Genomic DNA, 56,357 nt, shown 5'->3' with positions numbered 1-56,357 from the left:
GAGGAGCTTCACGAGGAAGCCCCATCCGAGTCCGCGGAAGCTGCGGGCGTGGGATTCGCGCGGGGACGGCGCAGGCTTCTCCTGCACGGGCGCTGCCGGTGTCGACATCAGTTCTCCTGTCTGCGGTTCCGGGCCGGGAGGCGGGACGCGCCTCCCGGCCCGGAGGGATCAACCCGCGATCGCGGCCTCGACGTCGGCGACCATGGTGTTCCAGGTGGACACCGGGTCGGCGCCGTTGATGATCTGCACCTGAGCGGCGTTCCAGAGGTCCCAGACCGAGCCCATCTCGGGGATCGACGGCATCGGCACGCCGTTCTGCGACGAGGCGACGAAGCCCGCGATGATCGGATCGGACGAGACCTCCTCGGCGAGAGCCGTCCACGCCGGGATGCGCGGATCGGCGTCGTACAGGGCGCGCTGCGCGTCCTCCGTGCCGAGGTAGTTCACCAGGAACTCCTGCGCGAGCAGGGCGTTCTCGCTCTGGCTGGACAGGTAGAAGCCCTGAACGCCGACGAACGGGGCCGCGGTCTCGCCGCCGGCCGACGGGATCGGGTTGACGACGACGTTCACGTCCGGGTAGGTGCTGATCGCCCACGGACCCTGGATCGTGTACGCGGCCTTGCCCGAGTTGAACAACTCGTTGTTGATGTCGTAGTCGACCGTGGTGGAGATGTAGCCGGTGCCGTTCGCTCCGTTCGCCCCCAGCCACGTCGCGAAGGCCTCGCCGTTCGCTCCGCCCATGCCGACCTCGCTGGTGTACGAGCCGGACTCGTCCTGCACGAAGACGGGAGCGCCGAAGGAGGTCTGGAACGGGTACATCGTGTAGCCGTCGCCGGTCTCGCCCTCGGTGTTGATGACGAACGGGCGCTCCGCGCCGGAGTCGATGCCCTTCTGGATCATCTCGTCCCAGGTGGCCGGTGCCTCTTCGCCCACGAGATCGGCGTTCTGCACGAGCGCGATCGATTCCAGCGAGTACGGCAGCGCGTAGAGCTGGCCCTCGTAGGTCATGGCCTCGACGGCCACCGGCTCGAAGCTCTCGACCTTGTCGCCGAGGTCGATCGTGTCCACGACGCCGGCGGCGACGAGCGCACCCAGCCAGTCGTGCGCTCCGACGGTGATGTCGGGCCCCTCGCCGGTGGGGACCTGGGCGATGAAGTCGTCGCGCAGGTCCTCGAAGTTCTTCTGCACGAGCTTGACGGTCGCTCCGGTCTCCTCCTCGAACGCCTCGGCGGCGGCGCTGATCGCCTCCTCGCGTTCGGCGTCGGTCCAGATGACCAGTTCGGCGCCCTCGCCGGACGGCTCTTCGGCCTCGGGAGTGCTCGAGCTGCATCCGGCCAGGATGACGGCGGCGGTCAGCGCGAATGCGCCGACTGCGATGTGCTTGCGCATGCGGTGTTCCTCTCTGTTGTGGCCGCCGACGCGCTTCGCTGAGCGAGCCGCCTCGTCACGACCGGTTGTGGACGACGGGCCACGGGACCCGTCGGTGTGGAGTTGTCAGGATGCTGCGGTGGTGCGGACCACGGCGACGCCGCCGGCGGGCACCGTGAGCGTGCCGTCGACGTCGGTCGCGGTGATGAGCTCGACGCCGGTGGCGGCGAGCTCGACGTCGTCGTCGCGATGGTTCACGGCGATGACGTAGTCGGTACCGCCCCGGCGGCGCGTGACGACTTCGAGTCCCTCGGGGCGGGATGCCGGGACCACCCCGGCGTCCGCGTACACGGCGCCCATCAGCACGCCCATGCCCACGGCGTCCAGCCGCGTGCTGACGTACCAGCCGGCGCCCGCGCCGTGCGCGTTGCGGGTGATCGCCGGCCCGTTCTCGCCCGGCCCCCCGGTGAAGCGCGCGATGACCTCGGCACCGTCGAGGGCGATGTCCTCCTGCCACACGTCGGCGCGGAACGCACCGCGTCCGGGCCATTCGACGTCGTGGCTGGCGCTCTCGCGCAGCGGCAGGAACTCCTCGACCGTGAGCCCGAGCGCGTCACGCAGCGGTGCGCCGAACCCGCCGATATGGACGGCGTCGTTCTCGTCCACGATGCCCGAGAAGAACGACACCAGCAGCGTGCCGCCGGATTCGACGTAGCGCGTGAGGTTCTCGGCATCCGCGGTGCTCAGCAGGTACTGGGCGGGGACGACGACGAGCCTGTAGCCCGAGAGGTCGTGCCCGGGGAGCGCGAAGTCGACCGTGATGCCGTCCCGCCAGAGCTGCTCGTAGAAGTGGCGCACCTGGGCGGCGTGGGCGACGTCCTCCGAGGGGCGCCATTCCAGGTCCTGCGCCCAGAAGGATTCGAAGTCCCAGAGCACGGCGACCTCGGCCTGGACCATCGAGCCCTGCACCTCGCCGAGCCGGTCGAGGGTCGCGCCGAGATCCACGACCTCGCGGAACACGCGCGACGCCGTGCCTGCATGCGGGAGCATCGCGGAGTGGAACTTCTCGGCTCCCGATCGCCCGGCGCGCCACTGGAAGAACAGGATGCCGTCGGCGCCGCGGCCGAGATGCGTGAGCGAGTTGCGCTTCATCTCGCCCGGACGCTTCGCGATGTTGCGGGGCTGCCAGTTCACGGCCGAGGTGGAGTGCTCCATGAGGATCCAGGGCTTGCCGCCTCCGACCGAGCGGGTGAGATCCGCGGCGATGGCGAGCCCGATGTGGGCGTCCTCGTCGGCGGCCCACAGGTAGTGGTCGTCCGAGACGATGTCGACCTCGCGACCCCAGGCCCACAGGTCCGTGGTCCAGCTCTGGTTCGCCATGAAGTTCGTGGTGATGGGCTGGTCGGCGTGCGCGCGGATGGCGTCGCGCTCGAGGATGAAGCAGGCCCGCAGCTGGTGGTCGGTGAAGCGCGCGAAGTCCAGGCGCTGGGCCGGGTTCACGACGCTCGGCGCGATGGCCGGGGCATCGATATGCTCCCAGGCGGCGTAGTGCTGGCTCCAGAAGGCGGTGCCCCACGCCGCGTTGAGGGCGTCCAGGGTCCCGTACTTCTCCTGGAGCCAGATCCGGAACGCGGCGACGGATGCCGGGGAGTAGTCCTCTCCGACCGGGACGCCGTACTCGTTGTGGACGTGCCAGAGCACGACGGCCGGATGCTTCGCATAGCGCGCCGCGATGGTGTCGGCGTACCGGACGATGGCCTCGCGGTAGGCCGGCGAGGAGTGCGAGGCCATGCCCCGCGAGCCGAAGCCCATCACCCGGCCCTCGCGGTCGATGACGCGCGCCTCGGGGTGGTTCGCGAAGAACCAGGCGGGCGGGGAGGCCGTCGGGGTGCCGAGGTCGACCGCGATGCCGTTCTCGTGGAGCAGGTCGAGCAGCTCGTCGAGCCATTCGAAGTCGAAGACGCCCTCGGCGACCTCGATGAGCGCCCACGAGAAGATCCCGACGCTGACGAGATTCACCCCGGCCTCCCGCATGAGCGCGACATCCTCGCGCCAGGTCTCGCGGGACCACTGCTCGGGGTTGTAGTCGCCTCCGTAGGCGATTCCCCGGAGCTCGGGCCAGGCGTGAGGGGAGGTCATCGGCACTCCATCGGGTCGGTGCAGGTGGTGCAGGTGAAACTGGGACCGGTCTCAGTCGGCGATCGGATGCCGCGGCTGGGACCGGTCTCAGTTCTACCTCATCGACGATGCCGGTGTCCGCCCTGATGCTCGAAGCGTTACCGAACTGAGACCGGTCCCAGCATGGGCTTCGCGGTTGCGCCGGAAGTGAGTAGAGTCACTCCGGTGAGCGATCTGACGGCGAAGCGGAAGCCGACGATCCGCGACGTGGCGGTGCAGGCCGGGGTTTCCCGCAGCACGGTCTCGCGCGTGATCAACGGCGGGCACTGGGTGTCCCCGGACGCGCGAGTCGCCGTCGAGGAGGCGATCATCGCCACCGGATACACGGCCAACCACCATGCGCGCAGCCTCGCCACCGGCCGGGCGGGATCCATGGCGTTCCTGCTGACCGAGCCGCAGCAGCTGCTGTTCGATGACCCCACGTTCGCGCTGCTGCTGCGCGGAGCCGCCGAGGCGCTGGCCCAGCGCTCGATGACGCTCGTGCTGCTCGTCGCCGGGACCGCGGCGGAGCGAGAGAGCGTGGCGCACTTCATCAGCGCGGGCCACGTCGACGGGGTCATGCTCATCTCCTCGCACGAGTCCGAGCCTCTGCTGGAGGAGCTCATCGACACCGGCATCCCGACCGTGTGCTGCGGCATCCCGCTCGGGCACGAGGGCGAGCTGTCGACCGTCTCGGTCGACGAGGTCGCGTCGGCGCGGGCGATGGCGGCGCACCTGCGGACGCAGGGCCACCAGCGGATCGGCATGATCACCGGTCCCGACGACACCCCGGGCGGGCGGTACCGTCTCGTCGGGTTCCGCGAGGAGCTCGGCGAGGCGTTCGACGAGTCGCTCGTGGAGGTCGGCGACTACTCGTTCGAGTCGGGGCAGGCCGCCATGGCCCGACTCATGGAGCGCGGCGTGGACGCCGTGTTCGCGGCGAGCGACCGGATGGCGGCCGGAGCCGTCGCGGCGGCACGCAAGGCCGGGCTGCGCGTGCCGGACGATGTCGCGGTCGCCGGTTTCGACGACTCGGGGCTGGCCGCGACGCACCAGCCTCCGCTGACCACGATGCGCCAGCCGTGGGACCAGATCAGCGCGCAGATGGTGACTGTGCTGCTGGACGTGATCGCGGGAGCCGAGCCCCGATCGGTCATCCTCGACACCGAGCTCGTGGTGCGCGCGAGCGCCTGAGGCGCGGGGCCGGATCAGCACGCGAGATCCGGAGAATAGCGCGAGATCCGGATGATCCCGGCAGATCCGTCCGGATCTCGGTCTCGTCTCCGGATCTCGGCGCGCGGCGGATGCGACGAGCGGCACGGTGCCGGATGCCAGTGGCCGACGCGGGATGCTCAGCGGCGCAGCGTCGCGCGCGTCGACGGGCGCGACTGCTCGGGCGTGAGCACCGCGAGCACTCGCACCAGCGTCGTCATCCAGAGCAGGCCGAGGCCGACGACGATGGCCTCGAGCACCGTGACCGAGTAAAGCCCGAACGGTTCGGCGAGGATCACCGCGACGGCGATCAGTACGCCCACGACGGCCGTCGTCAGCAGCAGGGGTGCCGGGCGGCCGGGAACGACGATCGTCGTCACGGCCGCGGCGGCGACGAAGAGCACGAGGGTCGCGAGGGCCGCGATGTTGTGCGCCACCAGGATGCGGTGGATCGGGAACAGTCCGACGCAGGCGAGGGCGATCCCGGTGGCGGCCCACAGTGCGACCACCCAGCCGACCCGGCCCAGCGCCTCGTCCCCGAGGATGCGGTGCAGGTCCCGACCGATGTACGACCCGACCGTGGCGACCAGGAGTCCCGCGACGACGAGCGTGCCATTGAACGCCCAGGAGCCGGCGCCGATGCCCAACTGGGAGAAGTTCAGCTCCCACCACCGCGGATCGGCGGCCGTGAGCATCGCGAAGAGCGTGCCGATCACGAGGTAGCTGAACAGCAGGCCGGCGAGGTCGCCGGTGTCGAGGCCGATGCCGGCGGTGAAGGTGAGGCGCCCGGCGACGGCCGCCGCCACGCCCGTGACGATCCCGCCGCCGATCGCGGGCAGCTCGAGCCCCTGCAGGCCGACGCCGAGGATCTCTCCGGCGAGCAGCACGCCCATCGCGGTGACGCAGGCGAAGGCGATGGTCAGGGCGATGGCGGACAGGTCCGAGACGGCCGCCTGCCAGCGGGGCATGGGCTTGGTCTCGCCGCGCCGGTGCAGGAAGGTGCTGACCACGAAGGATGCCGCGGCGATGGCCCCCGCGATCAGAGCGGCCGGGATGCCGACGGACCCGTCCCCCGCGATCGGCCGGGGGTTCCCCCACAGCGCGACGGTGCCGATGACCGCTCCGGCCAGGAAGCAGATCGCCGTGGCCCAGATCGCGCGGGTCTCGGCCAGCATCCGCTTCCCCTCATCCATGCCTCCATCGAACCATGCCCCGCCGACGCGCTTTGCCCCGTTCGGACTGACGCCCCCGGCTCGTCGGGCCCCTCCGTTCGTTGAGCGAGGACGGCGCAGCCGACCGAGTCGAACGCGTTCGCGACGGAAACCCCGTTTCGACTCGCTCCGCTCGCTCAACGACCGAGAGGGGTCGCGGGCGAGCGAAGCGATGCCCGCCCCGGCGCAGTCGTCGGCGCAGCCGACGCTGCCACTCCCCTCCCCTCACAAGAAGGGGTGGTGCGTCGCTCCGCAGCGAAGGGCGGAGGGGTGCTGACTTCGCGAGCATCGGGAGGGCCCCGGCGCAGCCGGGAGGGACCCTCCGCGAGCGAAGGCAGCACCCCGCAGCCCGGAGCGGTCGCCCCGGACCGATGTGCGGCGCTGGACACCGCGTTTCGACTCGCTCCGCTCGCTCAACGAACGAAGGGAATGCTCCCCGCCGGAAACCCCGTTTCGACTCGCTTCGCTCGCTCAACGAACGGAAGACACGAAGCGCGATCAGCCGCGCATCGCGACGCCCCGGCGCCAGTAGCCCATGAACGCCACCCGTCCCCGGTCCACCCCGAGGTCCTTCACGAGGTGCCGCCGCAGCGTCGTCACGACACCGCTCTCCCCGGCGATCCAGAAGTAGCGTTCGGTGGAGACGCCGGTGTCCTCGAGCTCCTCCCCGAGCCCGGAGTACACCGGCGTCTCCCACACCAGGTCCTCGCCGTCGATGTCGGTGACGGTGATCTCCGTGGTGTCGTCATCCCCCAGATAGTCGAGCACGGTCGGGATGAGGCGCAGCCCGTGGGCGGCCGTCCCCCGCGGCAGCCAGTGCACCTCGACCCCTTCCGGCGCGTCGATCGGGAGGATGTCTTCGGCGACCGGCACCTCGATGAAGGCGTGGCCGCGGAGGTCGCGCGGGGCGTCCTCGAGGATGCGGGCGATCGCGGGTGCCGCGGTCTCGTCGCCCGCGAGCAGCACGCTCGACGCGTTTCCGGGCGCGTACTCGATGCCACCGCGTTCCTCGCGGCCGCGCCGCGGACCGATGAGGAAGAGCTCCTTGCCGACCGAGGCGGAGCTCGCCCACAGCGAGGCAGGACCCGTGAGGCCCGGCGCCAGGTGCAGCACGAAGTCGATCACGACCTCAGTGCCGGCATCCGAGACCCGCAGTTCCCGGATCGAGTAGGTGCGCATCGCGCCGCGCTCCTCTTCGGGCACGGCCAGGAACGATCCCCACCAGTCGTCGCTGTCGCGGTCGAGCGGGGGCAGGATGCCGGACGCCGGCGGGAAGATGAGCTTGATGCGGGCGTCGAAGACATCACCAGGGGTGCCGAACTCGGCGATCTCGTCTCCGCCGAACGTGATGCGCACGAAGTTCGGCGAGACCCGTTCGACAGCGCGCACCTCGGCGCGCCCGAGCACGTACGACGACTTCTGCTTGGTGGTGGTCTCAGCGGACATGATGCCTCCCGATTGGTGTGACCATCGGCTTGCCGGAAACCGGGTCTGTGGTGATCTGATTGGCCATGCCGAACACGGCCTCGACGAGGTCGCTGGTGACGACCGCGTCGGGGGTGCCGGTGGCGTGCACGCGCCCGCTCTTCATCGCGACGAGCTCGTCGGAGTAGCGGGCGGCGAGGTTGAGGTCGTGCAGCACCATGACGATGGTGGTGCCGCGCGAGACGCTCAGGTCGGTGAGCAGGTCGAGCACCTCGACCTGGTGCGCGACGTCGAGGAAGGTCGTCGGCTCGTCCAGCAGCAGGATGTCGGTCTCCTGCGCGAGCGCCATGGCGATCCACACCCGCTGCCGCTGGCCGCCGGAGAGCTCGTCGACACTGCGATCCGCGAGGTCGGCCGTCCCGGTCGCGGCGAGCGCGTCGGCGACGGCCTCGTAGTCGTGGGCGCTCCAGCGCGAGAGCACCTTCTGGTGGGGATGCCGCCCGCGACCGACGAGGTCGGCGACCGCGATCCCCTCGGGAGCGACCGGCGACTGCGGCAGCAGTCCGAGGATGCGGGCGACCTCCTTGGTGGGGCGCGAGTGCACGGACTTGCCGTCGAGCACGATCTGTCCGGCGCTCGGCGACAGCAGGCGCGCCAGCGAGCGCAGCAGCGTGGACTTCCCGCAGCCGTTCGCTCCGACGATCGTGGTGATCTTGCCCGGGGCGAGGGTGAGGTCGAGCTCGTCGATGATCGTCCGGTCGCCGTAGGCGAGACGGACGCCCTCGGCGCTCAACTGGTGGGACGCGGTCACAGCGATGCCCCCTGTCTGTTGGTGCGGATGAGCAGGTAGATGAGGTACGGCGCCCCGAGGATGCCGGTGATCACGCCGACCGGAAGTCGGCCGGGGAGCGCGAACTGTCCGATGAGGTCTCCGCCGAGCACGAGCAGCGCCCCGATCATCGCCGAGGGGAGCAGGAGGTTCGCTCCGGGACCCGTGATGCGGGCGGCGATGGGGCCGGCCATGAACGCGACGAACGCGATCGGGCCGGTGGCGGCCGTGGCGAAAGCGAGCAGCGCGACGGCGCCGAGGATGAACAGCAGTCGCGTGCTGTTCACGCGCACGCCGAGACCGGCGGCCGAGTCGTCGCCCAGTCTCAGCATCCCGAGCGACCTCGACTGCGAGAACAGGAGCGGCAGGATCACGAGGGAGGCCAGCGCGAGCGGCGCGACCCGCTCCCAGGACGCGTTGTTGAGGCTGCCGGTGAGCCACTGCATGGCAGTCTGGATGTCCCATTGCGCGGCACGGGACAGCAGATACGAGATCACGCTCTGCAGCATCGCCGCGATGCCGATGCCGATCAGGATCAGCCGTGTGCCGGCGAAGCCGCCCTTGTTCGACAGCAGGTAGATCGCGATCGCCGTGATCAGGGCGCCGCCGAGGGCGAGCGCGGAGACGACCGGTCCGTCCAGGGAGAGCACGATGATGCCGATCACGGCGGCGACGCTCGCCCCCTCGGTGATCCCGATGATGTCCGGCGAGGCGAGCGGATTGCGCAGCAGTGTCTGGAACGAGACGCCGGCGATGCCGAACGCGATACCGGCGAGGATCGCCAGCGCCGTGCGGGGCAGCCGCAGTTCGCCGACCGTGAAGGAGGCCCCCGGGACTGTCTCGCCGAGCATGACGCGAATGACCTCGCCCGGCGTGTAGAAGGTGTCGCCGACCATCAGGGCCGTGGCGACGAGGGCGACGAGCAGACCCGCGAGGACGATCGTGGCGCTCGCGTGACGGCGGTGCCGGGCGCGCCGACCGGCGATGATCGCCCGGACGTCCGGTCGCACCTCGCCCGGAGCTGAGGCGGGGCGCAGCGGGGCGGTCTTCATGACGGTCACAGTTCGCGCACCTTCTGCCGGCGGACGATCCAGATGAAGAACGGGGCGCCGACGAGGGCGGTGATGATGCCCACCTGGATCTCCTCGGAAGAGGGCGCGATGACGCGCCCGATGATGTCGCTGCCGAGCAGCAGCACGGATCCCGCCAGGGCCGAGAACGGCAGCAGCCAGCGGTGATCCGTGCCGATGAGCATCCGGCACATGTGCGGGACGACGAGTCCGACGAAGCCGATGGGGCCGGCGATGGCGGTCGCGGCTCCGGCGAGGATGACGGCGCCGATCGCCGAGACGAGACGCGTGCGGAACACGTGCTCGCCGAGGCCGGCGGCCATGTCGTCGCCGAGCGCGAGCGAGTTCATGCCACGTGCGCAGGCGAAGCAGATCAGGGCCCCGACGGCGAGGACGGGCGCGGTCATCGCGATGCGCGGCCATTCGGCTCCGCCGACGCCGCCCACCTGCCAGGACTGGAACGACTGCAGGAGGTCCACACGCGGCAGCATGATCGCGCTGATGAGCGAGGCGAAGGCGGCGGAAGTCGCCGCCCCTGCCAGGGCGAGCTTGAGCGGCGTCGCCCCTCCGCGTCCGAGCGAGCCGACCGTGTAGACGAAGGCGGCGGCGAGCGCGGCGCCGACGATCGCGACCAACAGATAGCCGTTCGCGTCGGAGAGTCCGAGGAACGCGATTCCGATGACGACCGCGAGAGAGGCGCCGGTGGTGACGCCGAGGATGCCGGGGTCGGCGATCGGGTTGCGCGTGACAGCCTGCATGGTGGCGCCGGACAGCGCCAGGCCCGCTCCGATGAGGATCGCCAGGACGGTGCGCGGGATCCGTTTGATGATCGCGGCCTGGGCGATCGTGTCGTCGTGTCCGGCCAGCGCGCCGAGGACGTCGTCGACGGTCACGGCGCGCACGCCGAAGGACAGGGACAGGATGCTGAGCACGACGACGACGCCGAGCCCGGCCAGCAGCCAGAGCACGCGCACCAGCACCGGGCGCCGAAGGTCGACGGTGCCCGGTGCTGCGGTGACGGATGCTGAGGTCACTCGGAGACGAGCGGGGCCTCGAGCAGGGCGAAGTACTCCTCGATGCCCCACGGGATCGACAGCGGCGAGGGGTTCGCGGACGCCGCGAGGGGCGTCGCGTCGCCCAGGATGGCGATGCGCCCCTCGGCGATAGCGGGAATCTTCGACAGCAGCGGGTCCGCCTGAAGCACCGGGATGATCGACTCGTCGCCGTAGGTGACGAACAGGTCGACGTCAACGAACGCGTCCGCCTCCTCGGAGCTGGTGGTCAGGTAGAACTCGGTGCTGTCGGCGTTCTCCTCCACGATGGCCGGCATCGGGACGCCGATCGAGTGCAGGAACCCTGGACGCGTGTCGGCGGCCGTGTAATAGCCGATCTGGCTGAGGTCGTTGGGGTCGATGTAGCTGAAGAGGACGCTCGCGTCCTTCAGCGCGGGGTGCGCTTCGAGAGCGGCATCCGTCTGCGCGTGCAGGTCCTCGATGAGCGCGTCGCCCTCGTCGGCGAGCCCGAGCGCCTCGGAGTTCATGGTGATCATGTCCTCGACCGACGTCCCCCACGCGACGCCGGGGTACGCGACGACTGGTGCGATCTTGGAGAGCGTGTCGTAGTCCTCCTGCGTGAGACCGGAGTAGGAGGCCAGGATGACGTCAGGCTTCGTGTCCGCGACGGCCTCGTAGTCGATGCCGTCGGTCTCGTCGAAGAGCACCGGCGCCTCGGCATCCAGTTCCTCGAGTGCATCCTCGACCCAGGGCAGGATGCCGTCGCCGTCGTCGTCTCCCCAGGTGGCCTTGCTCATGCCGACGGGCACGATGCCGAGCGCCAGCGGCACCTCGTGGTTGGCCCAGGCCACCGTGGCGACGCGCTCGGGCTTGGCCTCGATGGTGGTCTCGCCGTAGACGTGCTCGATCGTCACGGGGAACGCGCCGTCGGATGCGGGGTTGCCGCCCGCGACGTCGGTGCTGGTAGGTGCGGAGGACGCGCAGGCGGAAAGGCCGGCGGCCAGCACGACGGCGGCGGCGAGGCCGAGGAGACGAGAGGTGCGCACGGGCATCCCTTTCGGAATCGGGGTCTGGGTGCGGCGCGAAGCGCCTTAAGCTTTGGTAAGCCTGCCCTAATCTAACAGAAGGTTAGGGTCGCCTCAGTTCCCGATGCCCGATTGTGACACGGGGCTAACGTGGACGCATGCGGATGACGGCGGCGGTGCGCAGTGCGAGACGGGCTCCTCTGCTGCAGGTGGTCAAGTCCGCGGTCGCCACGATCGCGGCCTGGCTCATCGCGGGCTGGCTCGTGCCGGGGCCACTGCCCGTCTTCGCAGCCATCGCGGCCCTCCTCGTCGTGCAGCCCAGCGTGAACCAGTCACTGACCAAGGCGCTCGAGCGCAGCGTCGGGGTGATCGCCGGCGTCCTGATCGCGGTCGGCCTGAGCCTGTTGCTGGGACCGCAGAGCTGGGTGGTGCTGCTCGCCATCGTCGTGGCGATGCTCGTGGCCTGGGCGCTGCGCGCGACTCCAGGTACCGGGAACCAGGTCGCGATCTCGGCGATGCTCGTGCTCGCGCTGGGGTCGTCGAGTCCGCAGTACGCCGTCGACCGCATCGTCGAGACGCTCATCGGGGTCGTGATCGGCATCATCGTGAACGCCCTGATCGTGCCACCCGTGCTGGTCGCGCCCGCCCGGCGCGACCTCGGACTGCTCGGCGCCGAACTGGCCGCGAGCCTCGACCGCCTGGCGGAAGCCCTCCCCTCGGTGCGGACTCCCGCGCAGCTGCAGGAGCTGATGCTGCAGGCGCGGCTGCTGAGGCCGATGCAGGCGGCGGCCGAGGCGTCCATCGCCGCGGGAGAGGAGTCGCTCACGCTCAACCCGCGGCGCTCGTCGCACCGCGATGACCTGACGGAGATGCGCGCTCTGCTGACCACGCTGTCGCCGATCGTCACCCAGGTGATCGGCATGACGCGAGCGTACTTCGACCACTACGACGATGCGCTCGGGGACGAGCCCACCGTGCACGCCATCGCGGAGCAGCTGCGCCGCGCGGGTCACGACGTGCGCCTGAAGGTGCAGATCGCGGATGTCGCCCCCGAACCCGAGACTCTGACCTCGGCCGTTCCGGCTCTGACAGCGCCGCTGCAGGTGAAGCCACCCGCCTCCGCGCACTGGATCCTGATCGGGTCGCTGCTGGAGGACCTGCGCCGCATCCGCGGCGAGCTCGTCGGGGATGATCAGGACGCCTCCTGACGCGACCGAGATCCGGAGCCGATTGCTGAACGCGATCCCAGCGCGGCAGGTATCAGCGCGAGGGCGACAACAGCAGGAACCAGCAGTGCGATCGCGAGGCCGAGCCCAGCACCCAGCGCCAGCCCCGCGCCGGCGAGGACGGCGCCGACGAAGACCCCGAGACTCATTCCTGCACCGTTGATGCTGTAGGCGGCGGTCGTGACTTCTCCTCCGCATTCTGCGATCAGAGTGGTGATGAGGGCGGCGACGATCGCATGACTGAAGCCCATGAGAGCGGTGGCGGCGAGTGCGACAGGCAGCGCATCGGCGGTGAAGACGACCACGAGCGCGACGGCTCCGCCGCCGAGGCCCCCATAGAGGAGGTGCCGCCGTGTGCCGGCTCTTCTCGCCCAGCGACCGGCGAGGTAGTTGCCCGTGAAGAACGACGCTCCGCTGAGCGTCCACACCAGAGTGAACGCGACCGGGTCGAGCTCGAATCGGTCGTGGTAGTGCTGGGCGAGGAACGCCAGGTACCCCATGAAAGCGGTGGTACGCAGGAACGCGATGCCGATGAGCGCCAGAAGATCGCCGCGGCGGCGAAGCAGCCCGAACGCATCCTTGTACCCCAGGCGTGCCGTGTCCCGCACCTCCTCGTTCCGGTCCGCACGGAGGAAGAGCGTCGCCGTGACCCCCGCCAGGCCTGCAGTGACCCACAGCGTACCGCGCCATCCGCCACAGGAACCGATCGCACCGATGACGGGGGCTGCGAGAACTGCGGCGAGGGACTGCGTCGCGGTCACCATCGTCGCCGCCCGTCCGGAGTCGCCGCGACGCGAGAACATCGTGGTCGCCATCGTGAGCAGGGTGGGCGTGAGGATCGCGGTCGCGGCACCGATCCCGATGCAGAAGATCACGAAGGCGGGGAGCGATCCGAGCGTGGCTACCAGGCTGGTGACCGCCAGGAACGCCAGACTCGTCGCCGCGGCGTACGGGGCGGACCAGCGTGCGATGAGCGGAGCGAGAGCGACGCCGACGACGAGTGCGGCGACCCCGCCGAGTCCGCGCAGCATTCCGACGGTCGAAGCATCCTGGTCGGCGCTCCCAGCGATCGGGACGAGGAATGTGGAGTAGACGGTGAAGGGGAACAGACCGATGACGGCGGCGAGGAGCACCGGCCACAGGGCTCGGATGATCCGCGCGTCCGCAACGGGCGAATCGTGCTGAGCGTCAGGGAAGGACATGGTGGTTCGCCGGGCCGGCGACGGCGGCAGTGCGCCGGCCGCCGGCCCGGCTTCGTTCAGCGTGCCTCGGCATACTCACGGAGATATTCGGCGAACCCTTCGAGCCCGTCGATGTTGCGGGGACTGGAGATGGCCTCGTTGTAGTCGAGGATGTAGAACTCGTCGTTCACCACCGCGGGGAGCGAGGCCGTCGTGGGATTGGACTTCAGGAAGTCGATCTTCTCCTGGGCGGGCTGGTCCTGGTATTCGAGGATGATGATGACCTCTGGCTCGGCCTCGACCACGGCCTCCCAGGTGGCCTCTGTCCAGCGCGCTTCGACATCGCCGAAGATGTTCTCTCCGCCGGCATAGCGGATGATGTCGTTCGGCGGCACCTGGCTCGCAGCGGTGAACGGCTTGTCGGTGCCGAAATCGTAGAGGAAGACTTTGATCGGGTCGCCGTCCGGCGCCTGCTCCTGGACCGCGGCGACCCGCTCCTTGTACTCGGAGATGATCTGCTCCGCGCGCTCTTCGACGCCGAAGATCTCGCCGAGCCGCTCCAGGTCCGTGTAGAGCCCTTCGAACGGCGTGTGCTGCTCGGGGAATCCCGGGTAGTTGAAGCACGTCTCCGAGTGCATGAAGCTCTGGATGCCCAGGGTGTCGAGGATCTCGGGGGTGATGCCGCGCGAGTCGGAGAAGCCCGAGTTCCAGCCGGCGACGACGAAGTCGGCGTCCGCATCGACCACGAGTTCACGATTGAGCAAGTCATCGGAGAGGAACTCGACCTTCTCGTACTCCTCCGCCCAGGGCGACTCGCTCACCGGCGGATTGGCCGGAGGCATGACGTACCCGAGGACGTGATCCGTCAGACCGAGCGCGAACATCTTGTCGGCGCTTCCTCCCTCGTAGACGACGGCTCGCTGCGGGGTCGTGTATTCGACGGGCTCGCCGCAACGGTTCACCGTCGCCGACGCCTCCACGCCGGGTGCATCCTCGATCTGGGCGCCGCACGCAGTGGTGATCAGCGCGATCGCCGTCGCGGGGATGAGCGCGGCGACGCGCCGGCGGGATCGAATGCGGTCAGTCATAGGGAGAGGCCTTTCGTGTTGTGCGCAGCATGCACGCCGGATGAGAATGCGCCCTGATCGAGCGCGAAGAGGATCTGAGGGTCACCCGTGAGCGGGTGCGCGATCACGGTCGCCGCCACGCCGAACACCTCGGCGAGCAGCGACGGCGTGAGCACATCATGCGGTGTCCCCACGGCGGCCAGCCGGCCTTCGGCGATGACCGCGATCCGATCGCAGGCGGCTGCCGCGAGGTTCAGATCGTGCAGCACGACCACGGTGGTGAGCGAGTCCGCGCGAATGCGGCCGAGCAGGTCGACCTGATGGCGGATGTCGAGGTGATTCGTGGGTTCGTCGAGCACGAGTACCCGCGGCTGCTGCACGAGAGCACGAGCGATGAGCACCCGCTGCCGCTCTCCACCGGAGAGACCGAGGACGCCGCGCGCCGCCAGGTGCCCGACATCCATCCGCTGCATGGCCGCGCGCACGAGGTCACGTTCCTCAGCGGTGAGCGGTTCGTTGCCGCGCTTGTGCGGAGTGCGGCCGAGCGCAACGGTCTCCTCGACGGTGAAGTCGAAGTCCGATCCGCCCTCCTGCGTCAGTGCGGCCACGCGTCGGGCGTTCTCGCGCAGGGACAGCTCGCGGACGTCGTCGCCACCGATGCGGACGACCCCGCCGGCGGGCACGAGAGCGCGGTACACCGCACGCAGCGCCGTGGACTTCCCGGAACCGTTCGGACCGACCAGGCCGACGACCTCGCCCTCCGCGACGCGGAGGTCGAGGTCGTGCACGAGCGCACGACCTGCGATCTCGATGTCCAGATTCTCGATGCGCAGGTCCATCAACGTCCCCCGAAGGCGTAGCTGCGGCGGCGCATGAGCACGATGAAGATGGGCACACCTATCAGCGCCGTCAGCACACCGAGCGGCAGCTCGCGGGGAGCGACCAGAGTGCGCGCGAGCAGGTCCACCCAGACCATGAGGATCGCACCGACGAAGGGCGCGACCAGCAGCAGGCGGGCGTGCGTGGCGCCCACGATCATGCGGGTGATGTGAGGGATCACCAGACCCACGAAGCCGATCGTGCCGCTGACCGCAACCATCGCGCCGGTCATGACAGCCGTCACCGCGAAAAGGAGCTTTCGCGACCGCGACGCGTCCACGCCCAGGCTCGCGGCCGCTTCGTCACCCAGCGACATCACGTCGAGTGCACGGCTTCCGCGGTGCAGCACGATGATGCCCGCGACGACCATGACAGCCACCACCGGCAACGACCCCCACTGCGCGGCGCCGAACGAGCCCATCGTCCAGAACAGCACTGTCGAGGTCGCCTCACTGGTGGGGGCGAAGTAGATCATGACGCTCATCACCGCCTGGAATCCGAAGGACAGCGCGACTCCCGTCAGCACGAGCCGCAGGGGCGTCAAGCCGAGGCGGCCGGAAGCGATCGTGTAGACGAGCACGGTCGCGAGCAGCGCTCCGATGAACGCCCCGACGGAGACCGCGTAGATGCCGAGTCCTGCCAGGGCCCCGAGCAGCGACACGGTGACCGCTCCTACTGCCGCGCCCGAGGAGACACCGAGGATGTAGGGGTCGGCGAGCGAGTTTCGCACGAGCGCCTGTATCGCGACACCAACCGCGCTCAACCCGGCGCCGACGACGGCAGCCAGAAGGACGCGCGGAGCGCGGATCTGCCAGATGATCTGGTAGCGCGTCGCCTCGTCCGCGGGGATCGCACCGCCGGTGACCGAGGCCCACAGGTAGCGCGCCGTGTCCTCCGGGGGGATGACAGCCGAGCCGAGTCCGATCGCCACGAACATCGACACGACGAGGACGACAGCGAGACCGATCAGCACGAGGGCCGCGCCGGTCGAGGATCTTCCGGCGTATTCACCGCGCCATGGAACGCGGCTGGCCGTCTCGGCGGTGCGGCTGGTGAAAGAGGTCATCGGGCTCGTGGATCCGTTCGCCGGGCATGGTGCCGACATTGTCGGGATGGCGGGACTCCGGCAGAACGCGATCAGCGCCTGACGCGAGGACCGCGCGATCGATCAGCCGGAATGATAATCATTCTCATCTACGCGTCGAGCCCTCGTCAACTCGGATGGGCAGGGCTCGACCGGCGGGCGCGACCGGCCATGTCCGTTCGGCCCGCGACGTACGCTGGGAAGATGACCGGACTGGACCAGGCGCTGGCGGACCTCGCCGCCCTCGAGGACCCGAAGATGCGCGCCGCCAACGAGAAGCGCGGCGACGACCACGGCATCAACCTGTCGCAGCTGCGCGCCCTCGCGAAGACGATCAAGACCGACCACCCGCTCGCGGTCCAGCTGTGGGCCACGGGCGAGACCGCTCCCCGGCTGCTGTCGATGCTCATCTGCCGCGTGAAGGACTTCAGCGCGGACGAACTCGATGCGATGGTGCGCGAGACCGAGGTGCCGAAGGTCAACGACTGGTTCGTGAACTACCTCGCCAAGAAGTCGCCCCACGCCGAGGAGCTGCGGCTGCGCTGGTTCGAGGCTGGCGATCCCACCGTTGCCGCCGCGGCGTGGTCGCTCACGAGCGTGCGCGTCACGAAGGGTGCCGACGGCCTCGACCTGGAGTACCTGCTCGACATCATCGAGCGCGACATGAGGGACGCGCCCTCCCGCCTGCAGTGGGCGATGAACGAGACGCTGGCCCAGATCGGGATCTTCCACCCCGCATTGCGCGAGCGCGCGCTGGCGATCGGCGAGAAGCTTCAGGTTCTCGCCGACTATCCGACCGCGCCGGGGTGCACGTCGCCGTTCGCGCCGATCTGGATCAGCGAGATCGTCCGCCGTCGCGAGGGCTGAACCCGCTCAGACGGGAGTTCCGCCGGTGCCGTCCGGCGCGGCGGTCGTCTGTCCCCCGTCCCATCCGAGCCCCTGAGTGCCCTGCTGGGCGATGAGCTCTCGCAGGTCGGCATGGATGGCGTCCAGGCGATCGCAGATCGCCTGTCCGTCGGTCGTCGTGGGCGGAGTGAAGGTGTCGTTGATGCTCATGCCTCGACTCTCGACCGCTGCGCCACCGCGTGCACAGACCGTTGAAACGCGGGCGGCGCCGTGGTAGCTCTCAGCGGGGTGACCCGGTCGACTCGCGCACACGGAGCACCGGCAGGAGCCTCACGCGCTGCGACGGGAACTCCTCGACCGTCGGCCCGGCATGGGCGACGCTGCGCAAGCACGCGTCGACAGCGACGAATCCGAGGGATCGCTTCGGCGGAGCGACAGCCGTGAGCGGTATCTCGCCGAGCCCCGCGACCTCGTCGTCGTAGGCGACGATCGAGAGCTCTCCAGGCACGTCGATGCCGGCCGCGGCCGCCTCCTGCATCATCTGGAGCGCGAATTCGTCGGGGTGCACGAGTACCGCGGTGACGCCGGCCTCCACTGCCTCCTCCAGGTATCGCCGCACGTTTCGACGCATGTCCACGCTGTCCCAATCGGCATGGCCGTAGTCGAACACGGGTCGATGGACGATGCATCCAGCAGTTTCGGCTGCGGCCTCGAAGCCTGCACGGATCTCGGCGGCGTGCGGATTGTCGAACGACCAGCCGCCGACGTGCCGGTGCCCGAGGTCGATGAGGTGCGACAGCGCGATCTCGGCTCCGTGTCGATGATCCGTACGGACCGAATCGACCACGCGACCGCGGGTCGGGAACTCCCACACCCGCTCCAGCACCGTGACCGGCACGGGTGAGGACTCGATGAGATCGCGCAGCGGACTGTCGGCGAGCTCGGAACGGCTCGGGGTGATGAGGATGCCGTCCAGCCCGAGCGACACCATCCGCTCGAACATTCTGCGCTCCTCGGCCGGGTTGTAGTCCGAAATGGCCAGGACGAGCCGCACGCCCGCGAGTCGTGCGGCCTCCTTCGCTCCCGCGATGATCTCGGTGTAGTAGTAGCCGTGCGTGGGGGCGATCATCCCGATCGTCGCGACCGGTCCCCCGGTTCCTCGAGGAGCGAGGCCGAACGTCGCGGCCAGCTGCTTGACCGAGCGCGGCGCCGACCCCGGTTCGATCTCGGTCGCGGCGACCGAAGTGGCACCACCGTGGACGCGCGCGAGCTGTCCTTCCCGTTCCAGTTCGGCCAGATCGCGCCGCAGCGTGATCGGCGAGATGCCGAGCCTTCCCGCGAATTCGGAGACGGACAGCGTTCCACGCAGGCGCAATTCGCGCAGAATGGCGGTTCGGCGTTCGGCAGCGATCACTCGGCGACTCCTTCGGCACGGCGCAGCTGTACCGTCGACTGCGCGTGCGCCCATCGTAAGCCCGTTCCGATCATTGTCGATCGTTTGATCGTTCTGCGATAGCGGTGCTCCGTCCGGCCGGTAGCGTCTTCCCATGCCCGATGTCCTCCCCGATCTGACTGTCTTCGATCCGGTCGGGATCGCCCGGAACGCCCCGTACCGGCCGTATCCGTCGGCCGGCGACACCGCCTGGCGGACTCGAGATCGGGCAAGCACGGCCGACATCCTGGCCGCTGCCGCACGAGTGGCCGACGAACCCGTTCCGACGCTCGACTCCGGCCGCTGGCTGGCCTTCCACCGACGTGGCGAACGCACGCCGTACGAGACCCCCTACTTCGAACGACGACGACGACTGACGCTTGCAGCGCTCGCCGCTGCGCTGGCCCCGAGTCCCGGCGCGGATCAGGATCTCCATGCCGCCGTGAGCGTCATCCTCGAGGAGGTCACGTGGTGCGTCCCGGCGCACAACAGACAGCCCGGCGGCGATCTCGATGAGCTTCCCGATCCGGAGCGGCCGGTGATTGATCTGTTCGCTTCGGAGACCGCCGCTCTGCTGGCGTGGACTCTCGCCGTCCACGAGGAGCGACTGGGCGCCCTCGGCACCGCCATCCTCCATGCCGTGTCTCAGCGCCTGCTCGACCCGTTCGAGCGGGATGCACGCGGATACTTCTGGTTCGGGCTCCCGAGCAATTGGAATCCCTGGATCATCTCCAACGTGCTGGCCACGGCGCTCATCGCCCCACCTGAGGATGCCCGACACACCGAGCGCATCCTCCGCACCTGCGTCGACAGCCTGGACGCATACGTCCGCGGGGTGCCGGAGGACGGCGGCTGCCCTGAAGGCGTCATGTACTGGTGGCACTCGGGAGCTCGATTCTTCGAGGCGATCGAACTGCTGGGTCTCGGCGACCCGGATACCGCCGCACAGGTGCTCTCGTCGCCCCTCGTGCGCCGGATGGCAGAGTATCCGCTGTCCGTCGCGCTCGGGGACGGGGTCTGGAACGCGGCCTTCGCCGACGGCCGCCCCCGGATGGCAGCCCGCAGCGGAGGCTCCATGAACGAGCGACACGCTCCGGCGTTGCTGCACCGATTCGGTCGAGCGGTCGGCAGCGACGACGTCGCCGAATACGCGCGGGTCATGCGCGGACCTCAGCCCCCGGTGTCGCTCCCGCTCCCGCTCGGCAGAGCGCTGGCCTCCCTGTTCGATGACCAGTGGTGCGGTCTGCCGCCGCTGCACGACACGCGGCCGCTCGGCACCCGGATCCTTCCTGACACCGGCGTGTTCTCCGCCGATGCCGGCGCCCTTCGACTGGTCGCGAAGGGCGGCCACAACGATGAGCCGCACAACCACCTCGACGTCGGCAGCTTCGTCGTCGGCGTGAGCGGTGAGCCGTTGATCATCGACCTCGGCTCCGGCCTGTACACCGCGAGCAGCTTCACCGATGCGCGTTACGAGCAGTGGTTCACCCGATCCGAATACCACAGCGTCCCGATCGGAGCCGGCAACACCCAGCAGGGTGTGGGGCCCGCCTTCCGAGCGTCCGACGTCAGCATCGGCGGCGGCGAGGACTGGTCCTTCACCCTCGATCTCGCCACCGCCTACCCGGAGGGCGCGTTCACCCGATGGACGCGGGCGTTCCGCCCGAACGCGGTCGGTCTGGAGATCACCGACGAGTGGGAGGCCCGCGACACCCCGGCTGTGATCGTCATGCTGGCACGTGCACCACAACGCGTCTCCGAAGGCTGGGAACTCATCGGCCCGGACTCGGGCCGGCCCCTCGTCCTCCTCGACGTCGACGCGGACGTCGACTGCGAGGTGATTCCGCTGAATGATCCGGTCCTTCGCGCGAGTTGGGGCGAAAGCGTCACGCGCATGTTCCTTCGCCCACAGGGCACGCGGTCTCTGCGCATGGCCCTCCGCGCCCTCTGACCGCAGAGGCGCGATCATTTTCGATCGTTTTGCCCATTGAAGTTGATCGTTCTCGACGACTGCGGACAGACTCCAGAGGTCGGACGATCAGCGCCGGCGCAGCGCAGCACCGAGAGGACGTCCATGACCGCGACCCGCCCCACCGGCGCCTCGACGCGTCCCGTCGTCGCTGTGAGCCTCGGACACCCGTGGCGGCACACCGTGCTCGATGCCGACGCCCGTCTCGCCATCGGCCGGCACGCGGATCTTCTCGATCTCGACCCCATGACCCTGCGCCCGCTCGACGAGGCTCATTCGGCCCGAGACGCGAGCATCCTCATCACCGGCTGGGGGACGGCGCGCCTGGATCGCGATGCGCTGGACACGCTGCCGGGACTGCGCCTCGTGGTGCATGCCGCGGGAACGGTTCGCGAGCTGGTCACCGACGCGCTCTGGGAGCGCGGCATCCAGGTGTCCACAGCCGCGGATGCGAATGCCGTCTCCGTCGCCGACTTCACCGTCGCCCAGATTCAGCTGTCGCTGAAGAACGCGTGGCGACTCGCCGCGAGCAGCCGGGAGGCCGGCGCCGCCGCGCGCCGATCGGGCGTCCGCGGAATCGATGGCGCGGTCATCGGGCTCGTCGGTCTGGGGCGCATCGGCTCACTCGTCGCCGGACGGCTCTCCGAGCTGGACGTGCGCGTGCTCGCCTACGATCCCCACGTCCCTGCCTCCGCGCGCACCACGGCCGATCTCGTCGACCTCGACACTCTCTTCGCGCTCTCGGACGTCGTGTCTCTGCACGCTCCGCTGACCGCATCCACGACCGGCATGATCACTCGGGACCTGCTGCTGCGGATGCCGCAGCGTGCGACGTTGATCAACACAGCTCGCGGTGCACTCGTCGACAACGACCTCCTCGCCGACGTGCTCGCCCACCGCAGCGACCTCTTCGCCTTGCTCGACGTCACCGATCCCGAGCCGCTCCCCGATCGGCATCCGCTCCTCACCCTGCCGAACACCTTCGTGACGCCGCACATCGCCGGCAGCCTCGGTACAGAGGAGGCGCGCCTGGGCGCGCTGGCAGCCGAGGAGATCGAACGCTTCGTCACCGGCGAACCACTGCTCCACACCGTCGAGGAAGAGCGCCTCGCCCTGTCCGCCTGACCACCACCGCAACACAAGAACAAGGAGTTCAAGGATGAAATCCCGCAGAGCACCGCACGCGATCCTCGGCATCGTCGCCGTGTCAGCCGCCGCGCTGACCGGCTGCAGCACCGCCGCACCTCAAGAAGAGAGCGGCCCCGTGACGATCCAGGTGGGCGACTACCCCACCCCCGACCAGGAAGCGGCTCGCGCCGTCTTCGACGCTCGCCTCGAGCAGTTCAGCGAGCTCCACCCGGACATCACCGTCGAGCCGATCGAGCAGGTGTGGGAGGCGCAGACGTTCCAGGCCGGCGTCGCCGGAGGCACTCTGCCGACGGTGCTCAAGGTGCCGTTCACCGAGATCCAGGGCCTGATCGCCCGCGGCCAGGTCGCGGACATCACGACCCAGCTGGAGGACGCCGGCATCGCCGAGCAGCTCAATCCGCAGTCGGCGACCATCGCACAGGATGCGGACGGCCAGCAGTTCGGCGTCCCTGTGAACCCCTATGCCATCGGGCTGTATTACAACCGGGAGCTGTTCGAACAGGTCGGTCTCGATCCGAACGCCCCGCCCACGACCTGGGACGAGGTCGTCGACTACGCCGCGACCATCTCGGAGAAGACCGGCAAGACCGGGTACGCCCAGATGACGACGGAGAACACCGGCGGATGGATGCTGACCGCGCAGATCTACAGCATGGGCGGCAGCGTCGAGAACGACGAGGGCACGGAGATCACCTTCGACGACGCCGCGGCAGCCCAGGCGCTGGAGTACCTGCGACAGATGCGATGGGACGACCAGTCGATGGGGTCGAACTTCCTCTACAACATGGCCGACATCGGCAAGGACTTCGGTGCCGGCGAGATCGGAATGTTCCTGTCCGCACCGTCCGGCTCGTACGGAACGGTCATCAACACCTACGGCATGGACCGGTCGGTCGTCGGGATCGGGCCGGTGCCGACCGGGCCCGGCTTCGACGGCGAGGTGCTTGCCGGAGGGTCGGTCGAGATCGTGAGCCCGAAGGCCACGGAGGCTCAGAAGGAAGCAGCGGTGAAGTGGATCGAGTTCGCCGACCTCTCGCTGTACAGCGACGAGGACGCGGCCAAGGAGGCCGCGGAGGCCTCGGCGGCGGATGGCGGCAGCGTCGGCATCCCCCGGGTCAGTCCTGTCGCACCCGAACTGTACGAGAACTACCTGGAGTGGGTCGAAGAGTTCATCAACGTGCCGCAGGAGAACGTCCAGGCCTACAACGACAACCTGGCCGAGGTCGAGCTCAAGGCCGAACCCGTCACCGCCGCACAGGATGTCTACGGCATCCTCGACTCCGCCATCCAGAAGGTGCTCACCGAGCAGGATGCGGACATCGCGCAGGTGCTGGCCGACGCGGCCTCCGCCGCGCAGGACAAGGTCGACCGCGCTTCGCGCTGACCCTCAGGGGAGGGAGCGCGGTCTCCCTCCCCCCCCGACCGCGAAAGGCACGACATGACCGTTCTCATGGACGCCGAGCTTCCTGAGGCGACTGCGGAGGCACCCGCCTCAGCGACGCCTCCGCGCCGGCGACGCCGGAACCGGTTCGGACGCGAGCAGCTCTGGGCCGTCGCCATCGCTCTGCCGGTCGTGCTGACGTTCCTCTACTTCTCCTGGGGACCGATCGTCTCCGGACTGGTGCTCAGCTTCCAGCACACGAACTTCGTCCAGGCACCTGAATGGGTCGGCTGGGACAACTTCGCCTATGTGCTCACCGATCCGCTGCTGTCCAAAGCGATCGTCAACACCCTCTGGTACGGGCTGCTCTGCCTCCTGATCGGATTCCCGCTGCCGATCATCCTTGCCGTGGCCATGTCGGAACTGCGTGCCCGCGGCGGCGTCTACAGCGTCCTCGCCTACCTTCCCGTGATCTTCCCGCCGGTGGTGTCCATCCTGCTGTGGAAGGTGTTCTTCGATCCCGCACCCACCGGACTCTTCAACACTGTGCTCGGTTGGTTCGGCTGGGGTCCGCTGGCCTGGCTGAACTCGGCGACGACCGCGATGCCGTCCCTCGTCCTGGAAGCGACCTGGGCCGGGGCGGGAACGAACGTCATCATCTTCCTCGCAGCGCTCACCGCCGTCCGCAACGATCTGTACGAAGCCGCGGAGCTCGACGGTGCGGGGATCTGGCGGAGGATCTGGCACATCACGTTGCCTCAGATCCGCGGCATCATCGTCGTCCTGATCCTGCTTCAGATCATCGGCACGGCCCAGGTGTTCTCCGGACCGTTCCTGTTCACCAATGGCGGTCCGGACAATGCGACGCTCACCGTGCTGCTGCTGATCTACAACTATGCGTTCGTCAGCGGTGACTACGGGGCCGCCACGGCCTTGAGCGTCCTGCTCGCCGTCGTGCTGGCGCTGTTCGCCGCCGTGTACAACCTCGCGACCCGAAAGCTGGGACAGGACTGATGAGCACACGCGAACCCCGAGAGCGCACGGTCGTCTCCGACCGGGATCTGCAGCGACCGGCCGTCCGATGGAGCATGCGCCTGATCGAGCTGCTCGTCGCGGTCTCACTCGTCGTCGTCGGCGCGGGCCCCATCGCCTGGCTGTTCAAAGCAGCGACGTCGACGGCTCAGGACACCGTCAAAGAGCCGTTCGCCCTCTGGCCGAGCGGATTCCAGCCGCAGATCATGGGGCAGGCATGGACGCAGCTGGCCGTCGGTCAGTCGCTCTGGAACACGGTCGTCCTCGCCCTCGGATCCTGGGTGGTCACCCTCTTCGTGTGCGTCACCGCAGCCTACGTCCTGTCCGTCCTGCGTCCGAAGTGGGGCAACGTGCTCTCCGCGCTGATCCTGGCGACGCTGTTCATCCCGGGCGTCGTCTCTCTCGTGCCCCTGTACCTCACCATCCTCGAGTTGCCGGTCACCGGCGGGACCCTTCTCAACACCTATTGGGCCGTGTGGCTGCCCGCAGCCGCGAACGCCTTCAACATCGTGATCATCAAACGATTCTTCGACGCTCTCCCCCAGGAGCTCTTCGAGGCCGCTCGCGTCGACGGCGCGGGCCCGCTGCGCGTGCTGTGGTCGATCGTGCTTCCACTGTCGCGTCCGATCCTCGGGGTCGTGTCTCTGCTTACGATCATCGCCGCCTGGAAGGAGTTCCTCTGGCCGATGCTGGTGCTCACGGACACTGCCCTGCAGCCGCTCTCGGTCTCGCTGCCGCGCCTGTCCGGCACATCGGAGATCTCCCTGCTCATGGCCGGCCTCTTCATCGCCGTGTTCATTCCCGTGGTCCTGTTCCTGGTGTTCCAGAAGCAGTTCCTCCGTGGCGTGGGCATGACCAGCGCCGTCAAAGGCTGACGGCACCTCACCAACAAACCATGAAAGAGAAGGAGCACTCATGTCCGAGGACGCACGTGAGAACGCATCGGACCCCGGCGCGGCCTTCGGCCTCGCCGATCGCATCCACCTCACCCGCCGCCAGCTGTTCGGAGCTGCCGCGGTCGGCGTGATCGGCGCCCAGTTGCTGCTGGACGCCGCCCCGGCGTCCGCGGTGGCGGACACCGATCTCGTGCTCGCCGGCACGGGATTCTCCATCCGCGCCGACGGCGGCCGGGTCACGCTCCTGGACGCTGCCGGCACGCAGGTTCAGCGCTTCACGGGCTATCGCTCCGGCGTCCTCAACCTCACCACCGGCACGAGCGCGCTCGGAACCGCTCCGGACGGCACGCCGGCACTCATCGTGACGTGGGATGTGCCGCCCAATGCCCCGGCGGGATCGTCCGTGCGCGGCACGTTCACCCCACGCGGGCGCAGCCTGGAGATCGTGTATGACGTGAACCTCCCCGGCGCCACGACGATGAGCACGGGGATGATGAGGCGTGAGCCCGTGCCCGCGGGCACGGTCACGGAGACCTTCCACGGTCCCGCCGACTGGGTGAGAGATCCGCGCGGCGGCATCCCCTATCAGGACGGTGCGCGCACGATGTTCGTGCAGGAGCGCGGAGACACGGCTCTGTCGATCGTCGCCCCCGGTGCGAATTCCGGGTGGCGGGACAACGGCGCGGTGCATCTCCCCGCGTCTCCGGTGTCCGCGGGCGTCTTCCGCGCGACAGCACGGGTCGTCCTGGGCCCCGCGGATGAGCGCCCTGCGATCGTCGAAGCGATCGCGTCACGACGTGCGCTGGCCGTCGAGCTCAGCACCGATCGACCGTTCAACATCTGGGAGACGGCGGCGGAGCCGCTGATCGTCCACGCGCACGTGTACAACGGTGCTCCCGGCCGTGAGGTGATGTTCACCTGGGTGGCGCATGACTTCGACGGCCGCGTCATCGCCGAGAAGACGCACCGCGCAGCCGTGGGTGCCGGGTCCACGATCACCGAGGACCTCGGGGTCTCCCTGCCCGGCCGGGGCATCGCGTTCGTCGAACTCACCGTGACGGCCGGCGACGATGCCGCGTATGAACGCACGAACATCGCCGTCCTGCCGCCGCACGAGTTCTCGGACGCGCCGTCGTTCTTCGGATTGTCCGCCGACTATCTGCGCGGCCCCGTCGCCGAGCGCGAACTGATCCGCCGTCTGGGCCTCCGTCGAAGCCGCCACGCGCATTTCACGGCCGAGGAGCTCGCCACCTACGGCTTCACCCAGCATCGCCTGCGCACACCGGCGAGCATCGACGAGTTCGACGGAGACCCGATCGCCCTGGCCGGTTACGTGAGCAGTGAACTGGACCTCGCCGAGAAGGCGCAGGCCACCCACTACGAGTGCGCGAACGAATGGAACATGCGCGGCGGCGTGCGCAAGGGGGTGGGAGCGGAGAAATACGTCACGAAGTGGGCGACGGCGTTCCGTGAGGAGATCGATCGCCGCGGCTCGAAGATGCGGTTCATCCCGGTCGCGCTCGCGGGCATGGACGACGTCTACGCCCGGAAGATGTTCGAAGCAGGACTCGCGGATCGTGCTCATGCGTTCAATCTGCATCCGGGCCGCGGCAACTTCACGCCCGACTACGCTCCCACACCCTCCGAATGGGCGACCGGTGACGGCGGTTCGTATTGGAACTACTACGGAGCCCTCACGGAGGCCCGGCGGCAGATCGACGAGTACGCCGGCGGCGACATGGAGTTCTGGTTGACCGAGGCTTACACGCCGACCAAACCGAACTCGTGGTGGCACGACACCTACCGTCACGCCGCCGAGAATACGCTGCTGACGGCAGCGCTCGCCCCGACCAAGGGCGTCGATGTGATGCAGTGGTTCCAGTTCTACGACAACGTGAAGGCGAGTCCGGTGGGCGCCGACCCGGACAACCCCGAGTACCACTACGGTCTGCTGCTGCGAGATCTCAGCCCCAAACCGCATCTGCTCGCACTGGCCAACGCGGCCGAGCACCTCGACGGGGCGCGTTTCCTGCGATGGCTGGACCTGCCGGACGAGGCTCGAGGACTGCTCTTCGACACCCCGCGAGGCGAACTGGTCGTGCTCTGGTCGCGCGCAGACGGTTATCTTCTCAACACCGCGGGAACGCGTGACGGCTCCTTCTTCCCTGCAGAGGAACCCTGGGTCGACACCTGGGAGACCAAGACCGCGTTCGGGTTCGGCGCCACCGCGACCGTGAAGGAGATCGACGCGATCGGACGCGCGCGGACCCTGACGCCGAAGGACGGCCGAGTGACGATCACACTCGACGGCGCGCCACGGCTGTACTACGGGCTCGACATCGGGTCGGATCCGGCCGCCTCAGCGCCGGGAACGACGACGCTGCGGGCGTCGGCGTCGTCGGATGGCAGCATCGCGCTGCGGATCGACGTGCGCAACGGCGCGCAGGCCACCGCGGTGCGCCTCCACGAGAACGGCAGGCCCTTGCCCCTGGAGATCCTCGCCGTCCGGTCGTCGGGGAAGCAGAAGTCGACGATCGTGCTGCGCGGCAGAGCCGCCGGTGCGTATACCTACACGGGTGAGGTGATGAATGCGCACGGGTCCACGGTGACGACCCGTGCGCGCGTGCGGATCCCGTAGCGGTGCGCCGGGGAGGGGATGCGTAGGGGATGATCGAAAGACCATGTCTGCGCTCCTCTCCCCTGCTCACCTCTCCGAAGGCGCCGACCCGGACGCCGTCTACGCGGCGTTCGTCGAATGGGCGGAGTCCACCGGCATCCGTCTGTACCCGGCCCAGGACGAGGCCCTCATCGAGATCGTGTCGGGGAACAACCTGATCCTGTCGACGCCGACCGGGACCGGGAAGTCGCTCGTCGCGATCGGCGCGCATTTCGCGGCTCTCGTCGACGGCCGCCGCTCGTACTACACGGCCCCGATCAAAGCGCTCGTGAGCGAGAAGTTCTTCTCACTCGTCGACGTCTTCGGGCCCGACAACGTCGGCATGGTGACGGGAGACTCCGCCGTCAACGCCGACGCCCCGATCATCTGCTGCACGGCCGAGATCCTCGCGAATCTCGCGCTCCGGCAGGGCCCGGATGCCGAGGTCGGCCAGGTCGTCATGGACGAGTTCCACTTCTACGGCGATCCGGACCGCGGCTGGGCATGGCAGGTGCCGCTTCTCGAACTGCCGCAGGCGCAGTTCGTCCTGATGTCGGCGACGCTCGGCGACGTGACCGAGCTCGCCCAGGATCTCACCCACCGCACATCCCGCGGGACGGCGACGGTCACGGGCGTCGAGCGCCCGGTGCCGCTGCATCACTACTACGAGACGACGCCGATCCACGAGACGATCGAGGAGCTGCTCTCCACCGGCCAGGCGCCGATCTACATCGTGCACTTCTCCCAGGCCGCCGCCATGGAGCGGGCGCAGGCGTTGTCGAGCACCAGGATCGCCACCCGTGAGCAGCGCGACGAGATCGCCGAGCTGATCAAGGACTTCCGCTTCACCACCTCGTTCGGCAAGACGCTCTCGCGATTCCTGCGGGCGGGCATCGGCGTGCACCACGCCGGCATGCTGCCGAAGTACCGGCGCCTGGTCGAGCAGCTCGCGCAACGCGGGCTGCTGCGGGTCATCTGCGGCACTGACACGCTCGGCGTCGGCATCAACGTCCCGATCCGCACCGTGCTGCTCACGGCGCTGACGAAGTTCGACGGCACCCGGATGCGGCAGTTGAACGCCCGCGAGTTCCACCAGATCGCCGGTCGCGCGGGCCGCGCCGGGTTCGACACCGCCGGAACGGTCGTCGCGCAGGCGCCGGATCACGAGTCCGAGAACCTCGCCGCCATCCGCAAGGCGGGCGACGACCCGAAGAAGAAGCGCAAGATCATCCGCAAGAAGGCGCCGGACGGCTTCGTGTCCTGGGGCGAGCCGTCGTTCCAGAAGCTGGTGGCCGCCGAGCCCGAGACGCTCACCTCGCACATGCAGATCACGAGCGCCATGATGCTCAACGTGATCGGCCGCGGCGGCGACGTGTTCGCGAACATCCGCTCGCTGATCTTCGACAACCACGAGCCGCGCACCCGGCAACGGGTGCTGGCCGTCCGCGCACTCGGGATCTACCGCACCCTGCGCGAGTCCGGCGTCGTCGAGGACGGACCCGACGGCATCCGTCTCACGGTCGACCTGCAGCCGAACTTCGCGCTCAACCAGCCTCTCTCCCCGTTCGCCCTCGCCGCATTCGAACTGCTGGATCCCGATTCCGCGACCTTCGCGCTCGACATGATCTCGATCGTCGAGGCGACGCTGGACGACCCTCGTGCGATCCTCGGCCAGCAGGAGTTCCTGGCCCGCGGTGAGGCCGTCGCCGCCATGAAGGCCGAGGGGATCGATTACGACGAGCGCATGGAGCTGCTCGAGCAGATCACCTACCCGAAGCCTCTCGAGGAGCTTCTGGATGCCGCGTTCGAGACGTTCAGCGCGGCGCAGCCCTGGATCCGCGACTTCGAGCTGCGGCCGAAATCGGTCGTCCGCGACATGTACGAACGCGCCATGTCATTCGGGGAATATGTCGCGCAGTACAAGATCGCCCGCTCCGAGGGCGTCGTGCTGCGCTATCTCTCGGATGCGTATCGCGCCGCCTCCCAGACGATCCCCGAGGAACTGAAGAACGAGGACCTGCGCGATCTCATCGAATGGCTCGGCGAGCTCGTGCGCCAGGTCGACTCCAGCCTGCTGGACGAATGGGAGGAGCTGCGCGCCGGCACCGACAACGGCATCGTCGACCCCCATCGCCCGGATGAGGAGCCGATCGTGCCGCCGGCGCCCAAGCGGCTCACGTCGAACGTGCGCGCGTTCCGCATCCTCGTGCGCAACGAGCTGTTCCGCCGCGTGCAGCTCGCCGCCCGCGAGGACGTCGACGCGCTGGCGGAGCTCGATCCCGACTTCGGGGCGGATGCCTGGGATGCCGCCCTGGACGGCTACTTCGCCGACCACGACGAGATCCTCACCGGCGCGGACGCCCGCAGCTCAAAACTGCTGCTCATCACGGAGGGCCGGGATGCCTGGACCGTCCGTCAGATCCTCGACGACCCGGCCGGCGATCACGACTGGGGCATCTCGGCGACCATCGACCTCGCGGCGTCGGACGAGGCCGGCGAGGCCGTGGTCCGGGTGACGGCCGTCGATCGGCTGTAGGGCGGGCGTTCCGCCGCCGGGTGCACCCGTCAGCCCGCGACGCCCGCCGAACTCCGCGGACTCGCAACCGGAACCCGTGCGCCCGCAACCAGCCGAGCCACCAGCTCCTCGTAGTCGACGCCGGCCGCAGCGAACATCCGCGGCACCTGCGAGGCGGCCGTCATCCCCGGCATCGTGTTCACCTCGTTCAGCACCGGGCCCTCAGGTGTGAGGAAGAAGTCGATCCGCGCGACCCCCGAGCACCCCAGCGCGTCGAACATCGTCAGCGCCGCCCGTCTCAGAGCGGCGTGCTCCGCGGCATCCAGAACCGCCGGGACCGTGAACCGCGCGGACCCGTCATACTTGGTCTCGGTGTCGAACAGCCCATCGGTGCTGATCTCCAGCGGCGGAGCCGCCCACCTCGTGCCGTCGGCCTCGCGCAGCACGGCCACGTCGATCTCGCGCCCCCGCACGACCTCCTCGACGAGGATGCGCCCGTCGTGCTGCGCCGCGGCGTCCAGCGCACGGCGCAGCTGCCCGGCCTCCTCCACGAGCGAGACCCCGAAGCTCGACCCCGCCGACACCGGCTTCACGACGACCGGCTCCTCGAACTCGACGTCGCCGATGTCGGATGCCGCGACCAGCCGCCCCCGCGCGGTGCGGATCCCCACCGCCTCGGCGACGAGCTTGGTCGCCCACTTGTCCATGCCGATCGCCCCGGCCCCGACCCCGGATCCGGCCACGCGCGCCCCCGCCAGCGCGCAGAGCGCGGCGAGCGCCCCGTCCTCGCCCAGGACGCCGTGCACGACGGGGAGAACCACGTCCGCGCGGCCGAGCAGGACGACGGCAGCGGCCAGCGAGTCCGCCACCCCCAGTCCCAGCGGACCCGACTCCGAGGACCACACTCCGTCCCGGCCGATCGTGAGCGTGTCCACGAGGGCCCCCCGGCCCCGCAGCGCGTTCACGACCGCGGCGGCCGACGCGAGGGACACGTCGTGCTCCGCATTCTGTCCTCCGCCGATCACGACGACGTGGTTCATTCGATGCTCCTTCCGATACGCGGCCCAATGCCGGTGACGATGGTGTGCGGAATGGTCGCGGCCCAGCGCGCCCATTCCTGGATGGTCGGCGCCGCTCCGCCGGCGGGTCCGAACACGGTCGCGATCGCTCCACGTTCGACGAGGACGTCGCCGGTGTCGACGACGACCTGATCCATGGACACCCGCCCGACGATCGGATGCCGCGCACCCGCGATCTCGACGCCGCCGCCGGCCTGCTCGCGCGGAATGCCGTCGGCGTAGCCGACCCCCACGACGCACAGGTGGGTGTCGGATGCCGTGACGTGATCGGCGCCGTACCCGACGGCGGTACCCGCCGCCACGCGCGCGGCGTGCACGACCGGGGCCGTGAGCCGCCCCGCACCGACGAGGGGCACCGTGTCCGAGGGATCGATGCCGACCAGTCCCGCCCCGACGCGCACGAGGTCGAAGTGCGTCGCGGGGTCGGTCAGGGCGCCGGCGGTCGCCGCGAGGTGCACGCGGACGGGACCGAACCCGGCGCGCAGGACCGCGTCCCGAGCCTGGCGCATCCGCAGCACCGCCGGAGTGTTGGCGGCCGGATCCGCGTGGTCGGCCAGAGGCAGGTGCCCCATCACGCCGACGACGTCGATGAGGCCGCGGTCGCGTCCGTCGCGGGCGACGCGCAGCAGCTCGTGCCACTCGCCGATCGGCGTGCCACCGCGGGCCATCCCGGTGTCGAACTGCAGGTGGACGCGCAGCGGGGCCACGGCATCATCAAGCAGATCGCGCAGCTCGTCGACCGAGCCCACCGCGACGTCCACGCTGCGCGCGGCGGCCAGCGCGGCATCCACGCCCGCGGGGTTCAGCCAGGACAGGATCGGCTGCTCGAGGCCCGCCTCCCGCAGCGCGACCGCCTCTGTGACGTCGGTGACTCCGAGCCACGTGGCCCCCGCCGCGACGGCGGCCCGGGCGACCGTGACGGCGCCGTGCCCGTATCCGTCCGCCTTGACGACCGCCATGATCTCGCTCGACGTCGCGGCGCGCACACGCGCGACGTTCGCCGCGATCGCCGACCGGTCGGTGCGCAGCGTCGGTCGGGGCATCCGGCCGAGGCCCGAACCTGCCGGCGCTGGCGGCTCGGCGGAGTTCGCGTGCGCCGGAGCATCTGCATGGCTCGGGGACGGATGCATGATCGCATCCCGTCGTCCCGTCGTGCATCCGTCCCCTGACCGTTCATCTGTCCCGGGCGCGATGAGGCTCACGACTGCATCCGCGGGTCGTCGGTGGGGTCCGCGTACATCTGCGGACAGCCGTGGGCTTCGGCATCCGGCCGCAGTTCGTAGTGCCAGCGCTCGTTGGCGTAGATCTGACACAGGCCGTAGTCGTCACCGTGCTGGACGAGCCAGTCCAGGGCGTCGTCCCCGCCGAGGTCGACGGCGTCTCCCGTGACGTGAGCGGAGGTCTGCGGCGTCGCCACCCAGCGGGCCGCCTCCTCGGACGAGCCGTACTCGGCGACCGCGTTGTCGAGGAGCCACTGCTGGTATTCCGGAGTCCGCCAGCCGCTGTTTACCCGCAGCTCGATGCCCTCGTCCGCAGCATCCGACGCCGCCGACCGCAGCGCCTCGAGGAGCGCGGGATCGAGGTTCGCAACGGCCGGGCTCTCGTCGTCGAAAACGCTGGGATGCGCGTCGCCCAGACGGCCGTCCGCGGCCGTCGGCTCACCGGTCGAACCGGGCTGCGACGCGGTGTCCGTCTCGGCCCCGGCGAGAGGCGGAAGGGTCGTGGTTCCGTTCGCGGCCGACAGCGCCTGGAAGACGAACACGAGGGCCGCCGCGGCGATCACCACCGTGAGGGCGAGCAGTGCACGACCGCGCCGGGCGGCGCGTGAAAGGGCAGGACGAGCATTCATGGGAACCAGTCCACGCGGTGCCCTGTTGCGAGAGCGTATGCGATTTCTCATATGCTCCCGATATGCGCGCCTGCGTAGGATGCCTGACATGCGCGTGCTGATCGTCGAGGACGAGCCCTATCTCGCGGAGGCGGTCCGTGACGGCCTCCGACTCGAGGCGATCGCCGCTGACATCGCCGGAGATGGCGACACCGCCCTCGAGCTCCTCGCGGTGAACTCCTACGACATCGCGGTGCTCGACCGCGACATCCCCGGACCCTCCGGGGACGACATCGCCCGCTGGATCGTCGCCTCCGGCAGCGGCATCCCGATCCTCATGCTCACCGCGGCCGATCGACTCGACGACAAGGAGACCGGGTTCGAGCTCGGCGCCGACGACTACCTGACGAAGCCGTTCGAGCTGCGCGAACTGATCCTGCGCCTGCGCGCGCTCGACCGGCGCCGCGCACATGTCCGCCCTCCCGTGCTCGAGATCGCGGGACTGCGGCTGGACCCGTTCCGCCGCGAGGTGTTCCGAGACGGACGCTATGTGTCCCTGACCCGCAAGCAGTTCGCCGTGCTGGAGGTGCTCGTCGGTGCCGCGGGCGGCGTCGTCAGCGCCGAAGAGCTGCTCGAGCGCGCGTGGGACGAGAACGCCGATCCCTTCACGAACGCGGTGCGCATCACGGTCTCCTCGTTGCGCAAGCGCCTCGGCGAGCCGCAGCTGATCCTCACGGTTCCGGGGGTCGGCTACCGGGTCGGAACGGATGCCGATGCCTAGGCGCCGCGGCATGAGCGCGCGCCTCAAGCTCACCCTGAGCTATGCCGCGCTCGTGGTGGCATCCGGGGTCCTCCTGCTCGCGGCGGTCGCTGTATTCCTTCTGCGGTATGTTCCCGACGGCGGGATCATCGCGGACCGCTTCGTGCCGAACCAGAGCGACCTGATCCGTGCCTTCGTCCCGGCTGCGGTGCTCGTCATGATCGTGCTGCTGGCCATCGGGATCGGCGGCGGATGGTGGCTCGCCGGGCGCATGCTCGCCCCGCTCGACCGCATCGGACGCGTCGCGCAGGATGTCGCGCACGGTTCGCTGTCCCAGCGCGTCGCGATGGAGGGTCGAGGGGACGAATTCCGCGACCTCGCCGACGTGTTCGACTCCATGCTCGACCGTCTCGAAGCGCATGTGGCCGAACAGCAGCGCTTCGCCGCCAACGCGTCGCACGAGCTGCGCACGCCGCTGGCGATCTCGCGCACGATGCTCGAGGTGGCGCGCACGGATCCCGATCGGGACGTTGATGCGCTGATCGACCGGCTGCAGGACGTCAACACGCGCGCGATCGAACTCACCGAGGCTCTGCTGCTGCTCAGCAGAGCGGAGCGGCGCGCCTTCACGCGCGAGCGGGTGGACCTGTCACTGCTCGCCGAGGAGGCCGTCGAGACCCTCGCCCCGCTGGCGGATCGGCGAAGCATCGCGGTCGACGTCGGCGGGGATGCCGGGATCGTGTCCGGATCGGGGCCGCTGCTGCAGCAGCTCGTGACGAACCTCGTGCACAACGCGATTGTGCACAATCTCCAGGCGGGGCTCGTGTTCGTGCGGACCCACGTGTACCCGGGCTCGGTGGCACTGGTGGTCGAGAACAGCGGGCCGGAGCTGCCCGAGCCGCTGATCGCGACGCTCGCCGAGCCGTTCCAGCGGGGTGCGGAGCGCACGCGCAGTGAGGATCACGTCGGCGTCGGACTCGGTCTCGCCATCGCCCGGCGGATCGTCGAGGCGCATGACGGCTCGCTCGTCCTGTCGCCGCGCCACGGCGGAGGGCTCGTCGTCACGGTGTGGATGCCGCGCATCGCAGGCTGACGTCGCCACGAGCATCCGCCGAGGGTGGTGCGGATGTCGGGAGATCCCCCGGACGTCGGGCGACGCGCGGGCGAGTCACCGGGCACCCGGGAAACCTCCCGACATCCGCACCCGGCGGATCAGGCCGCGGTGCCGCGCTTCGCCGCGATCTCCCGGCCGTAGGTGCGAGCGGTCTGCTCCGCAGCATCCTTCAGCTCCTGAGCCGCATCCGCGAACGCGTCCATGGCGGGGTTCACGCCGACGAGGGTGAACGGCCGCTGCACGACGCGCAGGTCCAGGCCCCAGACGTCCTCGAGCACGCGGCGCAACCAGCCGGTGGAGTGGTCCCAGCCCTCCTTGGGCGTGCCGGGGCCGTAGTTCCCGCCGAGCACCGTGACGAGCGTCGCGGGCTTGCCGTTCAGCGCCGTGCCCGTCGGGTCGATGCGCGGGTCGGTGTAGGCGAGGTCGAACCAGGTCTTGAAGTGCTGCGAGACGCCGTAGTTGTAGAGCGGAACGGCGAACAGGAGCGCGTCCGCTCCGATGAGCTCGTCGGCGAAGGTCGTCGCCAGCTCCCGGGCAGCGGTCTGGGCCGGAGTGCGCTGCGCCTCGTCGACGAAACCACCGGTCACGGCGTCGACCCAGGCGGTCGCCGGCACCGGGTCGAGGGCGAGGTCACGGCGCGTGACCGTCGAATCCGGATGCGCGGACGTCCACTCCGCCTCGACGAGGTCGGCGAGCGAGCGGCTGGCGGAGGTCGCGGGCAGGATGCTGGCGTCCAGGCGGAACAGGGACATGAATGACCTTTCTCTTTTCGTAGTCGCTCTGTTTTTCTTAGCGACTCCGGTCAGCGTAGCACGCTAGACTGAGGGCATGGCCGAGACCGACGAGGGCGTTCAGATCTGCGACGCCGCGGTGACACTGGCCTTCAGCGTGCTCGGGAAGCGCTGGAACGGCATGATCGTCGCGACCCTGGGCACCGAGGCCGCCTCGTTCGCGGCGCTGCGGCGTTCGGTGTCCGGCATCAGCGACACGGTCCTGTCGGACCGTCTGACCGAGCTCGCCCAGGCCGGGCTCGTGGCGCGCACCGTCGAGACGGGTCCTCCGGTGTCGGTCTCCTACGAGCTCACCGAGAGCGGACGCGGGCTGCTTCCCATCCTCGACCAGCTCGGCCGGTGGGCATCCGCGAACCTCGGCGCCGCCGCGCACTGACGACGATCCGGCCGTCTGGCGCCGCTCGACGACTCCGCATCGGGGGCCGGCACGCCACCCGTCGGACCGTTCGTGCGAAAGCGTCCGACGTCTGGCGTGTCGGCCCCCGGAGTGATCCGCTCCGCCTCTGACACGAACGCTCGCCGCGCACTCACCAGGGGTTGGGCTTGTAGTCCTTGAGGAACACGCCGTACAGGTCGGTACCGGCCTCACCCTGCACGATGGGGTCGTACACGCGCGCGGCTCCGTCGACGAGGTCGAGCGGCGCGTGGAATCCCTCCTCGGCGAGCCGGACCTTCGTGTAGTGCGGCCGCTCGTCCGTGATCCAGCCGGTGTCGACGGCGGTCATCAGGATGCGGTCGGTCTCGAACATCTCCCCCGCGCTCGTGCGCGTGAGCATGTTCAGCGCCGCCTTCGCCATGTTCGTGTGAGGATGCCCCGGCCCCTTGTACCGGCGGGAGAACTGACCCTCCATGGCCGACACGTTCACGACGTACTTCCTGTCGAAGGAGGATGCCGCCATCGAGGCGCGCAGCCGCGAGATGAGCAGGAACGGAGCCGTCGTGTTGGCGAGTTGCACCTCGAGCATCTCGAGCGGATCCACCTGCTCGACCGACTGCACCCAGCTGTTGACACGATTGACATCGGGGACGAGCCCGCCGGCGTCGATCGCCGTGCCGTCCGCGTGCTTCTCGAGCGACGACGAACCCGGCGCCATCGCGAGCTTCGCGAGCTCCTCGGCGGTCAGCGCCTGGCCACCCTGCTCGGCGACCGTGCCGGCAAGCGCCGCCACCGACAGCAGCGGGTGCGAGTCCACCGAGGCCTGCAGCGCCTGCGGGTGCGGATCGGCCGTGTGCCCGAAGGTCTCCATCTCGGGCAGAGGTCCGTCCGGCAGCGGCTGCAGCTCGGCATCCGCCAGCAGGGAGTACGCGCCGGGAGAGCGCCGCACCGTCTGCGCGGCGTTGTTGATGAGGATGTCGAGCGGACCCTGAGCCGCGACCGAGTCGGCGAGGCCGATCACCTGGGCCGGGTCCCGCAGATCGATCCCGACGATGCGGAGGCGGTGCAGCCAGTCCGCGGAATCGGGGAGCGACGTGAACCGGCGCACCGCGTCGCGCGGGAAGCGCGTCGTGATCGTCAGGTGCGCTCCGTCGCGCAGCAGGCGCAGTGCGATGTACATGCCGATCTTGGCGCGTCCACCGGTGAGCAGCGCCCGACGGCCGGTGAGGTCTGTCCGCGCGTCCCGCTTGGCGTGGCTGAAGCGCGCGCACTCGGGGCACAGCTGGTGGTAGAAGGCGTCGACGACGGTGTACGGCTGCTTGCAGATGTAGCAGTTGCGGGGCTTGAGCAGCGTCCCGGCCGACGGAGCGTCGGTCGATGCCGCGAGGGGAATGCCTCGCGTCTCGTCGTCGATGCGGTCGGGCGCTCCGGTCGCGGTGTTCGCGACGACGGCCTTGTCCGCCTCGGCGATCGCGTCGCGGATCTCCTTGCGGCGCACGCGCTTGGCAGCTTTGAACATGGCTGCCGTGGCCCGCCGGACGGCGATGAAGTCGGGATGATCCTGATCGATCTCGTGCAGCGTGGCCAGCACGCGCAACGTCGTCTCCAGATCCGCGGGGTCGATGCCGGAGTCCAGCAGGGGATCGGGAGCATCGGTCATTGCGCCGATTCTACGCGAGCGACCTGGGCATCCCCTCGCCGTGCCGACCCCGGCGCCCCGCCTCCGCCCCTGCCGACGGGGAACCGGGAACCCCCGGGGAGAACGGCACGGACACGAGCGGATGTCCCCGGTGCGGCGTACCGTCGTCCTCATGAGCACCGGATCGCACGGCATCGTCCCCGCCTACCTGCTGGCCCGCCTCGCCGAGTCCGGCCGGTTCCCCCGCGCCGCCGACGCCGCGCGCCAGACCCTGCTCGCCGGGCGGCCGCCGTTCCGCGGCCGCATCACCCTGTCGATCGACGCCGACGGCTCCCTGGTGGCCGAGCTCACGGATGCTCCGAACCGCACGATCAGCGACGCCCAGAACACCGAGACCCTCCCCGGCGTCGTCGTCCGCGCCGAGGACGACGGCCCGGTCGACGATGCCGCGGTCAACGAGGCCTTCGACGGGCTCGGCGCCACCTTCGAGCTCCTGCTGGCGGCGTTCGCCCGCAACTCCCTGGACGACGCGGGCGCTCCGCTCGACGCCACCGTGCACTACGGCGTCGACTACGACAACGCCTTCTGGGACGGAGAGCGCATGGTGTTCGGCGACGGCGACGGCGAGGTGTTCCGGGGGTTCACCGGCGCGCTCTCCGTGATCGGCCACGAGCTCGCGCACGGCGTGATCCAGCACACCGCTGGCCTCGTCTACCAGGGGCAGTCCGGCGCCCTGAACGAATCGATCGCGGACGTCTTCGGCGCCCTGACCGAACAGCACGCCGCCAGGCAGACCGCGGAGGCCGCCAGCTGGCTGATCGGCGAGGGCATCTTCACCGATGAGGTGCAGGGCAGGGCGCTGAGGTCGATGATCGAGCCCGGAACCGCCTATGACGACGATGAACTCGGCAAGGACCCGCAGCCCGCGCACATGCGCGACTTCGTCACCACGACCGAGGACAACGGCGGGGTCCACATCAACTCCGGCATCCCGAACCGCGCATTCGCCCTCGCCGCGCAGAGCCTGGGCGGCCACGCATGGGAGCGGGCGGGGCAGGTCTGGTACCGCGCGCTGACCGGCGACCTGTCCTCGACGGCGGACTTCCGCGCGTTCGCAGATGCCACTGCGGATGCCGCAGCCCACCTGTACGGTGAGGAATCGGAGGTGGCCTCGGCCGTCCGCACGGCGTGGACGACCGTCGGCGTCTATGCAGATGAGCGATCCGCACCCCGATGAGGTCGTGACGATCGTCGTCGTGCGCACCGGCGGTCTCGCAGGGCTGCGGCGACGTTGGCGTGTCGACGCTGGCGCGGACGACGCCGACCGCTGGATCCTGCTCGTCCGGCAGTGCCCGTGGGATGCTCCGGAGCAGCTCGACCCCGATCCCGAGCGGCCCGGCGACAGCGCTCCGCCCGAGGCGGATCCGCACCGCACGCCGGACGAGGAGGATGCCGATCGCTCCCGCCCGGCATCCGAGAGGGCGGCCGGCACGCGAGCGGCGGTTCCCGCAGATGGTGAGTCCGCGACCGCCGGCGCCGCGGATCGGTTCGTCTGGAGCATCCGCGCCCGCACGCCCGAGCTGCGCGTCGAGCAGGAGGTGCCGGAGCAGGCGCTGGTCGGTCCGTGGCGGGAGCTCGTCGAAGCCGTCCGCTCCGCCACCTGACGGCCCGCGCGTCGGACCCCGGACACCCCTTGCGGCGGATGCGCCGTCGGCGCAGGGTGGAACCAGAGTCCGACGAAGGAGTGGGAGCACCGACATGCCGCAGAAGATCGTCCCCAACATCTGGTTCGACCGCAACGCCGATGAGGCCGGCGGCTTCTACAGCGAGGTCTTCCGAAACGCCAGCGCGTCAGTGGGCGCGCGCTATCCCGACGACGTCCCGGACTGGCAGTCGTCCTTCGCGGGTCAGACGCTGACCGTCGACCTGCACATCGACGGCTACCGGCTGGTCCTGATCAACGCGGGCGACGAGTTCCGACCGAACCCCTCGATCTCGTTCATGCTGAACTTCGATCCGCTCGCCTTCGGCGGAGACGCTGAAGCCGCGCGACAGGCGCTCGATGAGACCTGGGCGGGCCTGTCCAGCGGCGGTCGCGTCCTGATGGAGCTGGGCGAGTATCCGTTCAGCCGCCGCTATGGCTGGGTCGAGGATCGCTTCGGCGTCAGCTGGCAACTGCTGCTCACCGATCCGGAAGGGGACCCGCGCCCCTTCATCATCCCGCAGCTGATGTTCTCCGGCCCGGTCCAGGGCAAAGCGCAGGAGGCGGCGGAGTTCTACACGTCGCTGCTCGAGGACTCCCGCGTCGGGTTCATCGCCGAATATCCCGAGCAGACTGGTCCGGCCGCGGCCGGAGACGTCATGTTCGGCGAGTTCTGCCTGGCCGGACAGTGGTTCTCGATGATGGATTCCGCCGTCGAGCAGGACTTCACCTTCACATGCGGCGTGTCCCTCGAGGTGCGCTGCCGCGATCAGGAGGAGATCGATCGGCTGTGGGAGCGGCTCAGCGCCGTCCCGGAGGCCGAGCAGTGCGGCTGGCTCGCCGACCGGTACGGCGTGAGCTGGCAGATCGTCCCCGAGAAGATGGGCGAGCTCATGTCGCGCCCCGGAGCGTACGAGACGATGATGGGACAGAAGAAGATCGTCATCGCCGACTACTGAACGGACGACGGATGGGAATGTTCACGCAGCGCCCCGAGGAGAAGAGCGCCTGGGCGGCGCTGCCCGGGGAACCGCTTGAGACGGATGCCGCGGACTCGCTGCCCGCACCCGTCGTCGACCCCTCGACCCTCGGACTCGGCGGGACCGTCGAGTCGATCGTGTTCCCCGTTCCGCCACCCGCGCCCACGGCGGCCGAGCACGGCGACGCCGCTCCGCCGGAACCGTGAGCATCCGCATGTGTACAATCGTACACATGCCCACGAACCCGCGCTACGACCCCGAGCGCCGCGACCGCATCATCGACGCCTGCCTCGACGTGATCGCCGAGCGCGGCGTCGCCGGGACGACGCACCGGCGCGTCGCCGAGGCCGCGGGCGTCCCTCTGGGGTCGATGACCTACCACTTCGCCGGGATGGATGAGCTGCTGCGCGAGGCGTTCACGCGCTTCTCGCACTCCATCGCCGACGGCTTCGAGGCCCGGCTCGGGCACGAGATGACGCGGGAGCAGGCCGAGGACGCCGTGGTCGATCTCATTCAGCAGGACGTCTTCGCCGGACACCGCGAACTCGTCCTCTCCCACGAGCTGTACACCCTGGCCGCACGGGATGAGCGTTATCGCGAGCTCACCAGCGCGTGGATGGCGCGCAGCCGCGTCGCATTGGAACGCCATTTCGATCCGGTCACCGCGCAGCTGCTCGACGCGATGATCGAAGGGGTCAGCATCCACAGCGCGCTGGATGTGACGCCGACGGACCGCGCCCTCATCCGCGAGGCCGTCCGGCGTATTGCGCGCTGAGCGCCGCGCGCAGCGGGCTGTGGTCAGGCGAGGTGCTCCGGCCGCGCCCCGAGTCCGATGAACCGGCCCGTGATCCGGGTGAGCCTCGGGTGATCGCGCACCACTCGCAGCGGAAGCGGCAGTCCGGTGGCGGCATCCGTCGTGGCCAGCAGAGGACGCTGCAGTGCGCGCTGCACGGCCTGCGTCACCCGCATCGGCCATTCCCTGCGGCGCTGCACGCGGCGCAGGTCGCGGGTCGTCGGCATCCGGTCGCGGAGGATCGGCCCCAGGATGCGGGCGGTGGCCACGGCATCCTGGATCGCGAGGTTGATGCCCACTCCCCCGGCCGGCGACATGGCGTGCGCCGCGTCCCCGATGCAGAGCATGCCGTCGACGTGCCACCGGCGCAGGCGCTCGAGCCGCACGCGGAGCAGGTGCACCGCGTCCGGGCCGACGTCCGCGACCGGTCCGGCCATGCGCGGCGAGATCGCGGCGACGCGCCGCCTCATCCGCGCCACGTCGTCTTCGGAGCCGGTCCAGGATCCCGCAGGGATGACATGCGCGATCTGGAAGAAGTCGCCGCGATCGATCGTGATGATCATGCCCGCGCCGGCCTGGATGAACGGATACGACTCTCCGGGAGCCTTGGACAGCCGGAACCAGAGGACGTCCATCGCCGCGGCGACGCCGACCGGCGTCAGCCCGGCGGCCGCTCTGAGCTCCGAGTCGCGACCGGAGGCGTCCACGACCAGACGCGCCCGGATCTCGACATCGCCTTCGGGGCCCGTGGCACGGACTCCGACGATCCGTCCGCCGTCACGGATGAGGGTGTCGGCGCGCGTCGACCGGAGCAGACGGAACGAAGGGAGCGCGGACGCCGCGTCGGCCAGCAGATCCAGGAAGTCCCACTGCGGCATGAACGACATCACCCTGCGACGCGTGGGCAGATGCGTGAAGTCGGCGAGCGTCAGCTCGGTCCCGTGCCAGCTGATTCCGATCCGGGGCATGTCGGCGTGCGGTCGAGCGAGGAAGGCGTCGAGCAGCCCGAGCTCACCGAGCAGCTCCTGCGTGGACGGATGGATCGTGTCACCGCGGAAGTCCCTCAGGAAGTCGGCGTGCTTCTCGAGCACGGTCACGTTCACCCCCGCACGCGCGAGCAGCAGTCCGAGCATGAGGCCGGCCGGCCCGCCGCCGGCGATCACGCAGTCCGTGTCGAAACGGGCATCCATGCGTACAGCATGGCGTGCGCCGGAGTCAGAATGGAAGCATGATCGACGCCGATCCCGACGCGCACCTCCTCGGCCCCGGCCTGCTGCCGACACCGTTCACAGCCGATGAGATCCGCGCGGCGGCAGGCTCCGGCAAGACCATCCGGATCCTCGTCGAGCACCCCGACGGCACGCGCACGCTGCGCGTCAACCGGTTCCGCGACACCGATGCGGACGGGGCGACGCTCGAGCGCTGGACGTCGGGTGAGACGGGAATCGTCGAGGGCGCGATCTCGAGCGGTCGGGTCACCTGGAGCGAGCTCCAGGGTCACGCGGCCTTCCCCTCGGATCGCACGACACTCTCGACCGAGACGCTCGATCTGCCGATCGGACGCGTGGACTGCCTGCGCTATGAGGTGCGCGAGAACCCGGACGCCGCGCCGGACACGTTCTGGTTCTCCGTCGCGCATCCGGGCATGCCGGTGCGGTTCGAGACCACTGTGGACGGCGGCGTCCAGCGTACGACTGTCGTCGCGATCGAGCGTGGCTGAGCCGGATACGCTGGTGCCGACACCGAGGGGGATCTCATGCCGACAGCCGACATCGCCGCCCGCCACCTGCAGCACGCGCGGGATGCGCTCGCCCGCGGAGACGTGCTCCTGCATCTGCAGCTGGACGTGAGCCTGCTGACCGGAGAGTCCTCGTCGTGGGGCTCGGCCGGGAACGTCATGTCGACGGATGAGACGGTCGGGTACTTCCTCAGCGAGGTCGAGCGGATCGGATGGCGCCTCGAGCACACCGGGTACACGTTCGTGGAGAGCGGCGCGACGACCTCGCAGCGCATCTTCGGCACCGGGGAGGGCGTCGTGAACCACGGTGCCGTCGCCGGCTACTTCACCTTCCGCCGCGCCTGAGCACCCTGCCGCACTGACCGCCCCTCAAGGCGGGACGCGCCCGGGACGCGAGCATGGCGCGGCTACGCTCGAAGGATGACGATCACCGCCGCCGCAGACGGCTCCGCCCTCGGGAACCCCGGCCCGAACGGCTGGGCCTGGTACATCGACGACGCGAACTGGGCCGCCGGCGGGTCGCCGCACGGCACGAACAACCAGGGCGAGCTGCAGGCGGTGCTGGAACTGCTCCGCGCGACCGCCGGCACCGACGAGAAGCTGCTCATCGAGTGCGACAGCAAGTACGTCATCGACTCCATCACCAAGTGGATGCCGGGGTGGAAGCGTCGGGGGTGGCGGAAGTCCGACGGCGGCCCGGTGCTCAATCGCGACCTCATGGAGGCGCTCGACGAGGCGATGCGCGGTCGCGACGTGTCCTTCTCCTGGGTGAAGGGCCACGCCGGGCACCCGCTGAACGAGGCGGCGGACGAGCGCGCGAACGCGGCCGCGAAGGCGTACCAGCAGAAGCAGGAGCCGCGCCGGGGCCCCGGCTTCACCCGGGCGTCGGATGCCGGAGCCGCGGTCGCCGGAGCGGCGGCCGTCGCCGCAGCTGCCGGCAGCACCCCGCCGGCGCGCGAATCCGCACGCCCCCCGGCATCCGACACCGCGGCCGTCGCCGCGGCATGCGCGCCGTCGCCAGCGGCAGCGGCATCTCTCGCCGCACCGCTGTGGGCTGAGACGTCCGACCTGCTGGCAGGACTGGACTCCCCCGCCGTCGACGCGATCGACCTCCGCGTCTCGCTGACGCCGGACGAGCACGCGCGGCTGCGCGACCGGGCGGACGCCCAGGGCGTGTCGCTCGAAGAGGCTTTGCGCCGGCTGATCTGACGGCTTCAGTCGGCTCGCGCGGCCCCCTCGTCGACGAGCACCCGGGTCCGCGGGAGCGCCTCCGGGTGCTCCTGCTGCAACCAGGTCATGAGCTTCTCGCGCACCTCGCAGCGCAGATCCCACTGATCGGCGGAGTCCTTGGACGACATCACGAAGCGCACCGTCACGTGGCCGCCGACGGAATCGGTCACCACGGCCCCGGCCGAACGCCGGTCCCAAGCGGGCGATGCCTCGACGATCTCGAGGAACTTCTCGCGGACGGCATCCATCGGCACCCGCCAGTCCAGGTCCATGTAGACGGTCCCGAGGATCTTGTCGGAGTGGCGCGTCCAGGTCTCGATCGGCGTGGTCGTGAAGTAGCTGCACGGTACGACGAGGCGGCGTTCGTCCCAGATGTACACGACGACGTAGGAGAGGTTGATCTCGCCGATCCTCCCCCACTCCCCTTCCACGACCACCACGTCGCCGACGCGGATCGCGTCCGTGAAGGCGATCTGGATGCCGGCGATGAGGTTGCCGAAGATGGACTGCGCCGCGAGCCCGGCGATGATGCTGACGATGCCCGCGGAGGCGAGCAGGCTCGTGCCGACGACGCGCAGCTCGGGGAAGGTGAACAGCGCTGTGCCGACGGCCGCCACGCCGATGAGCACGAGGACGAGCCGGTGGATCACGATGATCTGGGTCCGCCGGCGGCGCATGTCCGCGCCGGCGAGAGTGACGTCGTTGCGCAGCAGGAGCCGTTCGAAGCCGAAGGACACCAGGGCCGCGATGAGCCAGGCTCCGAACAGGATCGTGAGGATGAGGAACAGCCGCGCGGTGGCCGGCCACCACTGCTGGTCCGCCGGCTCCGTGATCGCGCACGCGATCCACAGCCCCACGACGAGGCACACCGACACCCATGCGCGACGCACCCGACGCTCCAGGTCCTTGACCCAGGGCACCTTCCGGCTCACGATCGCCGAGATCAGCCTCATCAGGACGGCGGCGGCGAACGCTGCCACCAGGGCGATGACGATCGCGACGGCGGTTCCGGGCCAGGATGTCCAATCCATCATCACCCCACCGTACGTCGGGGCCGCGCCTGCCTGCGAGCCCGGACGGCGCCGTCCGGGCGTACACTCGCACCATGTCGACGCCCGCGCGGAGAATCGGCCGCATCCTTCTGGGATCCGGACTGGTGTTCGCCGGCGCCGCCCACCTGACCTTCGCCCGCCGCGAGTTCCGTGCGCAGGTGCCCGAGTCGCTGCCACTCGATCCGGACACCACGGTCGTCGCGTCGGGAGTCGTCGAGATCGGGCTGGGCACCGCGCTGCTCGCCGCCCGGAGACGCCGCGGCCTCGTCGGCGTGATCGCCGCGCTGTTCTTCGTCGCCGTCTTCCCCGGGAACGTCTCCCAGTGGATGCACCGCCGCGACGGCTTCGGGCTCGACACGGACATGAAGCGGTTCGTGCGGCTCTTCTTCCAACCGGTGCTCGTCGCGGTGGCACTCTGGTCGACGCGCCGACCCCGCTGATCTCACAGCCGCCGGACGCTGTCAACCGGCATCGCACCCGTGCGCGCGGAGCCTACGGTGGGTCATCACCGGAGGAGATGATCGTGGACAGCATCCTGTACCTGTGCTTCGCCGGCGCCTACGCGGCGCTGCTCGCGTGGGGCCTGATCCTGCTCGCCCTTCGCGGACGTCCGAGTGCGTCGGACTTCGTCCTGCTCGTCATCCTGGGACTCGTCTACGACAACGCGATCCTCGGCTTCGGGGCGATGATCGGCGAAGGCCCGGCCCTCGAGGCGGCCAACGCTGCGCGCTTCTGGCTCCACGCTCTCCTGACGCCGCTGCTGGTCGTCGTGGCCTGGAGCATCCTCGCGCGTTCCGGCATCCGATGGGCGATGCGGCCGGCCGCGGTCGTCGTCGCGGTGCTGGTGACGCTCGCGCTCATGGCGTACGAGATCGTCGTCGGCGCGACGGGGCTCGTCCTGGAGCCGGTGCGCGAGTACGGGTCGCTGAGCTACGACGATGCGAGCGCGGCATCCGGTCCGCCGCTCATGGTCCTCGCCGTCGCCGCGGCTCTGCTGGTGGCGGGAATCGGCGTGTGGGTGCGGCGGCGCTGGCCCTGGCTCACGATCGTGACGGTGATCATGGTGGCGGGCAGCGCCGTGCCGATCCCGGTCGACAGCGGCGCCGCCACGAACGCATTCGAGCTCATCCTACTGATCGGCATCGTCGCGACGATCGCCTTCCAGGACTCGGCGGAACGCCGAGACCGGCCGACCCGCGTGGGGTCGGCCGGTCTCGGGGCGGATTCGGTTCGGCTATGAGCGCGTGCCGGCGAGCACCGTCTCCTCGAGTCGCGCGTAGGAGGACTCCATGCCGTCCGCCATCCCGGTGGCGAGGATCATGTCGCGGGTGTCCTTGTCGGGATACTCGATGAGCAGCGTGATCAGCGTCGCGCCGTCCTCCTCATAGAGGTTGAGATCGTTGAGCGTCTCGGTGGGCATGCCCTGCATGCGCTCGGTGGTGACCGCGCGGCGCGGCGGGTCGAACTGCAGCACTTCGCCCTCGAAGCCGAACGGCTCGCCCTCGGTGTCGCCGACCGGAGCCCACGAGGTCCGGTGCGATGCGCCGACCTCGGTACCCGGAACGCATTCGGTCATCTCCCAGCCGTCCGGTCCCAGCATCCACTTCGCGAGCAGCTCCGGGTCGTGGTGGGCTCGCCACACGAGATCGCGCGGCCCGTTCACGAGTCGGGTGATGCGCACGTGCGTGTCGTCCAGGAGCTCGACCTGGACGCCTTTGCCTTCCGCGTAGTCGCGCAGATCCTGCAGGACCGCGTCGATCTGCGCCATCGCCATCCGGGTGCCCTCCACGGCGCCCATCTCGACGACCTGCTCCAGCGCCTCGGCGGACTCGAAGTAGCTCGTGTTCACCATGCGGCTTCCGCCCTCGGTCTCCGAGAACGTGAACACCATGCGCATGGCGGGGAAGTCCTTCAGCGGCTCGCCGTTCTCGTCGGCGAAGGTGTCGATCACCTCGAAGCCCGAAGGCCCGTCGATCGACAGGAACTCCCACGACCCGGTCGAGCTCTCCCCGCGGGGGCCGCGCATCGTGTAGATCGCGCGTCCACCGACCGTGTGGTCCCACGCGGTGAAGGTGGCCGGCCACCCGGGAGGGCCCCAGAAGCGCTCGAGCTGACGCGGATCGCTGTAGGCGGCCCAGAGGCGTTCGACCGGCGCCGCGAAGTCCGCGATCACGGTCATGGTGAGGTTCTCGGCGTCGGTGATGACATCGGTGACAGGCATTTCATTCTCCTTCGGTTTCGGACGCCGGCTGGGCCAGCAGGTCGTCGAGGCGGGCGATGCGCGCCCGCCAGAGGTCTTCGTATCGGGCGAGGAGCGCCCTGGCGCGGGCGATCATCTCGGGATTCGCGCGGACGAGCCGCTCGCGTCCTTCGGCGCGCTTGACGATGAGGTGGGCGGCTTCGAGCACGGCGACGTGCTTCTGGACGGCCGCGAAGGACATGTCATAGTCGGCGGCGAGCTCCGAGACGGACTGCTCCTGCTCGATCGTCCTGCGCAGGATGTCACGCCGCGTCGACGTCGCCAGTGCGTGGAACACACGGTCGATCTCCGCTTCGCTCAGTTCTTTTTGTACAACCATTTGGTTGTACGTTAGGGCAGCGCGGATGGCGTGTCAAGAGGTTTCTGTGCTACCGCTTGCTGGAAATGCCCCGTAAGCGCGGACGGTCCTCTCGGTGGTGCCTCACCGCGAGGATCGATTCCATGTCAGGCGGGGCCGAGTTCGAACCCGTGCTGCGAGCCCGGCAATCATGTCAGAGGTTGGTATCCACGCCTGAGGCCCGCTCGGCGCTGAGAAGCAGGGCCGAGTGGTCGAGGTCGCCCTCGCCGTTCGCGACCGCGGACGCCATCAACTGGCCGACGATCGCACCCAGCGGCGTGACGACCCCGGCCTGTCGCGCGGCAGTCGCGAAGATGCCGAGGTCCTTGTGATGCAGCGCGATGCGGAATCCCGGTGCGAACTCGTGCGCGATCATTCCCGCCGCCTTTCGATCCAGGATGCGGTTTCCGGCAAGGCCACCGGCAAGCACTCGGACCGCCGGCTCGAGATCGACACCATGAGCTCTCAGAAACACCAGTGCCTCGGCGACCAACTGGATGCTGCCGGCGACGAGCAACTGGTTCGCCGCTTTTACGGTCTGGCCCGCGCCTGTCGGGCCGACATGGATGATCGTGCGTCCCAGAACCTCGAACAATCCGCGAGCCCGTTGAAGGTCGTCGGCTGATCCCCCGACCATGATCGACAGAGTGCCGTCGATCGCCGCCTGCTCTCCACCGCTGACAGGAGCGTCGAGCACCGACAGACCTCTCTCGTGCGCCCGGGCGTCGATCTCACGCGAGACCTCCGGATCGATCGTGCTCATGTCTACGAGGATCGTGCCGGTCCGCGCGTGTGCGACTATCCCGGCGTCGCCCAGGTAGACGTCTCTGACGTCGGGGCTATCGGGCAGGATCGTGATGACCGCGTCGGATGCCGCGATCGCAGCGGTCAGCTCCGCCGTGCGCCCGCCCATGGCGACGAATCGGTCGACCGCCGATCGTGAGCGATTGATGCCGATGACGTCGTTCCCAGCTGCCAGCAGGTTGAAAGCCATGGGCGCGCCCATCACGCCCAGACCGATGACGGTGATGATCACGAACGAACCCCTTCATTGATGGAGGACGGGACAGTGGCGATTGCCGCGCGAGTACGCTCGATAAGGGCGGTGAGGTCACCGTGCGAAGAGAGTGCGTCTCCGAGGAGGAGACCGCTCAGTCCGACCAGTGCAGCGCCAGCGCGGATATACGATCCCGCCTCCGCAGGCTTCACACCGCCTGTCACGAACAGTGAGATATCCGGCAACGGCCCGACGAGTTCACGAAGATAGTCCAGTCCACCGAATGGTCCGATCGGGGATACCTTCACGATCGGACTGCCGTATTCGGCAGCCCGCACGATTTCCGTGGGGGTGAGCGCTCCCGGAATGTACTCGATGCCGGCCGACGCGGCATGCACCACAAGGGTCTCATTGAAGATTTGACTCACCAGGAAATCGGCGCCGGCATCGATGGCCGCGTCGACGTGCTGTCTTGTCCGTACGGTCCCGCATCCGACCCGCACATCGTCGGGCAGAGCGGAACGTACTGCCCGCAGCGCCCTGATCGCACCCCGAGTGGTCAAGGTGAGCTCGATCGCGCGCACGCCCCCTGCGACCAAGGCTGCGGCGACGTCCACGAATCGGCTCGAATCCGGTGCCCTCAGCACCGCCACGACCGGCACACCGTCCATCTCACTCAGCATTGCGAAACTTCCCTTTCAGCCAGTCCAGTTGAACCCGCCGATGAGCAGCACCGCCGCCTTCATGCTGGTTGAACGGGTAGGTCACTATCTCGGCCGAGGACTTCCACGCGTTGCGCGCCGCGTACACCGTCGACGGTGGACACGTTCGATCCATCAGGGCGACGGAGAAGAGCGCGTTCGGCCGCGCGCGTGCCGCAAAGTGAACTCCATCGAAATAGCTCAGGGTGCGCGCGATTCGCTCGGCGCTCGCCCGATGACCTGCGAGATATTCAACGATCTCGCTGTACGGGTGCGAGTCCGTCAGAGTCATCCCACGGGGGATGTCGCACAGGAATGGCACGTCCGGCATGGCCACCGCGATCCCGTCGGCGAGCGCTGCCGCCGCGATGGCGGTCCCGCCGCCCTGGCTCCGCCCCGTCACGGCTATCCGCGCGCCGTCGATGAGAGGATGCGAGCGCACTACGTCGACGGCCAGCACAGCGTCGGTGTACAGGCGGCGGTAATAATACGACGCCGGGTCCTCTATGCCGCGAGAGACCAGACCGGGGGCAGCGGGACCCGACCCGTGCGGATCCGGTGTCTCCCCCATTCCGGCGTGCTTCCAGCCCTGCCCGCGCGTATCCATCACGAAGTGCGCGTAGCCCGCCAGCGGCCATGCATGAATCTCGTGAGCGTGACCACGTCCACCTCCGTATCCGATGAACTGCACAACGGCGCCGAGCGTCCGTTCCCCTCTGGGAATATGCAGCCACCCCCGGATCGGGTCACCACCGAAGCCTGCGAACGTGACGTCGTACGTCTCCACGAGCTGTAGGCCGTTATCGACGCGCGCAAAAACGGCCGGCCAGGACATGCGACGCGCCTCCTGGAGCGTCTCCGTCCAGAAGCGATCGAAATCCGCAGGCGGACCCGACAGCGACCGGTATGTCTCCAGTTGCGCAGCGGGCAGATCGAACAGCGCCATTCCTAGTGCCGCTCCGCGTCGCACTGATCCTGAAGGCTCCACACGAGAGCAAGGTCTCCATCGGATCGAGTCGTGCTGAGAACGGAAGACAATGCTCGCTGCCATTCGAGATTCGCCTTGCTCGAGCGCATCATCATGCGCATGCGGGCGCGATCGACGACCTGAAGGGCGTGAAACAGGTCGATTCCGTCACGCTAGATCCGCCAGTCTTGCACTCCGGCCGCGAGCAGGTCGTGCGCGAGCGCCTCAGGAACGCGGGCGTGGAGCGCCTCGTACGCCTCCTCGCGTCCCGGTATGAGTCGCGTGCGGAGCGCGATCCGTTCCATGAGCAGACTCCTTCGCCGATCCTCGGTGCTTTCGAGTCTGTCAGCGTCCGTCGTCCTGATTCCGCAGGATCGATACCTGTCCGGTCTTGGTGAGCATCTGTCGCAGAGGTCGCAGCGCTCGGCTTCCGTTCCGGCGAGCGTCCACGGGACCGACTCACCGACCGGTCAGTCGGGCACGGCGAACAGAGTCTGGACGACCTCGAGGAAAGCGTCGACGACGCTGGACGGCTGGTCCTTCATCGTGACCACAGCCATCGCAAGGCTGGTATCCATGTCATCGAACTCACGGAGCACGAGCCCTGGCAGAGAGAGCGCGAGGAATGCCGAAGGCACGATTGAGACTCCGACTCCACCAGCCACGAGGCCGAGCACGGTCTGCGTCTCAGACGCATGCTGCTCCACTCGGGGGCTGAATCCGGCGCGACGGCAGATCTGGACGATCTTGTCGTGGAGCGAAGGCGACCGCTCGCGCGGCGACATGATGAACGGCTCGAATTCGAGGTTGCGCACCCGGACCCGCGGAGCGGAAGCCAGCGGGTGCTCCGCAGGAACGGCCAGCATCAGCCGATCCTTCTTCACCACGCGGATGTTGAGGTCGTGATGACGGCCCGGTTCGCGAACGAACCCCACCTGCAATCCGCCCGACCGGAGCATCTCCAGCTGTTCCGTCGCGCTCATCCCCTGAAGATCGAGGTGAACGCCCGGGTAAAGGGATCGGAATGCCAGCAGCACCTGAGGCACGATGTCGAAGCCGGCACTGACCACGTAGCCGATGGACAGCGTCCCTGCCTCGCCACGGGCTGCCCTTTGCGCGCTTTCGATCGAGCTGCTGAACTGCCGCAGGGCAGGTCGGCACTGGTCGAGGAAGACTCGACCGACTTCAGTGAGAACCACCCGGCGACTCGTCCGTTCGAAAAGCGTCGCCCCGAGCGCTGCCTCCAGGGTGCGGATGGATTGACTCAACGGCGGCTGCGCCATATGCAGCCGCTTCGCCGCATTCCCGAAGTGGAGTTCTTCCGCCACGACGACGAAATGGCGCAGATGCCGGATTTCTATCCGTCCTGTCGACGCCGAGAGCAACGCAGGATCATAGCCGTCTGGCATCGCCTATCCCTTCCGAGCCGCGGTGCTCGAACGGACCCATCCTAGTTGTGCCTCGTTCCACAAACCGAGGTTGTGGAGCCGTACTCCGCCGACGCCCAGCTCCCGCGCCTCAGACAGACGAGCGGACAGGGATTCACGGCTGACGATGTCCGGCCGCTGCACGCGAATGCTGATCCATGCCGAGGCACCGTACTCGGCGACGGCAGATCGCATGGCAACCGCTGCCGTAGCGTCATCCAAGCCGTCGGTGGATACGACGACGCCTTCTGGTCGCACCGGCAACTGCGCGAGAACTGATGCCGGAAGTGCAGCACGCGATCCGGTCGCGATTGGGTCCGCACCGGCATGGATCAGAACCGGAAGCGTTCCTGCGGAGTCGAGCACGGCGGCAGTGTAGCGCTCGACGATCCTCGCCCGTGCTTCAAGGACCAGGGCGAGCGGCTCAGCAGCCACGAAGGACTCGAGCGGCTCGATGCGCTCGTGCGACAGGGAGGCCCGCACCGCGTCCGCGAACGCATCACGACACTGGCTCGCGACTCCACCTGCCTCATGGATCGCCGCGCTGCAGCCTTCACAGAAGCAGATGGAGAGAAGGAAGTTCCTCACCTGATCCACGAGCACACCGGCCTTGTCGTGTCGTGAGCCGTGTGCCCATCCGTGAAAGCCGGTCGCCTCGATCTCCAATCCGTCGACATCGAGCCTCTTCGCCGCGTCCCCGACAAGTCGTCGTCCGTAGTCGACGACCTCTGGCCGACTGGGACATAGAGCATGACCGAGTACGTCCCCGGTGGCGTTCCGCAAGGCTGATGAGGGATTGCGCTCTGCGAGTGCAGACGAGTGGAGAACGGAGATCCACGCGCGCCGCCGCAAGGGCAACCGAGAGGCAGCCCGAAGCGCGTCTTCGGCGAGCGCGGCATCCGTGATCACAGGACGCACTCTCGCGCCGCGAAACGACGAGGGGTCCGGTCGCCAATAAAGCGCCGCCGTCGGTTGTTCCCACACCACATGGTCCAGCCTGCGCGGTCTCAGCTGGCGAACGGAGTGATATGCGGACGCTATCGAGATAGAACTGCACCCACTTTCGGCTAGTTGTTCCAGCGCGGGCAGGTCATCGAGCACATCCCAGGGGTACGCGAGGATGCCTATGTCGAGATCCCTGGTCACCATCGCGGACGCGCGTCTTCCCAGTCCGGCACGTAACGACGCATGTAGCCCACATCGTCGCGTCGCATCGGCCCGAAGCGGCGATGATTTTCGTGCAGTTCCGCAAGTCGGTCGGCATCCAACTCGACTCCCAACCCGGGAGCATCCGTGAGCTTCACAGCGCCGTCGACAATCTGAAGGCGCTCGACGACGACGTCCGCCTCCTGCCAGGGATAGTGGGTGTCGCAGGCGTGGAACTGACCCGCCAACGTCGATGCGACGTGGGCCATGGCCGCGAAGCTGATCCCGAGGTGCGAGTTGGAATGCATCGACAAGCCCATCCCGAAGGTCTCACACACTGTTGCGAGGTGCTGTGTGGCCCGGAGTCCGCCCCAGAAGTGGTGGTCGGCAAGCACGATCGACGCGCTCCGTTCTCGGACTGCCTCTCGGATGTCGCCGAATGCGGTGACGATCATGTTCGTGGCAAGAGGCACTTCGACCGAGCGAGCGACCTCCGCCATCCCGGCGTGGCCGGGGGTCGGGTCCTCGAGGTATTCCAGAACGCCGGTCAGCGCCTGGCCCACCCGGATGCTGGTCGAGACGGACCAGGCAGCATTCGGGTCGATGCGCAGCGGCATCTCGGGGAAGCGCTCGCGCAGTGCCATCACCGTCGCGATCTCCAGGTCCGGTGCCAGCACACCGCCCTTGAGCTTGAGTGAACGGAAGCCGTACAGAGCCACCATCCGCTCGGCGAGACGCACCACGTCGTCCGGCGTTGCCACCTCGCCCCATGAGTCGTCCTCACGAGCATCGATGTGGGCTCCGAACTTGTAGAAGAGGTACGCCGCGAAGTCGACGTTGTCGCGAACGCGCCCTCCGAGGACGGTGCTGACCGGAACACCGAGTATCCGTGCTTGGAGGTCGATCAGGGCGCACTCGAATGCGGCGAGGATCTTCGCCTCGAAGCTGCCCGCGAACGTCCCCGGCGCCGGCAGCACGCTGGTCCAGCGCTCTGGATTGGCTTCACGCGAATGGCTGAGCCCGAGCAACTGCTGCATGCCTGCGAGATCGAATGGGTCGTGTCCGATCAACCGGGGAGCTCGCTCGACGATCGACGAGACGAGCCTCGGGTCTCCGAACGTCTCCGACAGCCCGATCAGACCGTCGGCGGACTCGACCTCGATGATGAGCCGTGAGACCCAGGGTTCATGCACACCGGACGAGTTGCGCAGCGGCGGGTCAGGTACGAGGACAGGCGTGCACCGGATCTGCCCGATACGTCGACGGTCACCCATTGCTCTCGCTCCCTGCACGGTCGGCAGCGGGACTCCGCAGCGCCGCTAGCAGGCCGGCATCCACGTCGAGATGATGTCCGGTGATCGCGGACGATTCCGAGGAGAGCAGGAAGCGGATGCCATCAGCCACTTCGAGGGCTCGCACCCCGCGCCGCAAGGGAGTGTCTTCTGCGTCGATGCCGACCGCGGCCGGTCTGACGCCGTTGACGCGGATGCCGTGCTCCCCCACATCCACGGCCGTCGCTCGCGTGAACGACTCGACCGCAGCGCGACTGGCGTCATACACCGAACGGTAACGGTGCGCACGGGGCACGCCAGGAGACGACAGCGTCACGATCGCTCCCGGATGAGATCGAGCGATCCACGCGCTCACAGCGGCACACACGAGACGGATCACGGGACGGACGTTGGTCGCGGCCATCCGGTCCCAGTCTTCCGGGGCGATCTCCCACACAGGGATTCGTGGTCCGGTGGTCCCGGAGCAAAGCGCCAACGCGTCTGATTCCGCGGCCAGGCGTTCGGCGCGCGCGAGTCCGTCTTCCGTGTCGAGGTCGGCGACGTGAACGTCGACGGCGTCGCCGTACCGATCGGCCACTGACTCACGACTCCGCTCGTTGCGAACGACGGCGGTGATCCTGGTGCCGTCTGCGACGAGCCGATCGACGACGGCACCTCCGATCTGACCGGACGCACCTGTCACCAGGATTCGGGCGGGCAGTTGCACAGCGACGCTCATGCGATCACGTCTCCGATTCCGGGAGAGGAGGGCGGGGAGATGGTGCCATTCGACGCAACGCGATGGCGCGGGGTGGCATCAGGCCCGGCGACAATGACCTCGAAGGAAGTGGTGTTGGAGATCGCGCAAGCCAGGTGCAGGTTGGCGAGACCCCCGCCATGGATCTCGGCCCTCATTCCGAACGCATCGGCGAGGTGGGCGATCCGCAGGGCTCCGGTGATCCCGTCTTTGTAGTGGACGCCCGTGCGCACGATGTCCGCTGCGTCGTTCACGATGAAGTCGGCTATGTTCCGATGGAGCCCGGCGCTGGTCTCGCCGGAGAGGATCGGGATGCGCGCACGGGATCGGAGTCGTCGGTACGGCTCGACGCCCCATTCCCTCATCGGCTCTTCCAACCATGCGAAGCCTGCGTCTTCGAGGAGATGCGCCAAGCGGATCGCATCTGAAAGATCATGTGCGCCCGAGGCATCGAACATCAGCTCGACGTCGTCTCCCACATGCGCCCGCAATGCGCTCGCAAGCTCACCGTCACGCCGGACGTCTCCCCATGCATGCAGCTTGATCGCACGGAATCCCTGCTCGAGACAGAGATCGGCGATCCGCCGGTACTCGTCGACCGTCTCATACGTCACTGTGCTGGCGTATGCCGGAACCACGTCGCGGAATCCGCCAGCGAGCTTGTACAGAGGGAGTCCTGCGGCCTGCGCTTTGATGTCCCAGAGCGCGACGTCGACGGGACCGAGGAAGTAAGCGGGAAAGTGCTGCGTTCGGTCCGCTTCGTGCAGCAGATGCCATATTCGTTCCACC

The 56,357-nt window shown here is 68.9% G+C and carries 56 protein-coding genes (2 of these 56 running past the window's edge); 23 read left to right on the top strand and 33 right to left on the bottom strand.

Annotated features, from left to right (window positions below; all coding sequences use genetic code 11):
• The 3 genes from KYX17_RS20135 to KYX17_RS20125 all read right to left on the bottom strand — a co-directional run.
• Positions 1–108, bottom strand: the 5' portion of a protein-coding gene (locus KYX17_RS20135) for an ABC transporter permease subunit (protein ID WP_243228941.1). The gene continues 1,509 nt to the left of window position 1, outside the view; the window shows 108 of its 1,617 coding nt (coding positions 1–108); the start codon lies at positions 106–108; its stop codon lies off the left edge, out of view.
• Between the two features lie 60 nt (positions 109–168).
• Positions 169–1,389: an extracellular solute-binding protein gene (locus tag KYX17_RS20130; protein ID WP_243228940.1), complete on the bottom strand. Its 1,221-nt coding sequence runs from the start codon at positions 1,387–1,389 to the stop codon at positions 169–171.
• A gap of 105 nt (positions 1,390–1,494) precedes the next feature.
• On the bottom strand, positions 1,495–3,507 hold the full coding sequence (locus tag KYX17_RS20125; RefSeq protein WP_243228939.1) for a beta-galactosidase: 2,013 nt from the start codon (positions 3,505–3,507) through the stop codon (positions 1,495–1,497).
• 162 nt (positions 3,508–3,669) lie between these two features.
• Here KYX17_RS20125 and KYX17_RS20120 point away from each other — a divergent pair, with 162 nt between their 5' ends.
• On the top strand, positions 3,670–4,719 hold the full coding sequence (locus tag KYX17_RS20120) for a LacI family DNA-binding transcriptional regulator (protein WP_243228938.1): 1,050 nt from the start codon (positions 3,670–3,672) through the stop codon (positions 4,717–4,719).
• A gap of 158 nt (positions 4,720–4,877) precedes the next feature.
• Here the strand turns inward: KYX17_RS20120 and KYX17_RS20115 are convergent, their stop codons facing one another.
• From KYX17_RS20115 to KYX17_RS20090, 6 genes are all read right to left on the bottom strand, one after another.
• Positions 4,878–5,930, bottom strand: coding sequence for a DUF998 domain-containing protein (locus KYX17_RS20115; protein ID WP_243228937.1), 1,053 nt, complete (start codon positions 5,928–5,930; stop codon positions 4,878–4,880).
• Positions 5,931–6,446: 516 nt separating this feature from the next.
• Positions 6,447–7,394, bottom strand: coding sequence for a siderophore-interacting protein (locus KYX17_RS20110; protein WP_243228935.1), 948 nt, complete (start codon positions 7,392–7,394; stop codon positions 6,447–6,449).
• The gene (locus KYX17_RS20105) at positions 7,384–8,184 is read right to left on the bottom strand and encodes an ABC transporter ATP-binding protein (RefSeq protein ID WP_243228933.1); all 801 of its coding nucleotides are present in this window, start codon (positions 8,182–8,184) and stop codon (positions 7,384–7,386) included. The genes KYX17_RS20110 and KYX17_RS20105 overlap by 11 nt, the downstream gene beginning before the upstream one ends.
• A complete protein-coding gene (locus KYX17_RS20100) occupies positions 8,181–9,254 on the bottom strand; it encodes an iron chelate uptake ABC transporter family permease subunit (protein WP_243228931.1) in 1,074 nt (357 codons plus the stop codon). Before KYX17_RS20100 ends, KYX17_RS20105 begins: the two co-directional genes overlap by 4 nt.
• Positions 9,255–9,259: 5 nt before the next feature.
• A complete protein-coding gene (locus KYX17_RS20095; protein WP_243228929.1) occupies positions 9,260–10,306 on the bottom strand; it encodes an iron ABC transporter permease in 1,047 nt (348 codons plus the stop codon).
• A complete protein-coding gene (locus KYX17_RS20090) occupies positions 10,303–11,331 on the bottom strand; it encodes an iron-siderophore ABC transporter substrate-binding protein (protein WP_243228927.1) in 1,029 nt (342 codons plus the stop codon). The genes KYX17_RS20095 and KYX17_RS20090 overlap by 4 nt, the downstream gene beginning before the upstream one ends.
• A gap of 137 nt (positions 11,332–11,468) precedes the next feature.
• Here KYX17_RS20090 and KYX17_RS20085 point away from each other — a divergent pair, with 137 nt between their 5' ends.
• The gene (locus KYX17_RS20085; protein ID WP_243228925.1) at positions 11,469–12,518 is read left to right on the top strand and encodes an aromatic acid exporter family protein; all 1,050 of its coding nucleotides are present in this window, start codon (positions 11,469–11,471) and stop codon (positions 12,516–12,518) included.
• Here the strand turns inward: KYX17_RS20085 and KYX17_RS20080 are convergent.
• The 4 genes from KYX17_RS20080 to KYX17_RS20065 are packed head-to-tail and all read right to left on the bottom strand — an operon-like array spanning position 12,503 to position 16,729.
• Positions 12,503–13,738 carry an MFS transporter gene (locus tag KYX17_RS20080; protein ID WP_243228923.1) on the bottom strand — a complete coding sequence of 412 codons (1,236 nt, stop codon included), beginning with the start codon at positions 13,736–13,738 and terminating at the stop codon, positions 12,503–12,505. The genes KYX17_RS20085 and KYX17_RS20080 overlap by 16 nt on opposite strands.
• Before the next feature lie 56 nt (positions 13,739–13,794).
• Positions 13,795–14,805: an ABC transporter substrate-binding protein gene (locus KYX17_RS20075; protein WP_243228921.1), complete on the bottom strand. Its 1,011-nt coding sequence runs from the start codon at positions 14,803–14,805 to the stop codon at positions 13,795–13,797.
• On the bottom strand, positions 14,802–15,623 hold the full coding sequence (locus tag KYX17_RS20070) for an ABC transporter ATP-binding protein (RefSeq protein WP_243228919.1): 822 nt from the start codon (positions 15,621–15,623) through the stop codon (positions 14,802–14,804). Before KYX17_RS20070 ends, KYX17_RS20075 begins: the two co-directional genes overlap by 4 nt.
• A complete protein-coding gene (locus KYX17_RS20065) occupies positions 15,623–16,729 on the bottom strand; it encodes an iron ABC transporter permease (RefSeq protein WP_243228917.1) in 1,107 nt (368 codons plus the stop codon). Before KYX17_RS20065 ends, KYX17_RS20070 begins: the two co-directional genes overlap by 1 nt.
• Before the next feature lie 222 nt (positions 16,730–16,951).
• On the opposite strand from KYX17_RS20065, the gene KYX17_RS20060 reads away from it, so the two are divergent.
• Positions 16,952–17,614, top strand: a complete 663-nt coding sequence (locus tag KYX17_RS20060; RefSeq protein ID WP_243228915.1) for a DNA alkylation repair protein — start codon at positions 16,952–16,954, stop codon at positions 17,612–17,614.
• A 6-nt stretch (positions 17,615–17,620) separates the two neighbouring features.
• Here KYX17_RS20060 and KYX17_RS20055 read toward each other — a convergent pair whose 3' ends face one another.
• Entirely contained in the window at positions 17,621–17,803 is a 183-nt protein-coding gene (locus tag KYX17_RS20055; RefSeq protein WP_243228913.1) for a hypothetical protein, read from the bottom strand.
• 70 nt (positions 17,804–17,873) lie between these two features.
• Positions 17,874–19,007, bottom strand: a complete 1,134-nt coding sequence (locus tag KYX17_RS20050) for a substrate-binding domain-containing protein (RefSeq protein WP_243228911.1) — start codon at positions 19,005–19,007, stop codon at positions 17,874–17,876.
• 133 nt (positions 19,008–19,140) lie between these two features.
• Here KYX17_RS20050 and KYX17_RS20045 point away from each other — a divergent pair, with 133 nt between their 5' ends.
• From KYX17_RS20045 to KYX17_RS20015, 7 genes are all read left to right on the top strand, one after another.
• Positions 19,141–20,976, top strand: coding sequence for a heparinase II/III family protein (locus KYX17_RS20045; RefSeq protein ID WP_243228908.1), 1,836 nt, complete (start codon positions 19,141–19,143; stop codon positions 20,974–20,976).
• 123 nt (positions 20,977–21,099) lie between these two features.
• Positions 21,100–22,119: a hydroxyacid dehydrogenase gene (locus KYX17_RS20040; protein ID WP_243228906.1), complete on the top strand. Its 1,020-nt coding sequence runs from the start codon at positions 21,100–21,102 to the stop codon at positions 22,117–22,119.
• A 34-nt stretch (positions 22,120–22,153) separates the two neighbouring features.
• A complete protein-coding gene (locus KYX17_RS20035; protein ID WP_243228904.1) occupies positions 22,154–23,527 on the top strand; it encodes an extracellular solute-binding protein in 1,374 nt (457 codons plus the stop codon).
• Between the two features lie 54 nt (positions 23,528–23,581).
• On the top strand, positions 23,582–24,538 hold the full coding sequence (locus tag KYX17_RS20030; protein ID WP_243228902.1) for a carbohydrate ABC transporter permease: 957 nt from the start codon (positions 23,582–23,584) through the stop codon (positions 24,536–24,538).
• Entirely contained in the window at positions 24,538–25,431 is an 894-nt protein-coding gene (locus KYX17_RS20025; protein WP_243228900.1) for a carbohydrate ABC transporter permease, read from the top strand. The genes KYX17_RS20030 and KYX17_RS20025 overlap by 1 nt, the downstream gene beginning before the upstream one ends.
• A gap of 40 nt (positions 25,432–25,471) precedes the next feature.
• A complete protein-coding gene (locus KYX17_RS20020; RefSeq protein ID WP_243228898.1) occupies positions 25,472–28,090 on the top strand; it encodes a hypothetical protein in 2,619 nt (872 codons plus the stop codon).
• 43 nt (positions 28,091–28,133) lie between these two features.
• Positions 28,134–30,644 (top strand): RNA helicase, encoded by a 2,511-nt coding sequence (locus KYX17_RS20015; RefSeq protein ID WP_243228896.1) that lies wholly within the window; start codon positions 28,134–28,136, stop codon positions 30,642–30,644.
• A gap of 29 nt (positions 30,645–30,673) precedes the next feature.
• Here the strand turns inward: KYX17_RS20015 and KYX17_RS20010 are convergent, their stop codons facing one another.
• The 3 genes from KYX17_RS20010 to KYX17_RS20000 form a co-directional block, all read right to left on the bottom strand.
• Complete coding sequence (locus KYX17_RS20010; protein ID WP_243228895.1) at positions 30,674–31,663, bottom strand: D-alanine--D-alanine ligase; 990 nt, start codon at positions 31,661–31,663, stop codon at positions 30,674–30,676.
• On the bottom strand, positions 31,660–32,745 hold the full coding sequence (gene alr, locus KYX17_RS20005; RefSeq protein ID WP_243228893.1) for an alanine racemase: 1,086 nt from the start codon (positions 32,743–32,745) through the stop codon (positions 31,660–31,662). Before alr ends, KYX17_RS20010 begins: the two co-directional genes overlap by 4 nt.
• A gap of 155 nt (positions 32,746–32,900) precedes the next feature.
• Positions 32,901–33,551, bottom strand: coding sequence for a M15 family metallopeptidase (locus tag KYX17_RS20000; RefSeq protein ID WP_243228891.1), 651 nt, complete (start codon positions 33,549–33,551; stop codon positions 32,901–32,903).
• Positions 33,552–33,639: 88 nt separating this feature from the next.
• On the opposite strand from KYX17_RS20000, the gene KYX17_RS19995 reads away from it, so the two are divergent.
• Both KYX17_RS19995 and KYX17_RS19990 read left to right on the top strand, forming a co-directional pair.
• The gene (locus KYX17_RS19995) at positions 33,640–34,311 is read left to right on the top strand and encodes a response regulator transcription factor (protein WP_243228889.1); all 672 of its coding nucleotides are present in this window, start codon (positions 33,640–33,642) and stop codon (positions 34,309–34,311) included.
• A gap of 10 nt (positions 34,312–34,321) precedes the next feature.
• The gene (locus KYX17_RS19990; RefSeq protein WP_283818187.1) at positions 34,322–35,383 is read left to right on the top strand and encodes a HAMP domain-containing sensor histidine kinase; all 1,062 of its coding nucleotides are present in this window, start codon (positions 34,322–34,324) and stop codon (positions 35,381–35,383) included.
• Positions 35,384–35,502: 119 nt separating this feature from the next.
• On the opposite strand, the gene KYX17_RS19985 is transcribed toward KYX17_RS19990, so the two are convergent.
• Complete coding sequence (locus KYX17_RS19985; protein WP_243228886.1) at positions 35,503–36,156, bottom strand: FMN-dependent NADH-azoreductase; 654 nt, start codon at positions 36,154–36,156, stop codon at positions 35,503–35,505.
• Positions 36,157–36,232: 76 nt separating this feature from the next.
• Between KYX17_RS19985 and KYX17_RS19980 the strand changes: the two genes are divergently transcribed.
• Positions 36,233–36,571, top strand: a complete 339-nt coding sequence (locus KYX17_RS19980; RefSeq protein WP_243228884.1) for a helix-turn-helix domain-containing protein — start codon at positions 36,233–36,235, stop codon at positions 36,569–36,571.
• Between the two features lie 151 nt (positions 36,572–36,722).
• Here KYX17_RS19980 and KYX17_RS19975 read toward each other — a convergent pair whose 3' ends face one another.
• Positions 36,723–38,231, bottom strand: coding sequence for an SDR family NAD(P)-dependent oxidoreductase (locus KYX17_RS19975; RefSeq protein WP_243228882.1), 1,509 nt, complete (start codon positions 38,229–38,231; stop codon positions 36,723–36,725).
• A 151-nt stretch (positions 38,232–38,382) separates the two neighbouring features.
• On the opposite strand from KYX17_RS19975, the gene KYX17_RS19970 reads away from it, so the two are divergent.
• The 5 genes from KYX17_RS19970 (at position 38,383) to KYX17_RS19950 (ending at position 41,667) form a co-directional block, all read left to right on the top strand.
• A complete protein-coding gene (locus KYX17_RS19970) occupies positions 38,383–39,447 on the top strand; it encodes a M4 family metallopeptidase (RefSeq protein WP_243228881.1) in 1,065 nt (354 codons plus the stop codon).
• Positions 39,425–39,874 carry a hypothetical protein gene (locus tag KYX17_RS19965; protein ID WP_243228879.1) on the top strand — a complete coding sequence of 150 codons (450 nt, stop codon included), beginning with the start codon at positions 39,425–39,427 and terminating at the stop codon, positions 39,872–39,874. Before KYX17_RS19970 ends, KYX17_RS19965 begins: the two co-directional genes overlap by 23 nt.
• A gap of 94 nt (positions 39,875–39,968) precedes the next feature.
• The gene (locus KYX17_RS19960) at positions 39,969–40,871 is read left to right on the top strand and encodes a VOC family protein (protein ID WP_243228877.1); all 903 of its coding nucleotides are present in this window, start codon (positions 39,969–39,971) and stop codon (positions 40,869–40,871) included.
• A gap of 17 nt (positions 40,872–40,888) precedes the next feature.
• Entirely contained in the window at positions 40,889–41,098 is a 210-nt protein-coding gene (locus KYX17_RS19955; RefSeq protein WP_243228875.1) for a hypothetical protein, read from the top strand.
• Between the two features lie 26 nt (positions 41,099–41,124).
• Positions 41,125–41,667: a TetR/AcrR family transcriptional regulator gene (locus tag KYX17_RS19950; protein WP_243228874.1), complete on the top strand. Its 543-nt coding sequence runs from the start codon at positions 41,125–41,127 to the stop codon at positions 41,665–41,667.
• Positions 41,668–41,690: 23 nt separating this feature from the next.
• Here the strand turns inward: KYX17_RS19950 and KYX17_RS19945 are convergent, their stop codons facing one another.
• Entirely contained in the window at positions 41,691–42,875 is a 1,185-nt protein-coding gene (locus KYX17_RS19945) for an FAD-dependent oxidoreductase (RefSeq protein ID WP_243228872.1), read from the bottom strand.
• Positions 42,876–42,913: 38 nt separating this feature from the next.
• Between KYX17_RS19945 and KYX17_RS19940 the strand changes: the two genes are divergently transcribed.
• The 3 genes from KYX17_RS19940 (at position 42,914) to KYX17_RS32345 (ending at position 44,632) form a co-directional block, all read left to right on the top strand.
• Positions 42,914–43,405 carry a DUF3108 domain-containing protein gene (locus KYX17_RS19940; protein ID WP_243228870.1) on the top strand — a complete coding sequence of 164 codons (492 nt, stop codon included), beginning with the start codon at positions 42,914–42,916 and terminating at the stop codon, positions 43,403–43,405.
• Between the two features lie 36 nt (positions 43,406–43,441).
• The gene (locus KYX17_RS19935) at positions 43,442–43,768 is read left to right on the top strand and encodes a hypothetical protein (RefSeq protein WP_243228867.1); all 327 of its coding nucleotides are present in this window, start codon (positions 43,442–43,444) and stop codon (positions 43,766–43,768) included.
• A 75-nt stretch (positions 43,769–43,843) separates the two neighbouring features.
• Positions 43,844–44,632 carry a ribonuclease H gene (locus tag KYX17_RS32345; protein ID WP_308220917.1) on the top strand — a complete coding sequence of 263 codons (789 nt, stop codon included), beginning with the start codon at positions 43,844–43,846 and terminating at the stop codon, positions 44,630–44,632.
• A 5-nt stretch (positions 44,633–44,637) separates the two neighbouring features.
• Here KYX17_RS32345 and KYX17_RS19925 read toward each other — a convergent pair whose 3' ends face one another.
• Positions 44,638–45,687, bottom strand: coding sequence for a mechanosensitive ion channel family protein (locus KYX17_RS19925; protein WP_243228865.1), 1,050 nt, complete (start codon positions 45,685–45,687; stop codon positions 44,638–44,640).
• 71 nt (positions 45,688–45,758) lie between these two features.
• Here KYX17_RS19925 and KYX17_RS19920 point away from each other — a divergent pair, with 71 nt between their 5' ends.
• A complete protein-coding gene (locus KYX17_RS19920) occupies positions 45,759–46,145 on the top strand; it encodes a hypothetical protein (protein ID WP_243228863.1) in 387 nt (128 codons plus the stop codon).
• Between the two features lie 83 nt (positions 46,146–46,228).
• Positions 46,229–46,945 carry a hypothetical protein gene (locus KYX17_RS19915; protein ID WP_243228861.1) on the top strand — a complete coding sequence of 239 codons (717 nt, stop codon included), beginning with the start codon at positions 46,229–46,231 and terminating at the stop codon, positions 46,943–46,945.
• Here the strand turns inward: KYX17_RS19915 and KYX17_RS19910 are convergent.
• The 11 genes from KYX17_RS19910 to KYX17_RS19860 all read right to left on the bottom strand — a co-directional run.
• The gene (locus KYX17_RS19910) at positions 46,940–47,926 is read right to left on the bottom strand and encodes an SRPBCC family protein (RefSeq protein WP_243228859.1); all 987 of its coding nucleotides are present in this window, start codon (positions 47,924–47,926) and stop codon (positions 46,940–46,942) included. The two genes, KYX17_RS19915 and KYX17_RS19910, sit on opposite strands and share 6 nt — an antisense overlap.
• 1 nt (position 47,927) lies before the next feature.
• Positions 47,928–48,284, bottom strand: a complete 357-nt coding sequence (locus tag KYX17_RS19905; protein ID WP_243228857.1) for a helix-turn-helix transcriptional regulator — start codon at positions 48,282–48,284, stop codon at positions 47,928–47,930.
• A gap of 172 nt (positions 48,285–48,456) precedes the next feature.
• A complete protein-coding gene (locus tag KYX17_RS19900; RefSeq protein WP_308220916.1) occupies positions 48,457–49,338 on the bottom strand; it encodes an NAD(P)-binding domain-containing protein in 882 nt (293 codons plus the stop codon).
• Complete coding sequence (locus KYX17_RS19895; RefSeq protein ID WP_243228855.1) at positions 49,335–49,982, bottom strand: bifunctional 4-hydroxy-2-oxoglutarate aldolase/2-dehydro-3-deoxy-phosphogluconate aldolase; 648 nt, start codon at positions 49,980–49,982, stop codon at positions 49,335–49,337. The genes KYX17_RS19900 and KYX17_RS19895 overlap by 4 nt, the downstream gene beginning before the upstream one ends.
• Positions 49,972–50,946: an acetylxylan esterase gene (locus tag KYX17_RS19890; RefSeq protein WP_243228853.1), complete on the bottom strand. Its 975-nt coding sequence runs from the start codon at positions 50,944–50,946 to the stop codon at positions 49,972–49,974. The genes KYX17_RS19895 and KYX17_RS19890 overlap by 11 nt, the downstream gene beginning before the upstream one ends.
• 194 nt (positions 50,947–51,140) lie before the next feature.
• Positions 51,141–51,272, bottom strand: a complete 132-nt coding sequence (locus KYX17_RS19885) for an L-rhamnose mutarotase (protein ID WP_243228851.1) — start codon at positions 51,270–51,272, stop codon at positions 51,141–51,143.
• Positions 51,273–51,437: 165 nt separating this feature from the next.
• A complete protein-coding gene (locus KYX17_RS19880; protein WP_243228850.1) occupies positions 51,438–52,376 on the bottom strand; it encodes a LysR family transcriptional regulator in 939 nt (312 codons plus the stop codon).
• A 3-nt stretch (positions 52,377–52,379) separates the two neighbouring features.
• On the bottom strand, positions 52,380–53,303 hold the full coding sequence (locus KYX17_RS19875; RefSeq protein WP_243228849.1) for a hypothetical protein: 924 nt from the start codon (positions 53,301–53,303) through the stop codon (positions 52,380–52,382).
• A gap of 233 nt (positions 53,304–53,536) precedes the next feature.
• A complete protein-coding gene (locus KYX17_RS19870; RefSeq protein WP_243228848.1) occupies positions 53,537–54,733 on the bottom strand; it encodes an enolase C-terminal domain-like protein in 1,197 nt (398 codons plus the stop codon).
• A 73-nt stretch (positions 54,734–54,806) separates the two neighbouring features.
• Entirely contained in the window at positions 54,807–55,550 is a 744-nt protein-coding gene (locus tag KYX17_RS19865; protein WP_243228847.1) for an SDR family NAD(P)-dependent oxidoreductase, read from the bottom strand.
• A protein-coding gene (locus KYX17_RS19860) for an enolase C-terminal domain-like protein (RefSeq protein WP_243228846.1) crosses the window boundary here: on the bottom strand, positions 55,547–56,357 show its 3' portion. 227 nt of this gene lie beyond the right edge of the window; 811 of the gene's 1,038 nt are visible here — the last part of the coding sequence; its start codon lies beyond the right edge, outside the window — the gene reads right to left on this strand; its stop codon occupies positions 55,547–55,549. The genes KYX17_RS19865 and KYX17_RS19860 overlap by 4 nt, the downstream gene beginning before the upstream one ends.

It is taken from the genome of Microbacterium sp. CIAB417 (genome assembly GCF_022788845.1).
This window is presented reverse-complemented; position numbering and strand designations above follow the sequence as displayed.

Coding starts and splice junctions, on each gene's coding strand:
- KYX17_RS20130 (WP_243228940.1), bottom strand. CDS start 1,389: ATGCGCAAGCACATCGCAGTCGGCGCATTCGCGCTGACCGCCGCCGTC.
- KYX17_RS20125 (WP_243228939.1), bottom strand. CDS start 3,507: ATGACCTCCCCTCACGCCTGGCCCGAGCTCCGGGGAATCGCCTACGGA.
- KYX17_RS20120 (WP_243228938.1), top strand. CDS start 3,670: ATGGGCTTCGCGGTTGCGCCGGAAGTGAGTAGAGTCACTCCGGTGAGC.
- KYX17_RS20115 (WP_243228937.1), bottom strand. CDS start 5,930: ATGGATGAGGGGAAGCGGATGCTGGCCGAGACCCGCGCGATCTGGGCC.
- KYX17_RS20110 (WP_243228935.1), bottom strand. CDS start 7,394: ATGTCCGCTGAGACCACCACCAAGCAGAAGTCGTCGTACGTGCTCGGG.
- KYX17_RS20100 (WP_243228931.1), bottom strand. CDS start 9,254: ATGAAGACCGCCCCGCTGCGCCCCGCCTCAGCTCCGGGCGAGGTGCGA.
- KYX17_RS20085 (WP_243228925.1), top strand. CDS start 11,469: ATGCGGATGACGGCGGCGGTGCGCAGTGCGAGACGGGCTCCTCTGCTG.
- KYX17_RS20080 (WP_243228923.1), bottom strand. CDS start 13,738: ATGTCCTTCCCTGACGCTCAGCACGATTCGCCCGTTGCGGACGCGCGG.
- KYX17_RS20075 (WP_243228921.1), bottom strand. CDS start 14,805: ATGACTGACCGCATTCGATCCCGCCGGCGCGTCGCCGCGCTCATCCCC.
- KYX17_RS20070 (WP_243228919.1), bottom strand. CDS start 15,623: ATGGACCTGCGCATCGAGAATCTGGACATCGAGATCGCAGGTCGTGCG.
- KYX17_RS20065 (WP_243228917.1), bottom strand. CDS start 16,729: ATGACCTCTTTCACCAGCCGCACCGCCGAGACGGCCAGCCGCGTTCCA.
- KYX17_RS20060 (WP_243228915.1), top strand. CDS start 16,952: ATGACCGGACTGGACCAGGCGCTGGCGGACCTCGCCGCCCTCGAGGAC.
- KYX17_RS20055 (WP_243228913.1), bottom strand. CDS start 17,803: ATGAGCATCAACGACACCTTCACTCCGCCCACGACGACCGACGGACAG.
- KYX17_RS20045 (WP_243228908.1), top strand. CDS start 19,141: ATGCCCGATGTCCTCCCCGATCTGACTGTCTTCGATCCGGTCGGGATC.
- KYX17_RS20040 (WP_243228906.1), top strand. CDS start 21,100: ATGACCGCGACCCGCCCCACCGGCGCCTCGACGCGTCCCGTCGTCGCT.
- KYX17_RS20035 (WP_243228904.1), top strand. CDS start 22,154: ATGAAATCCCGCAGAGCACCGCACGCGATCCTCGGCATCGTCGCCGTG.
- KYX17_RS20030 (WP_243228902.1), top strand. CDS start 23,582: ATGACCGTTCTCATGGACGCCGAGCTTCCTGAGGCGACTGCGGAGGCA.
- KYX17_RS20025 (WP_243228900.1), top strand. CDS start 24,538: ATGAGCACACGCGAACCCCGAGAGCGCACGGTCGTCTCCGACCGGGAT.
- KYX17_RS20020 (WP_243228898.1), top strand. CDS start 25,472: ATGTCCGAGGACGCACGTGAGAACGCATCGGACCCCGGCGCGGCCTTC.
- KYX17_RS20015 (WP_243228896.1), top strand. CDS start 28,134: ATGTCTGCGCTCCTCTCCCCTGCTCACCTCTCCGAAGGCGCCGACCCG.
- KYX17_RS20010 (WP_243228895.1), bottom strand. CDS start 31,663: ATGAACCACGTCGTCGTGATCGGCGGAGGACAGAATGCGGAGCACGAC.
- alr (WP_243228893.1), bottom strand. CDS start 32,745: ATGCCCCGACCGACGCTGCGCACCGACCGGTCGGCGATCGCGGCGAAC.
- KYX17_RS20000 (WP_243228891.1), bottom strand. CDS start 33,551: ATGAATGCTCGTCCTGCCCTTTCACGCGCCGCCCGGCGCGGTCGTGCA.
- KYX17_RS19995 (WP_243228889.1), top strand. CDS start 33,640: ATGCGCGTGCTGATCGTCGAGGACGAGCCCTATCTCGCGGAGGCGGTC.
- KYX17_RS19990 (WP_283818187.1), top strand. CDS start 34,322: ATGAGCGCGCGCCTCAAGCTCACCCTGAGCTATGCCGCGCTCGTGGTG.
- KYX17_RS19985 (WP_243228886.1), bottom strand. CDS start 36,156: ATGTCCCTGTTCCGCCTGGACGCCAGCATCCTGCCCGCGACCTCCGCC.
- KYX17_RS19980 (WP_243228884.1), top strand. CDS start 36,233: ATGGCCGAGACCGACGAGGGCGTTCAGATCTGCGACGCCGCGGTGACA.
- KYX17_RS19975 (WP_243228882.1), bottom strand. CDS start 38,231: ATGACCGATGCTCCCGATCCCCTGCTGGACTCCGGCATCGACCCCGCG.
- KYX17_RS19970 (WP_243228881.1), top strand. CDS start 38,383: ATGAGCACCGGATCGCACGGCATCGTCCCCGCCTACCTGCTGGCCCGC.
- KYX17_RS19965 (WP_243228879.1), top strand. CDS start 39,425: ATGAGCGATCCGCACCCCGATGAGGTCGTGACGATCGTCGTCGTGCGC.
- KYX17_RS19960 (WP_243228877.1), top strand. CDS start 39,969: ATGCCGCAGAAGATCGTCCCCAACATCTGGTTCGACCGCAACGCCGAT.
- KYX17_RS19955 (WP_243228875.1), top strand. CDS start 40,889: ATGTTCACGCAGCGCCCCGAGGAGAAGAGCGCCTGGGCGGCGCTGCCC.
- KYX17_RS19950 (WP_243228874.1), top strand. CDS start 41,125: ATGCCCACGAACCCGCGCTACGACCCCGAGCGCCGCGACCGCATCATC.
- KYX17_RS19945 (WP_243228872.1), bottom strand. CDS start 42,875: ATGGATGCCCGTTTCGACACGGACTGCGTGATCGCCGGCGGCGGGCCG.
- KYX17_RS19940 (WP_243228870.1), top strand. CDS start 42,914: ATGATCGACGCCGATCCCGACGCGCACCTCCTCGGCCCCGGCCTGCTG.
- KYX17_RS19935 (WP_243228867.1), top strand. CDS start 43,442: ATGCCGACAGCCGACATCGCCGCCCGCCACCTGCAGCACGCGCGGGAT.
- KYX17_RS32345 (WP_308220917.1), top strand. CDS start 43,844: ATGACGATCACCGCCGCCGCAGACGGCTCCGCCCTCGGGAACCCCGGC.
- KYX17_RS19925 (WP_243228865.1), bottom strand. CDS start 45,687: ATGATGGATTGGACATCCTGGCCCGGAACCGCCGTCGCGATCGTCATC.
- KYX17_RS19920 (WP_243228863.1), top strand. CDS start 45,759: ATGTCGACGCCCGCGCGGAGAATCGGCCGCATCCTTCTGGGATCCGGA.
- KYX17_RS19910 (WP_243228859.1), bottom strand. CDS start 47,926: ATGCCTGTCACCGATGTCATCACCGACGCCGAGAACCTCACCATGACC.
- KYX17_RS19905 (WP_243228857.1), bottom strand. CDS start 48,284: ATGGTTGTACAAAAAGAACTGAGCGAAGCGGAGATCGACCGTGTGTTC.
- KYX17_RS19895 (WP_243228855.1), bottom strand. CDS start 49,982: ATGCTGAGTGAGATGGACGGTGTGCCGGTCGTGGCGGTGCTGAGGGCA.
- KYX17_RS19890 (WP_243228853.1), bottom strand. CDS start 50,946: ATGGCGCTGTTCGATCTGCCCGCTGCGCAACTGGAGACATACCGGTCG.
- KYX17_RS19885 (WP_243228851.1), bottom strand. CDS start 51,272: ATGGAACGGATCGCGCTCCGCACGCGACTCATACCGGGACGCGAGGAG.
- KYX17_RS19880 (WP_243228850.1), bottom strand. CDS start 52,376: ATGCCAGACGGCTATGATCCTGCGTTGCTCTCGGCGTCGACAGGACGG.
- KYX17_RS19865 (WP_243228847.1), bottom strand. CDS start 55,550: ATGAGCGTCGCTGTGCAACTGCCCGCCCGAATCCTGGTGACAGGTGCG.